This is a genomic window from Propionispora hippei DSM 15287, from assembly GCF_900141835.1.
Lineage (GTDB): Bacteria > Bacillota > Negativicutes > Propionisporales > Propionisporaceae > Propionispora > Propionispora hippei.
The window spans coordinates 1-42720 of sequence record NZ_FQZD01000032.1 but is presented as its reverse complement, the minus strand read 5'-3'; the positions used below and the strand labels follow the sequence as shown (position 1 = coordinate 42720).

42 protein-coding genes and 1 other RNA gene are annotated in these 42720 nt (G+C 49.5%); 15 read left to right on the top strand and 28 right to left on the bottom strand.

The features are described 5' to 3' along the window. Positions 1 to 994, top strand: a 994-nt coding sequence (locus F3H20_RS15110) for a BclA C-terminal domain-containing protein (protein ID WP_149735742.1), incomplete at its 5' end; no start/stop codon positions are given. 159 nt (positions 995 to 1153) lie between these two features. Here F3H20_RS15110 and F3H20_RS15105 read toward each other — a convergent pair. Both F3H20_RS15105 and F3H20_RS15100 read right to left on the bottom strand, forming a co-directional pair. Then, on the bottom strand, positions 1154 to 1513 hold the full coding sequence (locus F3H20_RS15105) for a cupin domain-containing protein (protein ID WP_149735741.1): 360 nt from the start codon (positions 1511 to 1513) through the stop codon (positions 1154 to 1156). 9 nt (positions 1514 to 1522) lie between these two features. Continuing rightward, positions 1523 to 2437, bottom strand: coding sequence for a DMT family transporter (locus tag F3H20_RS15100; RefSeq protein ID WP_149735740.1), 915 nt, complete (start codon positions 2435 to 2437; stop codon positions 1523 to 1525). A gap of 163 nt (positions 2438 to 2600) precedes the next feature. On the opposite strand from F3H20_RS15100, the gene F3H20_RS15095 reads away from it, so the two are divergent. Continuing rightward, the gene (locus tag F3H20_RS15095) at positions 2601 to 3161 is read left to right on the top strand and encodes a helix-turn-helix domain-containing protein (protein ID WP_149735739.1); all 561 of its coding nucleotides are present in this window, start codon (positions 2601 to 2603) and stop codon (positions 3159 to 3161) included. Positions 3162 to 3254: 93 nt separating this feature from the next. Here the strand turns inward: F3H20_RS15095 and F3H20_RS15090 are convergent, their stop codons facing one another. Then, entirely contained in the window at positions 3255 to 4070 is an 816-nt protein-coding gene (locus F3H20_RS15090) for a D-alanyl-D-alanine carboxypeptidase family protein (protein WP_149735738.1), read from the bottom strand. A gap of 184 nt (positions 4071 to 4254) precedes the next feature. Next, positions 4255 to 6474, bottom strand: a complete 2220-nt coding sequence (locus F3H20_RS15085; RefSeq protein ID WP_188128360.1) for a HelD family protein — start codon at positions 6472 to 6474, stop codon at positions 4255 to 4257. A gap of 613 nt (positions 6475 to 7087) precedes the next feature. Between F3H20_RS15085 and F3H20_RS15080 the strand changes: the two genes are divergently transcribed. The 6 genes from F3H20_RS15080 (at position 7088) to F3H20_RS15055 (ending at position 12425) form a co-directional block, all read left to right on the top strand. Then, positions 7088 to 7501 carry a c-type cytochrome gene (locus F3H20_RS15080; RefSeq protein WP_149735736.1) on the top strand — a complete coding sequence of 138 codons (414 nt, stop codon included), beginning with the start codon at positions 7088 to 7090 and terminating at the stop codon, positions 7499 to 7501. A 22-nt stretch (positions 7502 to 7523) separates the two neighbouring features. Continuing rightward, positions 7524 to 9020, top strand: a complete 1497-nt coding sequence (locus tag F3H20_RS15075; protein WP_149735735.1) for a cbb3-type cytochrome c oxidase subunit I — start codon at positions 7524 to 7526, stop codon at positions 9018 to 9020. A gap of 55 nt (positions 9021 to 9075) precedes the next feature. Beyond that, positions 9076 to 9618, top strand: a complete 543-nt coding sequence (locus F3H20_RS15070; RefSeq protein WP_223191787.1) for a metallophosphoesterase family protein — start codon at positions 9076 to 9078, stop codon at positions 9616 to 9618. A gap of 32 nt (positions 9619 to 9650) precedes the next feature. Then, on the top strand, positions 9651 to 10226 hold the full coding sequence (locus F3H20_RS15065) for a hypothetical protein (protein WP_149735734.1): 576 nt from the start codon (positions 9651 to 9653) through the stop codon (positions 10224 to 10226). A 147-nt stretch (positions 10227 to 10373) separates the two neighbouring features. Further along, a complete protein-coding gene (locus F3H20_RS15060; RefSeq protein ID WP_149735733.1) occupies positions 10374 to 11705 on the top strand; it encodes an amino acid permease in 1332 nt (443 codons plus the stop codon). A gap of 183 nt (positions 11706 to 11888) precedes the next feature. Next, positions 11889 to 12425 (top strand): peroxiredoxin, encoded by a 537-nt coding sequence (locus F3H20_RS15055; RefSeq protein WP_091744169.1) that lies wholly within the window; start codon positions 11889 to 11891, stop codon positions 12423 to 12425. 221 nt (positions 12426 to 12646) lie between these two features. Here the strand turns inward: F3H20_RS15055 and F3H20_RS15050 are convergent, their stop codons facing one another. The 4 genes from F3H20_RS15050 to F3H20_RS15035 form a co-directional block, all read right to left on the bottom strand. Next, the gene (locus F3H20_RS15050) at positions 12647 to 13567 is read right to left on the bottom strand and encodes a carbohydrate kinase family protein (RefSeq protein ID WP_149735732.1); all 921 of its coding nucleotides are present in this window, start codon (positions 13565 to 13567) and stop codon (positions 12647 to 12649) included. A gap of 12 nt (positions 13568 to 13579) precedes the next feature. After that, positions 13580 to 14233, bottom strand: a complete 654-nt coding sequence (locus F3H20_RS15045; protein WP_149735731.1) for a nucleoside/nucleotide kinase family protein — start codon at positions 14231 to 14233, stop codon at positions 13580 to 13582. Positions 14234 to 14554: 321 nt separating this feature from the next. Further along, entirely contained in the window at positions 14555 to 14854 is a 300-nt protein-coding gene (locus tag F3H20_RS15040; RefSeq protein WP_091744172.1) for a zinc-ribbon domain containing protein, read from the bottom strand. 229 nt (positions 14855 to 15083) lie between these two features. Then, complete coding sequence (locus F3H20_RS15035; RefSeq protein ID WP_149735730.1) at positions 15084 to 15356, bottom strand: hypothetical protein; 273 nt, start codon at positions 15354 to 15356, stop codon at positions 15084 to 15086. Positions 15357 to 15484: 128 nt separating this feature from the next. Between F3H20_RS15035 and F3H20_RS15030 the strand changes: the two genes are divergently transcribed. After that, positions 15485 to 15994 carry a hypothetical protein gene (locus F3H20_RS15030; protein ID WP_149735729.1) on the top strand — a complete coding sequence of 170 codons (510 nt, stop codon included), beginning with the start codon at positions 15485 to 15487 and terminating at the stop codon, positions 15992 to 15994. A gap of 78 nt (positions 15995 to 16072) precedes the next feature. On the opposite strand, the gene F3H20_RS15025 is transcribed toward F3H20_RS15030, so the two are convergent. The 7 genes from F3H20_RS15025 to F3H20_RS14995 all read right to left on the bottom strand — a co-directional run bounded on the left by F3H20_RS15025 (position 16073) and on the right by F3H20_RS14995 (position 25425). Continuing rightward, positions 16073 to 16720 (bottom strand): class II aldolase/adducin family protein, encoded by a 648-nt coding sequence (locus F3H20_RS15025; protein WP_149735728.1) that lies wholly within the window; start codon positions 16718 to 16720, stop codon positions 16073 to 16075. Between the two features lie 2 nt (positions 16721 to 16722). Beyond that, complete coding sequence (locus F3H20_RS15020; RefSeq protein WP_149735727.1) at positions 16723 to 17589, bottom strand: L-ribulose-5-phosphate 3-epimerase; 867 nt, start codon at positions 17587 to 17589, stop codon at positions 16723 to 16725. Positions 17590 to 17616: 27 nt separating this feature from the next. Beyond that, the gene (locus F3H20_RS15015; RefSeq protein ID WP_149735726.1) at positions 17617 to 18879 is read right to left on the bottom strand and encodes a PTS galactitol transporter subunit IIC; all 1263 of its coding nucleotides are present in this window, start codon (positions 18877 to 18879) and stop codon (positions 17617 to 17619) included. 12 nt (positions 18880 to 18891) lie between these two features. Continuing rightward, positions 18892 to 19185, bottom strand: a complete 294-nt coding sequence (locus tag F3H20_RS15010; protein ID WP_149735725.1) for a PTS sugar transporter subunit IIB — start codon at positions 19183 to 19185, stop codon at positions 18892 to 18894. A 32-nt stretch (positions 19186 to 19217) separates the two neighbouring features. Then, positions 19218 to 19685: a PTS sugar transporter subunit IIA gene (locus F3H20_RS15005; RefSeq protein ID WP_091744182.1), complete on the bottom strand. Its 468-nt coding sequence runs from the start codon at positions 19683 to 19685 to the stop codon at positions 19218 to 19220. After that, positions 19672 to 22608 (bottom strand): sigma 54-interacting transcriptional regulator, encoded by a 2937-nt coding sequence (locus F3H20_RS15000; RefSeq protein WP_149735724.1) that lies wholly within the window; start codon positions 22606 to 22608, stop codon positions 19672 to 19674. Before F3H20_RS15000 ends, F3H20_RS15005 begins: the two co-directional genes overlap by 14 nt. Positions 22609 to 23193: 585 nt before the next feature. Then, complete coding sequence (locus tag F3H20_RS14995) at positions 23194 to 25425, bottom strand: HelD family protein (RefSeq protein ID WP_149735723.1); 2232 nt, start codon at positions 25423 to 25425, stop codon at positions 23194 to 23196. A 624-nt stretch (positions 25426 to 26049) separates the two neighbouring features. Here F3H20_RS14995 and F3H20_RS14985 point away from each other — a divergent pair. Then, positions 26050 to 26286, top strand: coding sequence for a DUF2164 family protein (locus F3H20_RS14985; RefSeq protein ID WP_149735722.1), 237 nt, complete (start codon positions 26050 to 26052; stop codon positions 26284 to 26286). Positions 26287 to 26437: 151 nt separating this feature from the next. Next, positions 26438 to 26806, top strand: an RNA gene (rnpB, locus tag F3H20_RS14980) — RNase P RNA component class B. A gap of 143 nt (positions 26807 to 26949) precedes the next feature. On the opposite strand, the gene F3H20_RS14975 is transcribed toward rnpB, so the two are convergent. From F3H20_RS14975 to F3H20_RS14935, 9 genes are all read right to left on the bottom strand, one after another. Then, on the bottom strand, positions 26950 to 27357 hold the full coding sequence (locus tag F3H20_RS14975) for a DoxX family protein (RefSeq protein ID WP_149735721.1): 408 nt from the start codon (positions 27355 to 27357) through the stop codon (positions 26950 to 26952). A 38-nt stretch (positions 27358 to 27395) separates the two neighbouring features. Then, positions 27396 to 28031: an RNA polymerase sigma factor gene (locus F3H20_RS14970; RefSeq protein ID WP_149735720.1), complete on the bottom strand. Its 636-nt coding sequence runs from the start codon at positions 28029 to 28031 to the stop codon at positions 27396 to 27398. Positions 28032 to 28064: 33 nt separating this feature from the next. Continuing rightward, the gene (locus F3H20_RS14965; RefSeq protein ID WP_149735719.1) at positions 28065 to 28901 is read right to left on the bottom strand and encodes a dioxygenase family protein; all 837 of its coding nucleotides are present in this window, start codon (positions 28899 to 28901) and stop codon (positions 28065 to 28067) included. 369 nt (positions 28902 to 29270) lie between these two features. Next, positions 29271 to 30308, bottom strand: a complete 1038-nt coding sequence (locus F3H20_RS14960) for a glycerophosphodiester phosphodiesterase (RefSeq protein WP_149735718.1) — start codon at positions 30306 to 30308, stop codon at positions 29271 to 29273. 264 nt (positions 30309 to 30572) lie between these two features. Continuing rightward, positions 30573 to 30860 carry a Dabb family protein gene (locus F3H20_RS14955; protein WP_149735717.1) on the bottom strand — a complete coding sequence of 96 codons (288 nt, stop codon included), beginning with the start codon at positions 30858 to 30860 and terminating at the stop codon, positions 30573 to 30575. Positions 30861 to 30907: 47 nt separating this feature from the next. Continuing rightward, positions 30908 to 31243, bottom strand: coding sequence for a nuclear transport factor 2 family protein (locus F3H20_RS14950; protein WP_149735716.1), 336 nt, complete (start codon positions 31241 to 31243; stop codon positions 30908 to 30910). A gap of 343 nt (positions 31244 to 31586) precedes the next feature. Next, positions 31587 to 32582 (bottom strand): putative heme d1 biosynthesis radical SAM protein NirJ2, encoded by a 996-nt coding sequence (gene nirJ2 / locus F3H20_RS14945; protein WP_149735715.1) that lies wholly within the window; start codon positions 32580 to 32582, stop codon positions 31587 to 31589. Positions 32583 to 32606: 24 nt separating this feature from the next. Continuing rightward, entirely contained in the window at positions 32607 to 33806 is a 1200-nt protein-coding gene (gene nirJ1 / locus F3H20_RS14940; protein ID WP_149735714.1) for a putative heme d1 biosynthesis radical SAM protein NirJ1, read from the bottom strand. A gap of 166 nt (positions 33807 to 33972) precedes the next feature. Beyond that, the gene (locus F3H20_RS14935; protein WP_149735713.1) at positions 33973 to 34584 is read right to left on the bottom strand and encodes a TetR/AcrR family transcriptional regulator; all 612 of its coding nucleotides are present in this window, start codon (positions 34582 to 34584) and stop codon (positions 33973 to 33975) included. A gap of 219 nt (positions 34585 to 34803) precedes the next feature. On the opposite strand from F3H20_RS14935, the gene F3H20_RS14930 reads away from it, so the two are divergent. Beyond that, entirely contained in the window at positions 34804 to 35415 is a 612-nt protein-coding gene (locus F3H20_RS14930; protein ID WP_188128359.1) for an HD-GYP domain-containing protein, read from the top strand. 79 nt (positions 35416 to 35494) lie between these two features. Here the strand turns inward: F3H20_RS14930 and metA are convergent, their stop codons facing one another. Both metA and F3H20_RS14920 read right to left on the bottom strand, forming a co-directional pair. After that, positions 35495 to 36451 (bottom strand): homoserine O-acetyltransferase MetA, encoded by a 957-nt coding sequence (gene metA / locus F3H20_RS14925; protein ID WP_149735711.1) that lies wholly within the window; start codon positions 36449 to 36451, stop codon positions 35495 to 35497. A 94-nt stretch (positions 36452 to 36545) separates the two neighbouring features. Continuing rightward, a complete protein-coding gene (locus tag F3H20_RS14920) occupies positions 36546 to 37286 on the bottom strand; it encodes a FadR/GntR family transcriptional regulator (protein ID WP_149735710.1) in 741 nt (246 codons plus the stop codon). A gap of 240 nt (positions 37287 to 37526) precedes the next feature. On the opposite strand from F3H20_RS14920, the gene F3H20_RS14915 reads away from it, so the two are divergent. Beyond that, positions 37527 to 38153, top strand: a complete 627-nt coding sequence (locus F3H20_RS14915) for a LutC/YkgG family protein (protein ID WP_223191786.1) — start codon at positions 37527 to 37529, stop codon at positions 38151 to 38153. Then, positions 38143 to 40329, top strand: a complete 2187-nt coding sequence (gene ldhH / locus F3H20_RS14910) for an L-lactate dehydrogenase (quinone) large subunit LdhH (RefSeq protein ID WP_149735709.1) — start codon at positions 38143 to 38145, stop codon at positions 40327 to 40329. The genes F3H20_RS14915 and ldhH overlap by 11 nt, the downstream gene beginning before the upstream one ends. A 371-nt stretch (positions 40330 to 40700) precedes the next feature. Here ldhH and F3H20_RS14905 read toward each other — a convergent pair whose 3' ends face one another. Together F3H20_RS14905 and F3H20_RS14900 are read right to left on the bottom strand one after the other, a co-directional pair. Further along, positions 40701 to 41813 (bottom strand): MBL fold metallo-hydrolase, encoded by a 1113-nt coding sequence (locus tag F3H20_RS14905; RefSeq protein ID WP_149735708.1) that lies wholly within the window; start codon positions 41811 to 41813, stop codon positions 40701 to 40703. A gap of 53 nt (positions 41814 to 41866) precedes the next feature. Further along, entirely contained in the window at positions 41867 to 42253 is a 387-nt protein-coding gene (locus F3H20_RS14900) for a MerR family transcriptional regulator (protein WP_149735707.1), read from the bottom strand. A 233-nt stretch (positions 42254 to 42486) separates the two neighbouring features. Between F3H20_RS14900 and F3H20_RS14895 the strand changes: the two genes are divergently transcribed. After that, the coding region (locus F3H20_RS14895) for a helix-turn-helix domain-containing protein (RefSeq protein ID WP_149735706.1) at positions 42487 to 42720 on the top strand (234 nt) is incomplete at its 3' end.

Here is a 42720-nt window from a genome sequence, read left to right as displayed (position 1 = left end):
GGGCTCTACTGGAATGATCGGTAGCACAGGAGAAACCGGAATCACTGGGGCTACCGGTATCACAGGCCCTGCTGGTGAAACAGGTGTGACCGGAGAAACTGGGGTAACCGGACCAACCGGTACGACAGGCGCCACTGGTGAAACGGGCACTACCGGAATGACTGGCGATACCGGAGAAACCGGGGTCACTGGGGCGACAGGTATCACTGGTCCTACCGGTGAAACTGGTGCCACTGGACCAACTGGTATTACAGGCGATACTGGTGAAACAGGCACTACCGGGATGACTGGTAGCACCGGTGAAACTGGTGTTACCGGTGCTACTGGTATCACAGGCCCTACTGGCGAAGCGGGTGCTACCGGACTGACCGGCAGTACTGGAGAAACCGGAGCGACCGGTACCACTGGAACTACTGGCGAAACGGGCGCTACTGGAATGACCGGCAGTACTGGTGAAACCGGCCCTACCGGGTTGACCGGCACCACCGGAGAAACGGGCCTTACTGGACCAACTGGCACCACTGGCCCTACCGGTGACATCGGAGCAACCGGAGCGACTGGAGTAACCGGAGCGACCGGTACCAATATAACAGCAACGCATGGTTTTGCCGCTAATACCTCTGGCTCCATTATCGCCGTAATACTTGGCGGCACGGCCATACCTCTACCAAACAATCAGGTATTGAGCGGCGTCACCGTCAACGGCAGCAATACGGTATTCACCGTCGCATCTTCAGGTGACTATTTTATCTCCTATCAGATCAATTTATCGGCCTCCCTGCTGGTAGATAGCCGGTTGCTTATTAACGGCACGGCAAATACAGCCTCCACTATTGCACCTGCACTTTCTCTCTCCACCTTTAATAATGCACTGATTGTCAATTTACCCGCCAATTCAACTATTACCCTGCAGCTGTTTGGGCTGCTTGGGGCGGCAACCTTGCTAAGCGGCAGTGCTGGAGCCGCTTTGTCTATAATAAGATTAAGCACCTGACAGGCAGCTTAAAACTTCCTGCCAGGTACAAAAAAATCCGGGAGCCAATTGCCTCTCGGATTTTTTTGCTACGTCAAGTTAGCTGCACCCCATTGTTCAAAACTATTTTCACGTAATCATAAGGCAGCAAGTATTACAAATACACACATAACCCATACATTATATTTTTTCCAGCGTTTCCATCGTCCGGTCATTTATTATGTTACCAGTATTTAAAGTCGCTTTAGGTTCTATCAGCATCACATAGACTTCCTCATCAGCAACCGGCATATGCTCAATGCCTCGCGGAATAATGATGCACTCGCCTTCTTGCAACAGAACAGCTTTATCCCTGAATTTGATTGTCAAGCTGCCTTTCAGCACATAAAACATTTCATCTTCTTTCTGGTGAGTATGCCAGATAAAATCCCCTTTGAATTTTGCAATTTTCACGTAAGAGTCATTAACTTCCCCAATAATCCGGGGACTCCAGTACTCGTTAAACAGATTTAGTTTTTCCTTTATGTTAACTTTCTCCATCTATGCACCTCACAATTTTTTAATAACGGATTTGTTATCCAATCTTGAGTGCTTTGGGGGCTGCCTCAAAAATAAAGCCAAGCCCGTCAGGATTGTTCCTATACCAATCTGCTGTTGCAATGAGATAGTCTCATTAAGAATAAAATAAGCCAGGATGCAGTTCCCTATCACCTCCCCCAAAATAGCCATGGAAATAACCGTTGTAGATACCCACTTTAGCAACCAATTAAAAATCAATTGTCCAAGAATCGTGGCGATCAACGCCAATCCAATAAAAGCGCCCCAGGCTGGTAAAGGATAATCAACGAAAGAAACCTGTTGGGTAACAGCATAGCTTGCTAAAAATAACGCGCTGCTCACATACCCCAGCAAGGAAAAGGGAATAACGGATAAGTTTTTTCGCAGAAATTGGCCGGTAAAAAAATAAGCGGTGATCAGACCCGCAGCAAGGAACGCCAGCAAATCGCCAAATAACGCCGTACCACTGATCTGAAAATCTTCCCAGCCAATGATGATGCATCCGATTATAGCAATAAGGCACCCAGCGATTGCTCTCTGGCTCAAACGCTCCTTAAATAGAAAATAGCCCCCTGCGAGCGAGAAAAGAGGCTGTAATGTAACAATGACAGTTGAACTTGCCACGGAGGTATAGCGCAACGATTCGAACCACAATACATAATGTACAGCTAAAAATAAACCTGACAATAGCCCCCAGCCCCACTGCTTTGGGGAGAGATCTAGCAACGCCTGCCGGTTTTTCTTACTGAATAAAAAAGCTGGCAAGAGTAGCAAGGCCGCAAAAAACAGACGATAAAACGCCGTAATGCAGGAAGGGGCATTCGCTAATTTTACAAATATGGCAGAGGTGGATAGCGAGAACACTCCAAAAAATAAAGCTGAATACAAAAAGAGCCGCGACTTCATAGAAACAACCTCTCCACTTGTACTTCATAAAAGACAAGATATGATATAATGTACAAAACTATTATAATATATTTACCACAAGAAGACAGTGTTTAGCTTGTATTTCCAGTATGTCAGCACAAAAGGGCAAAAAGATATACTATTATGGAAAGGAAATCAGACTATGAATCAGCATCGTTTAGGCCAGACGGTTTTAAGCTATCGCAAGAAAAAGGGAATGACAATTCGCGAATTTGCCGATTATTCCGGTATCAGCACGTCACTGATCAGCCAAATTGAGCGCGGCCAGGCCAATCCGTCCCTAAACGTATTGGAATTAATCGCACAGGCCTTAAATGTGCCGCTCTATACCCTGTTTATTAATGCTATTGATACGAAATCACTTATTTCAAAGAAACAAGACCGCAAAAAAATCTATCGTGAAAACAATGACCATATTGTTTATGACGTATTAACACCAGACTTTATGAAAGCCCATATCGAATTATTAATGATGGACTTAAATGCCTACGCCAGAACCACGGAAAGCTATTATTCCCATGCTGCTAAAGAGGAAATTGCCGTTGTCATGAAGGGAACGGCGTATGTCGAATTGGAAGGCGTCGAATACCTTTTAGATGAAGGCGATGTTGTCCGCATTCCCCCGAAGGTAAGACATAGATTTTTAAATAAAGTTGATCAGACAAGTCACGTTTTATTCGTGCTTACGCCTGCGCTTATTTAACCAGCCATACTGCCTGACGGTCTTGAGATAGGTTATCTTTAAGCAAAAACTCCCTTCCGATTACAGGAAGGGAGTTTTTGCGGCTGATTCAGCTTACAACCCCAATTGCTGAAATCCGTAATCCAGCAACTGGGCCGCATCGGTCCAGCGTTCATCATCATTAAGTACGACGGCGATTAATTCGACATTGCCCCGTTTGGCAGCAGCCACCAAGCAGTCTCCGGCATCATTGGTCACGCCGGTTTTTACGCCGTTAGCGCCCGGATACTTACCCAGTAGCTTATTGGTATTGGTAACATGCAGAGTGGGCTTATTCAAAAAATGTACGTCATAGGCCTGAGTGGAAACTATTTTGGCAAATACCGGATTCTTCAGACCATAGGCTGCAATTAAGCCCAGATCGTAGGCTGTCGTATAGTGATTAATCGGGTCAGGCAGACCATGTGGGTTGGTATAATGCGTACGGGTTGCACCGATTTTTGCCGCCTCGTCATTCATCAGGTTCACGAATCCCGCCACCGATCCGCCTACCGTTTCGGCCACCGCCTCAGCGGCATCGTTACCGGAAACCAGCATCATCCCAAATAAGGCCTCCTGCAGAGTCAACCTGTCACCGGCACTCAGGTCCAGACTGGAGCCTTCACATTGGGCAGCTTTCTTACTGACTGTGACTATGCTATCCAGCTTGCCTCGCTCTAACGCGGTAATCAGCGTCGTCATTTTGGTTGTACTGGCCGGATACATAATGGCATGAGCTTGTTTGTCGTATAAAACCCGGTTATCATCCGCCACCATCACTACGGCAGCTTCAGCCAATATGTTCGGTGGCTGTACTGCCGTCGCAGCCAGCGCCGTAGAACCTAGCATAAAAAGGAATAATAAGGAAAATATGAAGATCTTTTTACTCATCGGGGTTCCTCCTAGAATTAGTTCCTTGCATCACCTAACTACATGAATCATCCTGCGGCCTTTTCCGTCCCGTTTTGTTGTCGTTGCTTGGCATATGTCCGATATGCGCAGTCTCTCCGCCCTGGGAACGAAAAATCACCCGCAAATCTAATTTACATCTTCAAGGTTGACGGATCACTAATTTTTAATTATTTTCTTCCCACATAACATCGTATAGCGACGTATCCAGTTCCGCCACAAAAGGCGTAAGCGCGTCAAAGTGAAACAGGCACAATTGATGCAGCGCCCTGGTGCAGACAGTATAGAAAAGATTGCGTTCCTCCGGCCGGCCATACTGCGTCTGCTCCGCCTGAACGACCAACACAGCGTCAAACTCCAACCCCTTGGCCAAATAAGAGGGGATGACAACAACGCCACGCCGGAACCGGTCATCCTCTGATAAAATTACATGCGCCGGTAGGCGCTCACTTACAGCTTGGTGCACCAGCATCGCCTGCCGTGCCGTTTTGCAGATCAGAGCGATAGACTGCCAACCCTCTCGCTGTAAGACTTGAACGGCGCGCAGCCAGGCGTTGGTGCCGTCTGCTTGCCGCTGCCGCACCACCCGCGGCTTACCGCCAAACCGCAAAACAGCCTCTGTCTTTTCGGTCGCCGGCAATAAGGCCTGGCAAAAGGCGTGGATCTCACAAGTCGACCGGTATGCCCGCTTTAACGTGTAAAAATAAGAGCCTGCTTGCTGCAAAATCCGACTGACCTCAGCAAAATCAGCCGTTGTCAAATACGGATGAACTGCCTGCGCCGGATCGCCCAGGATGGTCCACCGGCTGGCGGGAAATAGCTGCTTAATGATCTTATATTGCAGGGCGGTATAATCCTGAGCCTCGTCCACTACTACATGCCGTATTTCCCGGTTAGCCGGAAAGCCCTCCAGCATACCCAACAGATAAAGATATCCAAAAGAATCTTCATAGGTAACCCGCCCGGCCTGCAATTCTCGCAAAGTCTGCCGGCAAATCTCCTGCCATGTCTGCGGCAACAGTGCCGCCACCTCGCGGTTGTTTAGAAACTCTTCACACGTAAAGAGTGCCTTATACAAAGACAGCGCATGCAATTCCGTCAGTTTATGTATGATTTCGTACAGCGGGGCAGCCGCCTCCCCGGCGGCAAGACGGGCCATGGCTTCTACCGTCTTGGCGTTCACTTCATTGCCGCTTTCCGTTATTTCTTTTATTTTTTCCTGCCGTAGTCGCTGTATCGCTGACTGGAGCTTGTTTTTTATCAACTGCCGGATTTTTTTCAATCTCCGTCCCGCCGGCAAATGGGCCAAGTTATGGAAAAAGTGCTTTTTCCACTCTCCCTTGCTAAAAATAACTTCCCCGTTAAACCGTATGGGGGGATGTTCCCGAACCAGATTTCCCTGCAGAAAGCCCACATAGCAATCCAATAGTTTTACAAAAGCCGCCGAAGACTTGTAGCGGATATTTTCCACCTTCATCGCCCAACCGGCCTGCTTGTCGCCCAAAAGCCATTCCAATTGCACCGAACGATCTTCCAACGCCAGTTCCTGTCCCACACCGGTATCTTTCACATAATCCTGAAAGGTGGTTTGCAGTACGTTCTCTTCCCCAATTTCCGGCAATACGTCAGCAATATAATCACTGAAAATATGGTTGGGCGAAAATATAATCACATTCTTGGATGACAGATGCTCCCGTTCATGGTATAGGAGATAGGCAATGCGGTGCAGCGCAATCGACGTTTTCCCGCTGCCGGCCGGGCCCCGGACAAACAACACCGGATGTCCCACATCCCGCACAATCTGATTTTGCTCCCGCTGAATGCTTGTCACTATGGTGTGCATCCTGGCGTCGGAGCTTTTGCTGAGCACGGCCTGCAGCATTTCGTCTTCGATGGTTATATCAGCGTCAAACATATACTTCATGATACCATTGACAATTTTAAACTGCCGCTTAAGCCTGATCTCTCCCTCAATCCGGCCGGCCGGACATTCATACCAAGCTTTGCCCCGTTCAAAATCATAGAACATACCTGCTACCGGCGACCGCCAGTCATACACCAGCAGTTCTCCGCTGCCAGAGTGACTTAGACTGGAAATACCGATATAGATGCGTTCGGCTTGATCACTGCCCGACTGAGGTTCCCAAAAATCAATCCGGCCAAAATAAGGGGAATCGGCCATTCGCTGCAACCGGCTGTATTTTTGGTGAACCAGTGCCGTCAGTTTTTTCTGCCGGTCCATTTCCTCAATAAACTGCGCTTCATCACAGGCGCTGCTGCCCAGGTTTCCCCAGTAATCGGCAAGCGTACCTTTCAGTTGCTGCTGTGAATCGGTGCATTGGCTGCCGCTGGCTGCCAGTTGTCTTTTGATATGCCCTATTGTCATGCTCAGTCTCTCGAGCTCATATTCCCGCTCTTTGTTGTCCATAAACACTCACTTTCAGTCCCTATTTTTTAAAAAACTGCTCCAATACGCTTTTCATCTCCCATAAAACTATGCCACTCAGGCTCAATCCATGTTAGAAATATAATCACACAAATCGCAAGCCCTGTTTACACCTGTAACCATACAAACAGCTCCAACAAAAAAAGACGCCCTACTTAACAAAACAGTTGAGCTGGCTGCCCGACTCAAACAGGTAATTTTACAATCAAGTTTACTGGGTAAATCACTCTCTGATACACTATATTAAATTAAACAACTTTTGTTAAAATCCTGTAATCGATAAAATCCTATTCATGATTATCTTCCTACAAGTAGCGATGAAATATGTACCTTCCGCTAACATACTAACCAATCTCAATTGTGAATATAAAAAACATGTAACCTCCCAAATTATATGTTCATTTTTCTTATAATACGTGAAAATTTAAAATTGTCAACAGCAATTAATAAGGAACTGCTGTCCGGCCCATAAGGACGGCTTCGCTCCTCGAATGTATAGAAGCTGCAGCATTGTGGATACTAAGGTGACAGCTATAGGAGAGAGAAATAAATTATGGATTTTCGCCTAAAAGCATTTCTGACAACGCTTATTGTTTCTCTGGTTATATTTGCCTGGCTGATTTATGTTTCTCTAACCAATGAGCAAATGAAGCCCATACCCTTTGCGGCCCAGCAGGGCAAGCTTGTTTTTCAGCGCAAGGCCTGCATCGAATGTCACACGGTATTGGGCAATGGTGGTTATTATGGCGGCGATCTTACTAAAGTATATGAAAAGTTTGGCAGCGATACACTGAAGGAATTTCTAACCCATCCGCCACTCATTAGCGGAGCCAAACAAAAACGGCACGAACGTCTGAACGAAGCGGAAACCAATGATATGATCGCTTACTTAGAATTCCTTGCTTCCATTAATACTACAAATTGGCCGCCGCGTCCGCTCTATGAATCCAAGCCGCCAGCCAGGTAATTCAGTAAAGGAGCCAGTCGACTTGTTCCGATCTCAGCATCTAAGTTATAAATACGCCTTAATTGCATATCTGCTGTTTGGCTTGCAAGGCTTGATAGCTACCGGCGGTGCGATACAATTACTTTTTCCTGACGTGAATTCCCCTATCTCCTTTGCAGCCGGCAGGGCCTTTCATCTAAACATCAGTATCTACTGGCCGCTGCTCGGTATGATGGGAGCTATCTATTTTTTCTTTAGTCAGGAAGCAGAGCGGGAATTTTATAGTCTCAAGCTGATTACCGTTAATTTCTGGCTGCTAACAGCAACTATAGGATTAACCTTAGGCTGGCTGTTATTGGGCTTTACGGAAGGCCGGGAATATCTTGAGACCAACTGGCTCTTTAAATTATCGACTTTTGCTTCTACGTTGCTCCTGAGCTTTAATTTACTCCGTACCTATCAGGGTACTACTATGCCTAAGAGCAGGGCCACACTGATCAGTATCGTGGCCGGCAGCATTACTCTGATTATCTTTTACCTGCCTAATATTATGTCTTATTCACATCCGACTACCGATGAAATTGCTAAGTTTTTGGTCGTGCACCTTTGGGAAGAAATGTCGCTAGAGCTGCTTGGCACCGGCATTTTGGCAGCCCTGGTAATTCGTATGACCGGCGTGGAACGGCGGGCAGTGGAAACAGCTATTTACTTAGATCTTATCTTTGCCGCTTTAGCCGGAATACTGGCAACAGGTCATCATTATTACTGGATCGGTGTGCCGGCTTTTTGGCTTTGGATCGGCGGCATTTTTAGCGCGATGCAGGTTCTGCCTTCTATCATATTGTTATATACAACCCTGAAATCAACTAACCTTAAGAGTTTTGCCTGTCGCTCCGACCGTGATAAAATCGTGGCTGCCCTAATTGGCTGCAGCATGTTTTATCACATCTTCGGGGCTGCCTTTTTAGGCTTTCTTATGGCGTATCCGCCGCTCAACCGGTTTATCCACGGAACGTATATCACCTCAGCTCACTCGCACTTTGCCTTATTCGGTGTATTCGGGTTCCTGGTGTTAGCCTTGTGTTTTTATATGCTGTTTACCGAAATAAACCTTGCAAAAAAGCTATATCCCTGGTGCTGGTTTGCGCTTTTCTCACTGAATGCCGGTCTGCTGACCATGGGAACAGGGCTTTTACTGGCCGGCGGCTTACAAGTCTACTGTTGGTGGGTAATGGGTTTAAGCATTGACGAGACCAATGAATTGATCAGGCCCTATTTGTTTATCCGGGCAGCGGGCGGTGCTGTCTATTCCGCCGGCAGTCTGTTGCTGACATTTATTGTTGTCAAAAGTCTATGGCCTAAAATCAAAGTGTTGTTTCAAAGCGAGGGACATCTCGCGAACATTATCTGTGATGATCTAACCCAGCTTGACGGATTACTCGATAATTTAGTTCAAAAGGGAAAAGAAACAGAGCAGATACTGCAAAAAATTCAAACTCTTAGTCCAACCATTTTAGCCCACTCTAAGGAGAATAAGTAAATTGACTGCTCCTTGGTAATACAAGTTATTATAACAGACAGGAGGCTGGGCTAACATGAGCGGACAGCATAAGTTGTCTATGAAAATAGCCGTCTTTTCCGACACCCACGGCACAGGTCCCTCCTTTACCCTGGATTGGGCGCTGCCCTACTTAACGACAGCCGATGCCGTCCTACATGCCGGCGATTTTACCACACCGGCCACACTCGCATTTTTCCGGAAGTTTCCCGGCTTTCACGGCGTTACGGGCAATGGCGACCAGCCGGAAGTGGCCTCTGTTCTTCCCGGACAGCAAATCCTGGAGTTAGCCGCTTACCGTATCGGCCTGCTTCACGGACACGGTCCGGGTAAAACCACGCCGGAAAGGGCGTATGCCGCTTTTACCGATCGGCCGGTAGATATCATTGTCTTTGGCCACAGCCACCAGCCCGCCATATTTACTAAAAATAAAATCCTCCTGCTCAACCCCGGCTCCCCCACCAACAAACGTAAAGAAAGATGGTTTTCCTTCATCTTGCTGGAACTTTCCCCGTCCCGGGTCGCAGCCACCTTAGTGTTTAACACAGGAAAAACCGATGGCTCTGTCGAAGAATATTAGATTGAAAAATCTGCAGGAAGGAGCCAGGTAATATGCCTACTCTGCCCGATGCCCCCACTAAGCCGGTACCTCCTACTGTTACCGCTCCGGCTCCGCTAAATTCCCAAACATCTTCACCTCCGGCAGCACAGCCATCGGCTGGTACAACAACCACTGCCGGCAAAGAACAAAGCCGCTCTGCCGCGGGCAGTGAAAAACCGGCAGGTCCGGTTAAAACAAACCAGAAAACGGCTGTTCCCGATAATAACAGCACCACCCCAGCCGCTCCGGCTACAGCCGAAACCGGTGCCGCCGCTTCACTGGCTCCCGTTAGCGGCAGCGAAACAACGGCCGCCACGACCGCAGTACCTGCCAAAGCCAAGGCGGCCGACGGCCTGTTCCCCTCAACCGTCTCTTCCTGGCTGCTGGCAACCGTCCTGCTCATCGGTCTGGCGGGTTGGGGACTATCCTTCCTTAAGAAGAAAAAACCGTCTCAGCCGGTCCGTACCGTAATCGACTACTCAGGGCGCAGCAAAATTATCGCCAATGATTCGGGGGTGGATGTAACCATCGCTCCCCCGTCCTCAGATAAACCTCAGGTGAAAAGCCATTTTGAAGTCCGTATCTAATACCATACAAAGAGCAGGCGACCGTCCAGCCAACGGCCCTGCTTTTTCTTATACCTGTCAGCTGGTCGCGCCGTCACGAATAAGTACCACAAGATCGGTGAATGCTAAGAAACGATAAAAATGACTCCCTGCTATGAGGTGTATGCTTTGCAGACGTTTAATAAGACTGAATTTATTATTATGGCCCTGGGCAATATTATCGGCTCAGGTATTTTCCTGGCCAGCAGTCTGGTTATCACCGTAGCCGGCGCCTGGGCACCGCTGGCCTATTTGCTGGGCGGCCTGATCATGATGATGGAGGTAGCTTTTCTGATCGAAATGTCGATTATCGACCCGGCACCAGGCGCCTTTAAGGTGCACGCCCAGGAAATATTCGGCAACTGGTGGGGCTTCGTCGTGGGCTGGATGTTTTGGACCAGCGGCATTTTAGGCATGGCCAGCGAAGTGACGGCCTGCGCCATATTCGCCCGCCTCTGGTCGCCGTCTACGCCGCTGTGGATGTTCAGCCTGCTGTTTTCCATCCTGATCACTTTAATCAACTTAAACGACCTGAAAGGACTGAGCAAATTCGAGCTGTCCCTGGCGTCCATCAAAATTATCGCCCTTAGCCTGTTCGTACTGGTCGGCTTTGCCGCGCTTAGCTGCCTGGCGATCGGCAAAATTTCACCGGATTTCACCTTATATACAGAAGCGCTAGCCGCTCCCCGTGAGGGAATTCTCGGTCTGCTGGCATCTATGCTGCTCATTCTCTTTGCCTACACCGGCACAGGTATTATCGGCATAGCGGCCACCGAAACCGAACAGGCCGAGAAGGTGGTACCATCAGCCACCAAGATTGTCACCGTGTTTATTGTGGCTTTATACACTCTGGTCGCTTTTTTAATCACCGTTCTTCTGCCGCGTAGCAGCCTTCAGCCGGACACCAGTCCGTTTGTTTCTTTATTTGAGCTGGCCAGCATCCCCTATTCCGGCGATGTGGTCAATATCATTCTGCTTACGGCCACGCTTTCCGCATTGAACTCCCAGGTATATTCCTCATCCCGCATGCTGTTCTCCCTGGCCAAAAACAACCAGGCTCCCGCCTTTGCCGCCTACCAAAACCGTCGCGGCGTACCGGTCGCCGCTGTGGCTTTAAGCGGCTTCTTTCTTCTGGGAGCCACCTTGCTTTCCTATCTGTTACCGGAAAGGGTTTTTATTTATACGGTAAGTGCCAGTGGATTTTTAGCCCTCATCAACTGGATGAGCGTTTCTGCCACCCAATATTTTTACCGCAAAAAAATTCTGGCCACCGCACCGGAAAAAATAAAATACCAGGCTCCTTTCTTCCCTTACCTGCCCTGGTTATGCTTTGTTACCATTTTCATCGCTATCTGCTCAGCCGTACTATATCCTGATCAGATGCCCGGCCTCTACAGTGGCGGAATCATCCTGCTCATCATCGGCGCTGTGTATTTCTTCCTGCCCAAGTCCAGCCCGTAAAAAAAAGACCTGTCGAATAGCAACACAGTGCTGCATAAACCCAGATCATCGACAACAGGACTAACCACTAACGCTCAGCACAACCGCTTTAACTAGAAATAGGTTACAAAACAATTGACAAATTTTATAATAAACACTATGATCTAATTAATAATAATTATTATTTAACAAAGAGGTGATTGTATGGCTGCAAAAGTTGGCGAAAAGGCTCCCGCTTTTTCTATGGCAACTACTAAGAATCTTGAGGCACTGGATCATGTTGCCACACTGGAGGATTATCAGGGAAAATGGCTTGTATTGTTTTTTTACCCTCTTGATTTTACCTTTGTCTGCCCGACTGAAATCAGAGGATTCAATTCTAAAATCAACGAAATCCGTGAGCTGGGCGCCGATGTACTGGGTGTGAGCATTGACAGTGTCCACTCACACAGGGCCTGGATTAAAACGTCCCGCGAGCAAGGCGGACTTGGCGGCCTGAACTATCCGCTGGCTTCCGATATCACCAAACAAGTGTCAAGAGACTACGGCATTCTGATCGAAGAAGAAGGAATTGCCTTACGCGGCTTGTTTATTATTGATCCTGACGGAATTTTGCGTTATCAGGTTGTTTGTGATCTGAACGTCGGACGTAGTGTGGATGAAACCATCCGGGTGCTGCATGCACTACAGTCAGGTGGTCTCTGCCCGATTGACTGGCATCCGGGTGATAATACGCTATAGCCCGGTACATAAGAAGCGTAAAACAAACAGGCCCGAGTCTTATTGGACTCGGGCCTGTTTGTTTTACGCGACTATCATTTCTTCCTCCAGCTAGAAAAAGCCATCCGACCGGCACACCGGCGCAATGGCTGGCAAGCCGTTGCCTACGGCATAACCTGCCGGCAGGGACGGTCATTCTTCATGGCTGCGCAAGACTCTTCACACATTCCCCGTTTAAAACATTAACGATACTCCGCCAAAAAAATTCGCACCTGCTCCAGCGAAGGCAGCCCTGCCCTGCCGCCCAGTGTACGGGCATTAATCGCCGCCACGGCACTGGCAAACTCGGCCGCCTCCTTTAAAGGCATTTCGTTCAACAGCCCGAACAAAAAGGCACCGTGATAGCTGTCACCACAACCGGTCGTATCGGTCACCTCGACCATAAACGCCGGCTGATGAAATAGCTGACCGCCCCGGCGGGCAATCCAACTGCCATGAGCACCATCGGTAACCCCCACAATATCAGGGCCTTCATTGAGCAGTTTAACCACAGCGTCCACCGGTTCCGCCTCCCCGGTATAATGAAAGGCGAAATCCCTGGCGACAATACAGATATCACTCTGTTGTACCAATTCACGCATGCCGGGATGATAGCGGTTTGCGCCACCGTCAAACGAAACAAGCACACCGGAGGCTTTGGCCGACGTAATGGCTGTCCGGCAGGCCGCCAAATAACGGCCATTGATATGAAGGATTTTGGCCTCCTTAATTAGCGCCGTATAGTCTTCTTCGGCACCAACCTCCGGTGCCGAGCCGGGATGAAACAAAATAGCCCGGTTACCGGTAGCCTGGTGAACCAGGATATTGGCAACCGTCGAAGACTGCTCGGGAAACCGGGTGATGAAATCGCTATTGACCCGGTTCTTAATAAAGTCGTCAAGAATAAGCGAACCAGCCCAATCGTTTCCTACGTGATCGATCATCGCCGTTGACGCCCCCAGTTTGGCTAACGTTACCAGGGCCGTCGCCACCGGACCGCCGCCGTCCAACAGCATGTCGCCTGCTTTCTGCACTTCCCGGGTCTCGGGAAAACGTTCCACCACAGTAAACATATCCAGTGTTGACGCACCTAATCCTACAACATCTATCTTTTGTATTTCCATATCTTTAGTCACCTATTCCCTCAGCATGATCACCTTGTTGGCACGGCTGCGGCTCTTTTTTATCAGTTCCGCATTCGGTCTGTCGGTGGATTCTATCTTCCGCACCGCTTCAGCCACTGTCCGTCCCGATCGGGAATGACGCCTGATCAAGCGGCCGCGGGTAACGTTCGGCGGCGTGTCAATGAACCATACTTCATGAAGCAAGGGCGCCAGTTCGCACCAAGGCTTACTATCAAGCAGCAAATAATTTCCCTCAATAACAATGATTTTATGCCCTGGCACCACGCGAATCCCGTCAGGTACGGGATCATGCAGCCGGCGATCGTAAGAAGGGCAGCCGATGATCGCCTCCGGTTCCCCGGCCAGCCGTTTTACCAACGCCACAAACCCTTCCCCGTCAAAGGTTTCCGGTATTCCTTTCAATGGCAACAGATTCTTTCTTCGCAATATATCATTATGATAGTGAAAGCCGTCCATCGGAACAACAACCGCCATATCCCGAACTACCTGCCGGTTGATTGCTTTTGTCAGGTTAGCGGCCAGCGTGCTTTTGCCGGCGGCAGGTATGCCGGTAATCCCCAGCAAAAAGCGCTCACTTCCTCGCTTCCGGTAGGCTTCAATCACCTGAGCGGCCAATTCCGCCACAGCAGCCTTATGTACTTCCATCGTTATCCCTTCCCTTTACCCGGCGGTTACATCAACCATTACTGTATATTTCATTCCCGCTGTTCCCGCCAAACTCCTTCTTTCCCAAGGGCGTGTCTTCAAGCTATCCGAAACACTCTCTGACGGCGCTTTCTGTGTCATACTTCATTAAAATATTTTGAGACACACCCTAGCCGGCTGCCACCGGCTCCAAACAAAAACGGCTAAGATCCTGTCCGCCACTGCTGGCAGTACAGACAGGATCTTAGCCGTTTCAATCAAGGACTACTTTTGAAATGAATAATAAAAAACTCCCCTGCAAGTTGCAAGGGAGTCGTTCTCTTAGTAGCGAGAATTGTTTTGGCTGAAGCAGTCTCTGCAATAAACCGGACGGTCATTGCTCGGACGGAAAGGAACCTGAGTTTCTACACCGCAAGATGCGCAAACTGCGTCATGCATTTCGCGTTGTTGACGGCCGCCAAAGCCACCACGGTTGTTTTGTTGCTTACGGGCTGCACGGCAGCTTGGGCAACGACCCGGTTCGTTGGTGAATCCTTTTTCCGCATAGAAATCTTGTTCCGAAGCGGTGAATACGAAGTCAGAGCCACAGTCGCGGCAGGATAAAGTTTTGTCTTGAGCCATTATGTAATAGCCTCCTCAATATATTGTACCCTAATAGTTTTATGATTACTCATTGGGCATTCTCTAAGGAGAAGGACTAATGGCAGTTTCACTGAACCTATTATATGGGCTGTATTTAGTATACTTTACCTTACCAAAAAAGTAAAGCAAATTTTATACACTTTTTTATTCATGCTTAGAAATAATCTCCAGCAAGCCGGCTGTGTAGAATCGCCCCAAAAATCATATACTACAAAAGATAGGCATCAACCACTCTCGCCACATAATCATCCATTCCCGATTCAGTCAGTACCGCCAGTCCTAGTCCGTTGTGATTGCGGGGAAAACGGGCTATATAGCCTTGTGTGGCATCCCGGTCCAAACCGCGTTCCCTGAAAACGGCAATTTCCGTTTCTGCAACACCTTCATATTCGGCCAACATGGTACGCACTCTGTCTGCCACCTCGCCAGCCGGACATTCCATACGCTTGAGCCTGCCGAGTATATCGTCAATCGGCTCCACGCTCCCACCTCCCAATAAGTTATTTCTTTATTATATCCGACAGTGAAGCTTTCATACCGAATGGCTTACGTTACCTGCATTTTATCCCGGCACTCTGCCTGATTGGTCTGCCAGAAAGAAGGTGTCCTATGAACAAACAACTACCTGCCGCGTACAGCATTCAGGCTCGCGCCTTTGCCATCGCCCGTACGCCGTTCACCCACAATTTCTGGGTATTGACCGGACCGAATGGTCATATTCTTGACCAGATTCATGGTCTGGCCCATGATCCTGTAACTCAGCGGACCAAAGCGGTCGGCAATTCCTCCTGTCTGCTGCAGGTGCTGCATGATCCCGCCATAACCTGGTCCCAGCAACCGGGGCAGGCCAAAGTTCCCTGTCACACCGGTGATCAGGTCAAGGTTACCCGGCTCTGGCAAGCGGCGCTGCATGCCATTCCGGCCATTAACGACCTAAAGCTGCGTTACCCGGACTGGTGGCAGCACTTTTACAAGCCAAACTGCAATTCCGTCTTTAACACGCTCGGTCAAATCATGAACATTCCTTCGCCCCCCAGTCTTCTGCCCACCTGGGCGCCAGGCATTCATTTGGTCATTTCTCAGGAAATTATTGATCAGTTCCGGTATCAACTACTGTAATTCCCAAAAAAACATCCCGCACCGGCAGTAATAAACAGCCGGCGCGGGACGTACTTTCCGTATTAATAAGCCTCTTGCCTATTTCTGCCCGTACAAATAGGTGAAGACATCACGGGCCTTTTGTATTTCTGCCGCTTCCAGCAGCACCGGATTGCCAATATGTTTGGCAAAGAGGTAAGACTTCGCATTATCCTCCAGCATCACTGCAGCGGTTAAAGCGTGCCGTACCGAGGTCCCTACCGTAATAACACCATGGTTTGCCAGCAGACAGCCGCTTTTGTCGCCGAGAGCTTCCACCACATGCGGGCCGATCAGGCCGGAGGCCACCGGCGCGTACCGGGCCACCGGCACGGCGCCGCCCACCTCATTGGCCAAAGTAGTCGTCGCGCAGGGAATTTCCTGCTGCAGCATGGCAAACGAACAGGCATAGGTGGAATGGGTATGGATGATGCTGAAAACATCCTGCCGTTTTCCGTAAATATATAGATGATCCGGGGTATCAACCGACGGCTTCCACTTTCCTTCAATAACCTTGCCACTTCCGTCAATAATAACGATATCCTCCGGCGACAAGGTTTCGTAAGACATACCGCTTGGCGTAATGGCGATATAACCGGTCTCCTCGTCCCGCCCGCTTACATTACCCCCGGTTAAAGTAACCAGCCCGTATTTTAATAAATCCAGTGAAGCAGCCAACACCTCTTTGCGCAACTGTTCCAATAACATGCTTAGTTCCTCCTCTCAGCAACTGTATAGCCGGCCTGTTTCAGCCTGGCCTGAACCCATTCTCTGGCCCGGATAATTTTTCCCTTACTGTCCGCTGCATGATCAGACCACATTTCGATCACGAAAGGTCCCTGATAATTCATATCATGCAAAGCTTTAAAAGCTTGTGAAAAATCCACCGTCCCTTGGCCAAAGTCGATACGGCGAAAAACCTGTTCTACCGTATCTTTAACATGAATACCTACGATATGGCTGGCCCCTTGCTTTAGCTCTTCCCTGACATTAAATTTCCAGGCGGTAAGATTGCCGATATCGGGATATACCTGCAGCATCGGTGACTGATAGCGCTCCACATACTGCATGATTTTCGTCACCGAATTCAAAAAAGGATGGTCCATATTTTCGATGGCTAGCGTGACATTGGCTTTCCCGGCCCAGGTCAGCGCCTGATTCATGCTGTCCTCATATAACTGTCTGGTTTTTTCATTACCCGCTTCATAGTACACATCATAGCCGGCTAATTGAATGACCCGGATACCGGTATCCACGGAAAGCTGAATCGCTCTTGCCAGCAGGTCCAGTCCTTTTTGCCGTACGGCTGCCGAATCACTGCCCAGCGGATACTTGCGGTGCGCGCTTAGGCACATACTTAAAACCGGTGTTTCTGTTGCAATACTGGCATCCGAAAATGCCTTTTTTTGTTGCCGGCCCCAATACAGACGTTCTATACGTTCTTCACTTTCATCCACCGATAATTCCAGAAAGTCATAGCCGCACTCAGCTATCAGCCCAAACGTCGCATACCAATCAGGCAGCCCGGGCAATGCCTTTTCATAGATTCCCAAAGGAGTGCTTTTCACTATATTCATCGATTACCTCCTGCCAACAGGGTGTGTTTAGCCGAACAGACTGAATAGCTTCCAAATAACCAGTGTAATCGGATTGGTGGAACCGACAAAGCTGGATAAGGTGGACGTCCCCGCCGGCATCTGGAAGCCTGACGAAATGGCCATCACCGTATGGGTTTCGGCGTTAAGCGTCCCGCTGTATAAAGCAAATACCGTCAAGACCGAACCAATCAATACATTTCTGAATACATTGCCGCGGGTAAAGATATTGACCATGCAAATCATAAAGGGAATAGTCGCCAAGTCACCAAAGGGCAGCACCTTGTTGCCCGGCAGGATAATAGCAAGACCAATCGCGATGGGCACCAACAGCAGCGAAGAGGCGATAACAGCCGGATCACCGACGGCAATGGCCGAATCCATCCCGATGGTAAATTCCCGGTCCGAATATTTCCGGGAGAAAAATTCCTTGGCCGCATCGGAAACGGGCAACAGTCCTTCCATCAGGATGCCCACCATCCGGGGCAGCACCATCATGACGGCTGACATAACGATAGCCAAATGGGCGATTTTGGCAAAATCGTAGCCTGCCAATACGCCGATACCCGCCCCGAGAAAAATCCCGATGACGATCGGTTCACCTAAGACACCGAATTTCGTGGAAATAGTTCCGGGATCGGCTTTAATATCTTTAACTCCGGGAATCATGTCAATAAGCTTATTAATCGGCCAGCCGATAATCGCAAACCCGTTAGACAGGATATGGGGAATAGACACGCCTTCGTATCCGTAATACTTCTGGAAATAACGGGCGGTAAAATCGCCGCTTTTCAAGCCGACGATTAATGCCGCTCCCGCTGCGGCATAACCTAAGATCAGGTTATTGGTGCTGCCATACACCATAGCCCCGACAAAGGTAAAGTGCCAATAGTTAAAAATATCCACATCGACGACGTTGGTCATTTTGGTGACAAGCATGATGGCGTTAATCGTTATACCCAAAGGGATAATAAAGGCCCCGATCTTAGAGGCAAAGGCAATACTGGCGGTTGCCGGCCAACCGGCGTCGAGGACGGTCAGGTTCACCCCAAACCGTTTGACCATGGCTTCGGCTGCCGGCCCCAGATTATCCATAAAAATGCCAAGGATCGCGTTGATCGCAATAAAACCAATTCCGATGGTGATGCCGCTGCGAATGGCCCGCCCCGGTTTCTGCCCCAGAACAATCGCAAAAATACTGATTAATATAGGTAAGAAGACCGCCGCGCCCAGACTGAGAAAAAACTCAAAAACAGTTGCAATCGCGTCCATTTTCATCTCTCCTTATGCTTTTATCGCCTGATAAATCTCCTCTAACCGTTTATCTACACCGATTCCCGTTAAAAAGGGCTTACCGTCAAATACCGGTATACCGTTGCCCAGCTCGGGAACCGCCGTAATCGAGACAATGACATCGGGCTTCATCATATCCGCCAGCGAAGGGATTTCAGCCGCTTTGCAAATCCGCCACTCCACCTTAATCTCTCTGTCATGGCAATAATCCTCTACTTTCTTAGCCACAATCGTCGATGAAGCCACGCCACAACCGCAGGCCACCAAAGCTTTTCTTTTCAACATGTTCCTTCCTCCTTCCAAATGTCAACGGACTACTAATGGTTAATATAATAATTTAGCTTTTGATACAGCTCACCGGTTTTTGTCTCCAGCAGGTCCAGCATAATATTTTTATTCTGAAACAAAATGGACAGCTTGTTCAGCATTTCAATATGCTTATTGGGATCGTCAATGGCAAGCATGAAGATAAAACTGACCGGCACCTCTTCGCCGCCACCTGACCCCATGACCTGAAATATCACGGGCTGGGCCAGAATGCAAACCGCAATCACCGGCTTATGTACATGGATGGTATCCGAGTGAGGGATTGCCACACCAAAGGCTTCGGTCTGTAAGCCGGTGGGAAATGTTTTTTCCCGGTCGATGACCGCCTGGATATAGGTTTCTTTCACATACTGTAATTCGTACATTCTTGTGGCAATATACCGCAAGATTTCATTCTTATCGTTTATTCCATCCTCCCGGAAAACAAGTTCCCGGTCAAATGTGTTACGTACAGGCATGTACGATAGCCTCCTTTATCGCCTTGGCGGTGTCCAGCCGGGCAATTTTTTTAAAATCCTCTTTTATGACACACCCCAGAATGGAGCTTAGTGCAGTAAAGCAATGTTTATCCACGGCAAGCATAACGACTATGTTTACCTGCTTGTTTACCCACTGGATCGGTTCTGCCAGTGTCGCAATGGAAATAGCTGACCGGAGGACATGAGTCTCATCAGCGTGAGGAATCGCCACACCACCATCCAGTTCGGTGGGAAATACCGTTTCCCGCTGAAAGACATCGGTCAAATACTCCGCTTCCACCGCTTTACTTTTGATCAGATGCTTGGCTAAAAAGGTAATAACCTCTTGTTTATTGGTGTACGGCAGTTTGATGTGTATATTCTCTTCGGCCAGCAGCTCGCCCACCGCCGAGCCCGCGGTCAGTTCCCCCGGCCCTCGGTACTTGTGAGAGCTAATAAATTCTTTGAAGGTTTTTAGGCCGGCTGCCGCTACGATTTCCCGGGCATTAAAAAAGGGGATTCCCTTACTATGCGGATTGATCGTACCAACAATGGCAATGATCTTTCTTCTTTGCTTAATCCGGTCGATTTCCAGATCAATCCTGGGAAATTCAACAATGCCTCTCGTTTCAATGGTAAAATCCGTCCCGCTTTCCGGCAGCGCCTCTGTTAACCGGTCTTTTATCAGTCTGGCTGTGCCGCTGCCGGTAACACAAATCGCCAAAATCACCGGCTTGCTGTCGCTCAATTCTCCGGCAAGGACTTCCGGTTCCAGATTGCAAGGCAGTTCATTGCGAATAGAAGACAAAACATCATCCAGCCCCAAGTCCGGCAGATTCGTTCGCCGTGCTACCTCAATGGCCAGTACGGTATCCAATCTTGTCAGCGTTCTTGTCTCAATCCCGGTCTCTTTGGTGATGAACTCGCCAAAATAGGCCAGTGATCCCATATCAGCAAGCAGAATAACACCCTTTCCTTCATCCATTTCTTTTACCAGCCGAATGGCTTCATTCAAAGTTTCCTGCGGAGTTTTCTCCAGGGACATATCCAAAGCTCGAACATGTTTCATAACTCCCAGCAGCTTACTCACAACTTCCGCCACCGCACTGGCTACCCGGCCATGAGCCAGCAGCAAAACACCGACTTTCGGCAGCGCATACAGTTCGTTGCGATATCCCGAATTCAGATAAATAGCCATAAAGCCCAGTTCTTCCTCCGGCAGGATGATACCATAGGTTTGCTCCAGATACCGAGCAATGTCCCGGGCTACCGCCAATTCCCGGGAATAGTTCCGGGCAATTTCAGCCAAATTATTATTCTGGATTTTCTTGCCTTCTTTCAGCCTGCTAATAGTTGCTTTCAGGTGGATAGCCAGACTGAACAGCAAATTTCCGTCCAGAACGCCCATTTTTTCCGAGGCAATCGCGATGATTTCTTCCGTCAAAGAAACAATTTGCTTGCCTACAACCGAGGTCAGCTCTCTAACGTCCAAATCACCACTGTCCGTTTTCATATTCTTGATATATTGCTGAATCTTCTTTTCCACTTCGCCGCCAACAATCCGGTTTATGGTTTCCACAGCCAGCCCTTCCGCCAGCAGAGCCAAATAACGTTCCTCCATATACCGGTAAATGCCCTCGGGAAAATGATACAAACTGTCATTGGGCCGCAACTGGTTAATATTTGAATCAGGCGAAATTTCAACGTCACCCTTGACATAGGTGTCGACTTTGCTGCGATAGTTGCGAATATCAATGAGACCTTGCATGACATATTCGGGAACCTCGGAAATACCGATCCAGACCGATTCCCGGCTCATCTTCAGCCGGTTTAGAAGCCCTCTGGCACAGGCTACCTGTATATCGCTGCGCAGTTGTCCCAGATTGCCATGACATTTATACAACATCAGCGCCTTATAGACATCGGCATTAACCAGAATAGGAGCGCCAATCCGTCGTGCCTCACTGACGAAAAAATTATTAATAATGTGATACCGCTCGCCCAGCGGGCGCGAGCTAAGATCGGGTATTCCAATCACCATGGGGATTCTTCGCTTAAACGTAGTCAACAAATAGGAGTCCAGTGGCTCCGAGGTGGCACTGATCAGCATCACCCGGATGGGCAGCGATAATTTGGTTTCCCCCAGACGCCGTACCTTGCCTTTATCGATAAGCTGAAACAAAATTTCCTGCCCTTCGTGTGGCAGCCGGTGAATTTCATCAATGAAGAGTACGCCGCCATTGGCCTTTTCCACCAAACCGGCTTTATCCGTGTCGGCACCGGTAAAAGCACCTTTGACGTGGCCGAACAACTGGGACAGTAACAACTGCTGGTTTTCCGCATAATCGGCCGCGTTAAAAACAATAAAGGGAGAGTCTTTCATAAAGGTTCCTGATGCCACAGCAAACTCGTACATGCATTCCGCAAGCTCGCTTTTCCCCACGCCGGTTGGCCCGGTGATGATGGTATGCAGACCATGGGGCGGATATAAAACAGCGGCCTTAGCCAGTTGAACCAGTGATTTTAGACTGCGGTTATACCCCACCAGCTTGGCGAAAGCATCTTCTTCCGGCGCTTCCGTCTGTACTGACGGGATATTTGCAGGGCTGTTCATGACCGGCTGGTCCTGCAGCCTTACCTCCTCGGCATATTTGCTTACAGTGCAGCGTGCCACAGCATACCCTGCCTGATTTACCAGTCTCGTTAAATCCACCATGCCGATGTCCGGCTCTTGTTTTAAAAACGTTTCAATCTGTTTTAATAACCCGGCCTTCCTCCTTTCCCGGGAATCTAAAATTCCCAGCTGATTTCTGATAATGGTAACTTCTTCCCGGCGAATGCCCAATTGGGCGGCAAGCTCCGTATCAGTCAGCGGATTCTTGCTATCCTCGCTTTGTACTAGCCTTCGTAGCTTTTCTTTCATTCCGTCTCCCCTCACTTTTATATAAAGCAATTTTCATACCAACATCTGATCTTTTTGTTAAACCGCCCTCTAGGGAACCACTGATTAATTCACACTGCACATCCTGGCGGATCTTTTTCCGTCTGGCTGCGTCAGCAAAACCTTGAAATAGGGACCGCTATTCCTGCGGTTTTACTTCCTTACCAGCCGAAAAAATCTCTCGCCAGGCCGGCAGGCTCATTTAATCAACGGTTCCCTAAATCCAAGAATATTCGGAAATATTTCTTTCCTCTAAAAACAAAAAAATCATTTTCAAACAGGTCTCCTCATAATGTGGTTATAAAAAAGCAACAAAAAAATCACAAAAGCCTTCCATTAAGCAACATAACATAAACTATTTCACATTCCTATTCAATCTCCTATAGCTAATCAACCAATAAAAAAAGAACTGAATTTTAAAAACCAGTTCTTTTCGTGACTTATTTAGCTCTCTGCAGCCCATATCCCATTATGCGGCTGTATCTTCCGTTTTTTTGCAGTTCCTTGAAACACATAACTGTAATATTACACCAGCCACAGCGCTATATGCTCCGTATCGCTCTCTGCTCACGCATCCCCTTGCGGCCGCCAGTCTTTGAGGAGCGGCGTCAGGTTTCCCTGATACAGAATATGCAGGTTATGCATCGCCCGGGACAAGGCCACATAGAGCAGGCGCCGCGTCAACGGTTCCGGTGGATATTCGGTGGCCGAGGCGTTCCAGACCACTACGGCGTCAAATTCCAGCCCTTTGGCCAACGCCACGGGAACTATCGAAATGCCACCCCGGTACAGGGTTTCCTCTCCAGCCAGCAGATAGACCGGCAGCGCAAGGTCGGCTTCGGTCGCGGCGGCTGACAACGGCTCAAAAAGCGCGATGGCTTCAGCCTCCCGTTTGGTAATAACGGCCACTGAAGCAGCACCGCCGGCAATAAATTCTTTGATGCTGTCAAAACAGTGCTGCAAGCCATCGCTGACAGACATCATTTTTTTCAATACTGGCCTGCGGCCGGTCTCATAGACCGGAATGGCCGGGGAATGACCGGCAGGCACCACACAGTTAAACACATCAATAATTTCCTTAGCCGAACGGTAACTGTGCAGAATCTCCCGGTACACCGTCCGGTCACCGGCAAAGACCCCCTTGGTCAACACATTCCAACTGCTGATGCTCCGGTACGAATGAATCCCCTGGGACACATCCCCCATAATAGTAAACGAGCCGTTGCTGGACAATCGTTTTAACATGTCAAATTCCACGGCATTCAAATCCTGCGCCTCATCGACAACAATATGATCGTAGCGGATCGCCCGGGGCCACCCGTCCAGCAAAAAGGCCAGATAGGCCAGCAACGCCAAATCCTCCCGCTCTACCAGACCGGCGGACAGTACATCCTGCGAATGACTGCGAATAGCGTCCAGATCATACCGCATATCTTTCAGCGGCTTGAACATCATTTTGCTGGCATACAGTTCACGATAGGCTTCCAGCAATTCCAGCGGCTGCCAACGTTTAAAATAGCTGCCCAAAAATTTATCTCTTTCCCGGACACATCGCTTAACCGTTTCGTCAGCTACCGTCCCCTGCTTCTGCCTGGCCTCCAACACCTCCACATAATTGTTCACCCGGAAGGTAATATGCCGGATCAGCGAACGCAGGCGCTCATTATACGGCGTTTTGCCGTCCTCCATGAAGGTATCCAACTGCTCCTGAGCGGTAACGGTCAAACCGCCGTCAAACAAATGAATATCTGCCAGCTTAACACAAAATCGCTGCAGTTTATGCTCCACATAAGCCTGCAACACTTTTAAAAAATCCAGGGAGCCCTTGAGTTGTGCAGTATCGGCCAGCAGTCGGCTGTTTTTTTTGTCCCGGCCGGCCAGTATATGTTCCAGCCGGTCGTTAGCGGTAACGGTAAAGACCCGGCCGGTAAGGGCGGTAACCAGATCATCCCAGACCAGTTGTTTTACATCGGCCGCATCAATGTCCGGCAGCAAATCCGATATATAGTCCAAAAAAATCCGGTTAGGTGCAATGACAATCAGCCGTTCAGGCTTCAGCCTTTCATTGTATAGCAAGTAGGATAAGCGGTGCAGCCCGATGGTGCTTTTGCCCGAGCCGGCCACCCCCTGAATGATGGTAACCTGCTGCAGCGGCTGCCGGATAATCTGATTCTGTTCGGCCTGAATAGAGGTGATAATGTCTTTCAATTTATCCGCCGCACCGGCTTTCAGCCGCTCCGTTAACAGAGGATCGCCAAGCATTGCCTGCTGCTGGCGCGTCAAGATCTGTTCCATGACATAATTATCCACCATGCTTTTCAGTTCGCCGTCCTCAATTTTGTACTGCCGTTTCACCCGGACATCACCTTCATAATGATAGCGACCCAGCACTTCATAACTGGCCCGGCCGCCATAGCATTCATAAAAAATGGTGGAAACCGGATCGCGCCAGTCAAAAACCAGTATATCCTCGTCCTGTTCAATATGCAGGCGGGCCACTTTGGTACGCCCAATATAGTAGCTGCGAAAATCCGGTGTTCCGTCCTCCCGGAAATCCACCCGGCCAAAGTAAGGACTGGGCAACGCGGCTTCCAGGTCATGAATCCGGTACGAGTGATCACTGCGCAGCATCGTGTGCACATAGGCGCTGATCTCATCCTTCAGCGACAATGACTTCTGAGCCCGCTGCAGCCGTTCATCAATGTCCGTATTCAGTTCCTCAACAATCTGCTTCATATCGGCTATCGTTTTCGCCAAATGCTGGCGTTCCAGATCAAATTCGGAATGTTGTTGCGTCATACTGTCCCCCCACCTGTCATCCTACTAATAACTATATATTATACCAGAATAAACCGGCAAATAGAAAAGGAGTGCCTTTGGCACTCCCGGCATGTTTATGAAAGTAAAGAGCCCGTAATGATCTTCGCGCCGGCCTGCACTGATCATTTCACACCTATACGCAATCTTTCGACTACCCACAGGCATTACACAACCAATACAGACCTTTGCCCGACCACTGCAGATAGCTACCGAACCTACTGCAATCTCCCGACTGCAATAGACCCCTTGGTATTCACAACCCACAATGATCTTGACTCGACCGCCGCCACTCCCTGGGGACCACATGACAACAGTTGGGCTGCCATACAGCCTTTAAGGAATACCAACGATCTGCCCGCCGGCTGCTGCCGAACCTTCCGACCCGACAACAACCTTTGGCCGGCGAATACCGAACACTCTCATATCCGGCACCCACCTTGGCTCGACCATTACGAACCCTTTACACTGCTATTATCTGCAATACACCGCTATACATACCAGGAAGTTTATTCCAGCAAATAAAAAATTCTCGTTTAAAATTACGTCTGCTTCTAAAGCTGTTTCCAAGACTGATACGCTACCCTATATAAGGGAGGGTACAGGATGGAACTATGCAAGCTTGACGTATTAAAACAGGAGGAACTTATCAAAAAAATACAGGCTTTCTTTAAAGAAGAACGGCAGGAAACCCTGGATGAAGCGCAGGCATTCCGCTTTCTCAGCTTCATGCTTCAGGAAACCGGCCATTACCTATATGATCAGGCACTGGAAGAAAGCCGCTTCTTCTTGGCGCAAAAACTGGAGAATATATTGGGCGTAAAAAGAGATCCCGTCCATTAACGCGACTTGCCGTAATGGTTTCCTAAACATACCATTGCATTCCGGTTGATTATCGATTATAATAACAACTCCAACACCCGTTTAAAAGTGTACGCGGAAACGCTGCAACAATGCAGCCTGTAAAGCGCGAACCAGGCGGCCAGAATGTGCTGGCGCCGGCTCATCGCGCAAAGGCAGGAGGCTTTGCAGAGGAAAGTCCGGACAGGCACGGGCTGCGATGCCCGTAGTGATTGCGCGTGACCTAATAAGTCACGGAAGGAGACATACCCTCCTTACGGCGGTGAAATCCACTCGGCTGTTTACAGCTGGGAGTGGAAACTAACCTGAAAGTGCCACAGAAACGATTCGTTCCGGCGACGGAACGGTGCAAGGGTAAACCCCGCAAGCCTGCAACTCAAATTATGGTAGAGGAACCCTAAGACGGGAATGCGAACTGAATTAGGGCGCAGCCGAAGGCTGCGAGATAAATGTTGTCCGAGGGAGCCGCAAGGTTTTCCTGAACAAAATCCGGCTTACAGTAGCTTTTAAATGCAAACAGGTATACAACCAAACGATGCCCGGTGTACATCGTAATTACTTAACATCATAAGAAAACGCACTAAAAAAACCGCTACCGGTCTTACGACAGGGCAGCGGTTTTAGCATTCTTAGTACAGTTAGTTTTTAAAACTGTTTCTGTTCCGGTTGTTTTTTAGTTTGGAGAGCCGCCCCCAGCGAGAAGATGCGGCTGCCGGAAAGTCCAACAGCCACGGCCGCGCTTAGCAGCATCAGTTCATACTCATAGCCGTTAAGCAAGCCCTTATCCAGCTTGGTAGTAAAAATGGCGCCCAGCATCACCAGGCTGATAGCAATGGCAGCGATGCGCGGGAAGAAGCTGGTCAGCAGCATAGCGCCGCCGATGGTTTCCGTGGCCGCCACCGCATAAGCGGCAAAGGGCGGCATACCGAGTGATACAAAGAACTGGATAACTCCGTCCAGCTGGCTGATTTTTTGCAAGCCATGGGCTAAAAAGATGACGCCCAGCGTTACGCGGAGCACCAGCAAACTATATTCGTACTGACGATTAGTCATGATACATCTCTCCTTTATATTCATACTTTCATTGTTTATTACATGAGTTTTCCGGTATGACCTACCGTAAACACCCCGATACCTTCCATTCCTTTGACGACAAAACCCTTGCTGATGATCCGCCGCAGCGCCGCCCGGCCGCGCTGCAGCCGCGCTTTGATCGCATTGGGGTTGCTATCCAGCACGGCAGCGATCTCCGCCAGCGACAGCCCCTCCAAATCATGCAGCACGACAGGCACGCGCTGACTGTCAGGCAATTTCAAAACCGCCTGCTGAATCAAAAACTGACTGTATTTTGTCTCGCACATGGTGTCAGGGTCCTCATTGGGGCGCGCCACAGGCAATACCGCTTGCTGCAGGCTTTCCGTCCATTCCAGTTGCCCGCCGGGCTTAGGCATTTTTCTGCGGAAATTCAGGCAGACATTAGAGCTTAGTCGGTATACCCAGGTATATAACCCGGACTGCCCATTAAAGTTTTTCAGCGAACGGTGAAGCTGCAAAAGTATTTCCTGCAACGCATCCATCGCGTCATCGTGATTGCCCAGCAGACGGTAAGCCAATGAATATAGCCGCGCCTGATACTGCTTGATGAACAGTTTAAAGGCCTGTTCCTCCTGTCCCGACTGATATAATTCTAAAATATCCCGGTCAACCGCATTATCCTGTTCGGCCATATACATAGCCCCCCTTTTTTTCTGTGGTTTCTTTTAATGAATGCCGCTGCTAGCGGGAGACGCAGCCAGCCACTCCTCTTCGGTTTCAGCATAAGCGGCTTCGGCAAACTCAATCACGCCCAGGCCGACACCGGGCAGGTTCTCATAGGCCGCTACCCGGCCCCGGCTCTGCGACCCCATGGCTCCCAGCAGCATATACAAATCCCGGAAGGCACCTTCCGGCTTGGCCGCCGCAACCAACCTACTGTCCATATTTAACAAATCCATACCATTTCCTGCTGCCAGCAATTTCATGACCTGACGGTCAAACGCTTTATATTCGTCGCGGCGACGGCCGGTCATAAAGGCCATCAGATCATGCGACAGCGAGCCGGATACTAACAGCAAGGTCTTGCCACCCCACTGCCGCAGGGTATGGCCAAGAATCCGGCCCCATCGAAAAGCCGACAAGGCCGAGCCGGCCACCGAAACGGGAATGACGGGGATATTTTTTTCCGGAAACATAAAATGCAGCGGAATGGTAATGGCATGATCAACACCGTGCTGCGCGGCAGCCGGATAGACTAGATTTTTTTCACCGGCCGCTAACAACTGTCGCGCCAGTTCCGGCTTACCGGCCACATCATATTCGATTTCCCGGCGGAAGCCATAGTAATCAGTTACCGTCCGGTGAAAGTCCGCATCGTCCACCAGAAAACTTTCGGTCTGCCAATGGGTGCTGACGGCCACTACCGCTTCAATTCCCCAGTCCAGCAGTTCTTTGCCGATTTCCTGCAGCTTTATATTTACGGCCGATGCTTTCCGGTCCATTTCATCCTCCAGCATGGTCGGTGCATGCGGTGCAATAAGCCCGCGAATGGTATCTTTCATATTGATCACCCTTTCTTTATACAGTTAGTCACCAAAACCGGCAAAAGGATACGGCTGTCACAAAATAATTTTGTTTATTTAAACAGCCCGTATGTAGACAAATAGCTTATCGTCCCTTTGTCATTGCCACAAAGGGACCCAAAAGGCTAGGCCTATCCTCCAAAATACTTGAAAAATTGCCGGCTTACTAAAATCCATAAACTCGCTTCGCTCAAACAAATACCCAAAGGGCACAGGTGGATTTCCTAACGTGAGCCGGCAATTTTTCATCCTGCGGAACGTATTTCTCCGGAAAAGGCCGAACAGAGAACAAAACAAGGCTGTTACACTTTTAGTGCAACAGCCTCCTTGAGAAACCGGCAACCGGTATTATTCAACAGAGTCACCGCCGGCAATGCCTGTACCGGTATGGTAAGGGTTGGCGGTATTGACGGTTGGCCTGGCGACGGGAATACCCCGTTTAATCAGCAATTCCCGCAAAATCCAGGGTTTATCGGTAATCAGTCCGTCAACTCCCATGTCAATCAGCATGTTCATTTTGGCCGGACTGTTCACTGTCCAGGGAACAACTTTCATACTTAAGTCATGAGCCTCGGTCACCAATTCATTAGAAAGCTCTTCCCAATAGGGCGATACCACGTCGGCGCCAATGGCTTTGGCCGCCTGGATGTAATCTCCTTTGAAATCGTCAATGGCCAAACCGGCCATCCAGGGCGAAGCGTCCTTTTCATAAGGCCGGCGGCACTGGCTGTCGCGGCCCCAGGCAGGCTGTTCACAGGTCAGGGCGACCCGCGTAATCTGCGGGTCCAGTTTTTTCATTTCTTGCAGCGTCCGCCAGTCAAAGGACTGCAGCATAACCCGGCTCTCCATATGATATTTTTTTACCACTTCATAAAACTTTTCCACAAAAACGGCCGGGTCAGGATTGTTTTTCGCCGCCGGCAAAGCAGGATCAGGGTAGGATTTTGTTTCGATATTGAACAGGATATGAGTATTTCCGTAAGCGCAGACCAGTTCAAATACTTCTGCCAGCTTCGGTATGGTTGTACCGGAAACGGAAATTTGCGTTTTTCCGTAATTTTCATAGTAAGCACCGGCCCGAGGATTCATTGTTCCCACATCGAACTGCTTGATTTCATCGATTGTCATGCTACGCAAGTCATACCGGCCGGAAGGGACATACCGGCCGTCCGGACCTTGGGCCAGATTGCCGTTCATAAACGGATCGTGGCTGATGACGATATGACCGTCCCCGGTCAACTGCATGTCCAGTTCCAGAGTTGTCACACCCAGTTCCAGGGCATAAGCAAACGCAATCAGCGTATTTTCCGGCCGGGCAGCCCGGCCGCCCCGGTGTGCCTCCAAATCGAATAGGGACGGTAAAGCCTTAGCTTCCATCGCATCCATACCAAATAGACTCCCTCCCTGCCAGATTCCTACCGTTTATTATATGATGATCAAATTGAGCAAAAACTACGAGCTTTACATTAACTCTCCAGAGTCTCCTAAAGCCATCTCCAGAAAGCCGCTAATGAAAATGAGCCTGTCGGCTGGCAAGAGATTCTTTTTCTGTCAAGAATGTAAGCCTGAGGAATAGTTGGAGTTATTTTCAAGGGTTCGCTGGCACAACAAGGCAGCAAAAGCTCCTTCAGGACGCGCATTGCAAATTAATCAGGCCCTATAGCATACGCTTGCACTGCTTTCTACCACACCGGCTATATATTTGCCTACTTCAACATGCACCGGATGAATCAAATATGCTTCAAAATCTTCCATGGTGTTATATTTTGCGATCAATAAAATATCGTATGCGGCCGGCCCTGAACGAATATTGGTTTCTACAGTTAACTCAACAAGAACCTCCATTTTCCCCTTCATACCTAGCAGCACTTCCCGTGCCCTCGCTATATTCTGAGGACTTCTGTCTTTTAGCTTTAACAAGAGATTATTGATAATCATGGCCTCGTCCTCCTCTATCTACATTTAGTGTCCGCGTAGCGGCGATTTCACTTGTTTGTCGGTTCAATGCGCAAGCGGCTGATTTTACCTTTTCGTATTACAAAATGGAAGTTGAGAAAAACCGGACTCCCTTCAAAAATTCCGGTGACCAGCGCTGTAAGAATGGTCTCATTGTCAGCTTCAACTATCCTTTCGGCGGCAATAGTATCCTGATACTTGGCATTGCTCGCTTCAATCCATCGCTTAATCGCAGCCGGACCGAGCAGTTCTTGCCCCTCATCATGAACAACGGCATCATCGGCAAAGCAGGCAACAAAGGCTGCACTATCAAAATTATTTTTTTCCTTGAGAAAGCTTTCGATAATTTCAGTTACATGACTCATTATTTTTTCTCCTTTAGCATTCCATGATTTTCTTTATTGTACACAAGCTAACAAGACAACTATATGTCATATTTAATTTTAAATATACGTTATACCTGAATCAGTAAAACTACCATCACCGTTCGAGGTGAAGCGGTAAGCTACCACACATTATCCAAGCATAATAGTTATCTTAAATAAACGGTCCAGCTTCATCTGCTATCGCCTAAAATAAGTATAGCATGGGAATATGATATGATCATATTCCCATGCTATACTTTCACCCAAAAGCAGCAACTGCTGCAGCTTAACAAGCTGCAGCAGTGTACGGTCTTAATACAAGAATTTCAAACCGCCAAGGGCTCTATTCGCCCTTCCGGCCATGGTACAGGCACCAAGGCTCTTCGGCCATATAGTCGCCTTCGTGATAATAGGCCGCTCTGGCCCGGCAGCCGCCGCAAGCCCGCTTATATTCACAGGAACCGCAGCCGCCCTGGTAATCCAGAGTCCGGAGCTTTTGAAACACTTCATTATTGCGCCAAATTTCATCAAACGGCGTTTTTCTTACATCGCCCAGCGGCATATCCAGGTAAGCGCAAGGCTGCACCTGCCCCCTGGGACTGATAATACAGTAAGAGGTGCCGGCCAGACAGCCGCGGCCAAAGCGCAGCTTCAGGTCCATTTGTTTGGCAATCCGCATAAATTGCGGTGCACAGGTAGGTTTAAGTTCAATCGGCACTTCCTTCTGCTTTTGTAAAATCCGGGTCAGCGTCTCTTCATAGGCTTCGGCCCGCAACGATTCAGCTTCTATCGAAGCTGCCCGGCCGGTGGGCACTAGAAAGAAGAAGTGATGGGCCACGGCGCCCTCGGCCACGGCAAAATCGGTAATAGCCTCCAGTTCGTGGGAGTTCCAGTCCATTACCGTCGTATGAATCTGAAAAGCCAGCCCCGCTTCACGACAGTTGCGCATACCCCGCACCGCACCCTCCCAGGCTTCCGGGAAACGGCGAAATTCGTTGTGTTTGGCGGCATCCATCGAATCGAGGGATATGCCCATCCCCATTGCCCCGGCGGCTTTTAGCTGCTTTGCCAGATCCGGCGTAATCAAGGTGCCGTTGGTGCCGAATACAGGCCGCAATCCCAGTGAAGTGGCATAGGCCACCAGCTCTACAATATCAGGACGGGTCAAAGGCTCACCGCCGCTGAAAATCATAATTTTAAACCCCGCCCGGGCAATTTGCTCCAGCAAGGTTTTGGCTTCCGCCGTATTTAATTCTTCCTCCGCTTTGCAGCCGGCGTCACGATAACAGTGATCACAGTACATATTGCATGCGTTGGTGGTATTCCAGGAAATAATCATAGTTTGTTGCTCCTTCTGCTGCCCTTATACGGCATCCTGCTGTTGTCCGCAAATGCCGATTTCTTCGTCCGTAAGATAGCAGGCCGGATCGGATTCCCAAAAGTCACCGGTAATCGCTTCGGCTCTGGTACGGAAATTGCCGTTACAGTTGGCCAGATACTGACAGGCGGCACAACGGCCTTTTAAGAGTGGTTTACGGTCTTTTAAGCCGGCCAAAACGGGATGGCTCAAATCGGTCCAGATATCGCCGAACTTTCTTTCCCGTACATTACCGAAGGTGTAGTGCTGCGTAAACTGATCGGGATGAACATAGCCGTTGGGATCGACTTCGGCGAAGGCAATGCCGGAACGGTTGCCGCCGTTCATTGAAATGAGTTCCTTAATCCTGGCGGCCAAAGCAGGGTTGTTTTCCGCCAGCGCCTTTATGTACATGTATACGCCGTCGCAGTGATTGTCAACCGTCAGAATCTCCTTGGCCAGACCGCGCCGTTCAAAGTCCCGTGTCCGGCGAATAATGATATCCATTGCCTGCCGTGATTCGGCCGGTGTCACATCCTCATCCAGCATCTGATTGCCCCGGCCGGAGTACACCAGATGGTAAAAACAGACTCTGTCGATATTTTCCTCTTCAATAAAGTCGAAAATATGCTCCAACTCCTGCAAATTGTGCTTGTTGATCGTAAAGCGCAATCCAACTCGCTGACCGACAGCCACACAGTTCTGAATGCCCTGCATAGCCGCCGCAAAGGCTCCCTCCCTGCCCCGGAAAGCATCGTTCACTTCCCGCAGTCCGTCAAGGGAAATGCCCACATAGCCCACACCGATCTGCTTGATCCGGGCCGCTACCTCGGCTGTGATAAGCGTACCGTTGGTCGACAGCGTCGGACGGATACCCTTTTCGGCCGCATATGCCGCAAGTTCAAAAAAGTCGGGCCGAATGAGCGGCTCGCCGCCGGAAAATAGCAACACAGGCACTTTAAACTCCGCCAAATCATCAATAAACCGCCTAGCTTCCGCCGTCGTCAACTCTCCCTGGTACTTTTGCGCATCCGATTCCATATAACAGTGACGGCAGCGCAGATTGCAGGTCTTAGTGGAATTCCAGACCACTACCGGGCCAGCTCCTTTTGTAACACCGTGCCGCGCGCCCCGTGACGCATGATTATACCGTAATCCATCGCCGAAATAATCGGTCGAAAATAACAATTTCGTGACGCTTATCATTTGTTTTATCCACCTGCACCTATCTCGATTTATTGTAATTTGTCCATCAAAACAGAATATAATTCATAACTGAATCACATTCACTATTAAGTGTAGTTTACCATGCCGTCACAGCCCGGTCAATGTCCGCGCATTAATTTTCCAAAGCCGGCCTACGCCAGGCGGGTCAAGCCGGCTGCCGGCCACCCGCTGCCAGACCGGTCAGAATAATGTTCAGCTTGTACTCAATATTCTCCATAAACCCGATGTCCAGACTGCTGAATGAAGCGGCCTGAAACACGGCATGAAACATTTCCGTAATCACTTCAGCCGGGATATCCGACCGGAATTCACCTTTTGCCTGTCCGTCCTGAATAATACTGAGGAAAATGCTTTTAAAAGTCAGCCGGCCCGGCGACGGAGCATGGGGCTTGCCACCCGCTCCTCTGGCGGCGGCGCTCAAAAACAAAGGCAGCACAAAACGGTTTTGATCCAGGATACGGCCGGTCAATAAAAACATCTCGGACAGCACCTCGGCGGCCGGCCGGGGCTCCTGCAGCAATTTGGTGTAGGACTGGTTAATGTTCAGCGTTATTTCAGCCAGAAAATGCTTTAATATTTCTTCCTTGGACTGAAAATAATTATAAAAAGTTCCCAGCCCCAAGTCGGCTTCACTCATAATTTCGGCAATGGATGTATCATTATAGCCCTTTTGAGCAAACAGCGTAACAGCCGCTTCAATAATGGCATTTTTAGAATCTCTTTTCTTTCTTTCCCGTCGATTGCTTATCTTAGTCACGGAACCTCCCCCTATAATCCGGTAAATAACTGATTCGCTTTTTATTATACCGGATATTGCAAAGATTACAATGCCCTGCGGTTAGTCGTTCCGTCAATGGCACAGACGGAAAAAAGATTGACTGCCCGGAAGGAAAGCCTGTCGCTTATGTAGAATTACCCAGAATATTCCTTAAATAGAATGTCCATTAAAAATTATTGCAAAACAAGCGAGGGTACAGTGAACGAGCCAGTGCAAAGTAACGTACCAATCATCGACAAAGTAAACATGGATGCTATTGAGGCCTTTTGCCGGGAAGTGTATTATTGCGATCCCTATACCTCTATGCATGAGGAGCATGTGGCAGAGCTCATGGCCGGCCTGGCCAGCCAGTTAGGTATGAACTCCAACGAAATCAGTCTCGCCTTTATTGTCGGCCTCGTTCATGATGTCGGCAAAATTAAAATTCCCGAATACATTCTCACTAAGCCCGGCAAATTGACCGCTGAAGAATTCAGCATTATGAAAGAACACGCTGAACAGGGCGCCGCTATGCTGGCCGCCGTGGAAGGGGCCGACTTCATTGTCCCGATCATGCGTCACCACCACGAACGGTACGACGGCAATGGCTATCCGTCGGGGCTCAGCGGCACTTCCATTCCACTGCTAAGCCGGATGCTGGCAGTCTGCGATTCCTTTGACGCCATGACCACCCACCGGTGCTACCGGGAGCCTGTGACGCTGGAGGCCTCGGTGGAAGAAATCCGGCATTGTTCCGGCACTCAGTTCGATCCGGCAATTGCCGAGGTCTTCATCCAATTTCTAAAAGAACGCTTTGGGTTTTCTATCTAAAACCAACATAAATACGGCTGCGCCATCAGGCATAATAATAACTCCCGCCTATCATAGGCGGGAGTTATTATTATTTAGATTAGATTCCATCCCCAAAAAGGCCGTTTAATTCGCCTTCATCATTGAGTTTATTCAAATCGAACGGCGTTCCCTGATATACATAATAGTTCAGCCAGTTAGTAAACAGCAAATTGGCGGCGCTGCGCCACCGTACCACAGGCGTTTGCGCCGGGTCATCATTAGGATAGTAATTAACCGGCACCGGAATAGACAGTCCCTGGCTGGCATCACGGTCATATTCGGCCTTCAGCGTCAGCGGATCATACTCCGAATGACCGGTAATAAAGAATTGACGGCGTTTTTTATCCATCACCGCATAAACACCGGCTTCTGCCGACTCGGATAACAGGGTCAAATCGGGCACCTTTTCAATGTCCTCCCGTTTTACCTCGGTATGGCGGGAATGAGGCACATAAAACACATCGTCAAAGCCACGGAATAACATCTTTTCCTTGATATTCACCGTATGGGCAAAGACGCCAAACATTTTTTGTTTAAGCGGATATTTAGGAATTCCATAGTGATGATAGAGCGCTGCCTGGGCACCCCAGCAAATATGCAGCGTCGAATACACGTTTTTCCGGCTCCAGTCCATAATGGCGCACAGTTCCTCCCAGTAGGCCACATCTTCAAAGGGAATTTGCTCTACCGGTGCCCCGGTAATAATCATGCCGTCATATTTGCGGTTTTTGACTGCGTCGAAGGTCTCGTAAAATTTAACCAGATGCTCCTGCGGCGTATTTTTGGGTTCATACGTTGCCGTATACATAAAATCAAACTCCACCTGCAGCGGTGAGTTGCCCAGGAGCCGGAGCAACTGCGTCTCGGTAACAATTTTGGTCGGCATCAGATTTAGCAGCAAAATGCGCAGCGGACGAATGTCCTGCGCGTAGGCACGGTCTTCATCCATCGCAAAAATATTCTCTTGTTCCAGCGTATGTACCGCAGGCAAATTATTCGGAATTTTAATCGGCATAATGTCATCTCCCCCAGCTTACTGAACCGGCCGGCGCATTTTCCCGTGAATGTTCACGCTGCCCCGACCGGCAAATATGCATGCACCCGCCAGCCTACGGCCCGTCGGCGGCCGGTATTTCGCCAACCCCGCCACGCTTCTGCCGGACCATGATAGTCTCCACCATGGTCAAATGCTCATGCATACAGGTCCGCGCTTGCTGCGGCTGCTTTTCCTGAATAGCCTTAAAAATCAGGCAATGGGAATCGTACAAGGTTTTCGGCATCCCTTCCACTAAAAAAATTTTCTGCCGGGAAAATCGGAAGGTGTTGGCCATTAAGTCGGAAATGGTGTTGATCAGCCTGAGCAGGATCGGATTATGGGCCGCCTTAACTACGGCATAGTGAAACTCGGCGTCAGCCTCATCGCCGCTTTCCTGCGCATACGCCGCATCCGCCATCCGGTGCAAGGCTTGCCGGATATCCTCCAAATCCTGATCCGTCGCCCGACTGGCGGCCAACGCGGCAATTTCAACCTCCAGAATCTTCCGGACTTCCAGCAGTTGCATCACGTCCTCCAAATTTACCTGCAGCAAAAAAGACAGCGAGCCCAACATACCTTCATAAGATACCTGTTGAACAAAACTGCCGCCTCCCGGCCGTATCACAATCACCCCCATCATTTCCAGAGCGCTCAACGCTTCGCGGATGGACGCGCGGCTTACATTCAGCTGTTCCGACAAATCACGCTCCGACGGCAGCTTGTCGCCCGGCTGCAGCTTGCCGGCCGCAATCAGCTGCTTGATTTGCCCGATGATTTCTTCATATACCTTTTTCGTTCTAACAGGCTTATACATGAGCTCCTCCGTCAATTTGATCACCCTTCATCAGAACGTTGCATCGCTTATTCTTTATATCATACAACACCCGCTCCCATTCGTCCACCCGTCGGCTCACATCCCGGTTTGCGGAATGACAAAAAACAACTGGTCAGACCACCATACCACCTGTTATAATAGAGCTAAGCACTGATAAATTCGCTTCAATAGGAAGTGTGTGGTCAGACCACCATACCAAAATAAGAAAGTAGGCTGTGAATGATGAAAAAAGTATATGCAAACTGGGCGGAGTATTTCCCCGAGGAAAACATAGGCGCCGTGTACTGGGAAGAATTCGCACGGCGGGCCGAAATGGCCGGTGCCACTGTACTACGAGTCGACACTCTGGCACAAGCCCGCCAAAAAATCCGGGACGAAATAAAATCAGTTTCGGCCAAAAAAATAGTTATCGCCAACCAAGCTTTGACTCCATTAATCAAACATACCGCCAAGTCTCGCGGCATTGCCTTGATAACCGATCCCGCCGGCATTCGCCAACAGGCTGACACCGCGGATATTGGTATAGCCGCCGTGGAATTCGGCATCGCCGAAACAGGCAGCGTCTGCGAAGACGCGCTGGCTATTGAAGAACGCCTGGTAACCACCTTGCCGCCGCTTTGCATCCTATTGCTGAACAGCAATCACATTGTATCCGACGTAGCCACTGCCTTTGATATTCTCGCCCAGGTATTCCGGCAGGGCTACATTAGCTTCCTCACCGGCCCCAGCCGGACATCGGACATTGAGCGCGTACTGACTATCGGTGTCCACGGTCCCAGTCGCTTACTAATCATCGGAATCAATCATACGGAGTGCCCAGAGGAGGAAGAAAGCTATGGACGGTAATACCCGCAATCTGAAACAGGAAATCCATGAAAAATTAAACGACGAAATATTACGCGGCTCGCTATCTCGTTTTGCCACCGCTTATCCGTCTGCCCGGGCAAAAGCCTACGAGAATGTCGAGGATATCGACGCCTTGCGTGAAACGGTCCGACAAATGAAAATGCACACGGCAGAGCATATTGAGGAAGTGGCCGACCGCTTTGAACAAGCGGCCGCTAAACGGGGAGCCACGGTATTTCGCGCCAAAGACGCCGCCGCACTGAAGGAATATCTGCTGGATTTGTGCCGGGCCAAGAAGGTTAAGCGTATCGTAAAATCCAAGTCAATGGCCACGGAAGAAATCCATTTGAATCAATTTCTCATTGACCAAGGCTTTCACGTAAAGGAAACCGATTTAGGCGAATGGATTCTTTCAATCGCCGGTCAGAAACCTTCCCATATGGTTATGCCCGCCATCCATTTAAATCGAAACCAGATCGCCGCCTATTTTTCGCAAGAGCTGGCTAAACAGGTGGAGCCGGACATTGCTCACATGGTACAGGAAGCACGTACCGTGCTGCGTGAGGAATTTTTACAAGCCGACCTGGGAATAACCGGCGCCAATTTCGGAATTGCCGAAAACGGCGCCATCGGCCTGGTGACCAACGAAGGAAACGCCCGTCTGGTGTCCAGCCTGCCGCCTGTCCAGGTGGTCATTATCGGCTACGAAAAATTAATTCCCGCCGTCAAGGATGCGATACCCATTCTGCGCAGTTTACCGCGTAGTGCCACCGGCCAGTTAATGACCAGCTATATGAGTATGATTTCCGGTCCGGTGCCGGCGCTGGTAAATAAGGACGGGCAATGGGTGGAACAACAAAAGGAGCTTCATATCATCCTGCTTGACAACGGTCGCCTGCAAGCGGCCAAAGACGATAAGTTCAGGCAAATTTATCAATGCGTACGCTGTTCCTCCTGCCTGAATGTTTGCCCGATCTACACATTAGTCGGCGGTCATGTTTACGGACATATTTACTGTGGCGGCATCGGTGCCATTCTCACGGCACTGCTGAGCAGCATGGAGGATTTCAACAAAATCAATGAAATGTGTATTGGTTGCCGCCGCTGCACCGAGATATGTCCGGGAAAAATTGATATACCCGGGTTAATTGAAGAACTTCGTTGCCGCTTTGTAAAAGAACAAGGCTTGCCAGTCGGTTTAAAAACTGTTTTTCAGCATATTTTGGCCAACCGGATGGTCTTCCATTCCTTGCTTCGTTTGGCTTCCCTCGGCCAAAAGCCCTTTCAGTCCGGACCAGTCATCCGCCATCTCCCCTTATTTCTCGCCGGTTTGACCAAAGACCGCAGCCTGCCCACCATAGCCGCCACGCCTTTTCGCGACCGCGCTGCCCAACTGAACAGGGCGATCGCCCGCCCGGTCGGACGGGTAGCCTTCTTCAGCGGCTGCAACATCGACTTCATCTTTCCCGAAATTGGTGAAGCGGTTTACAAGGTATTGCAGGAGCTTAATCTGACGATAGTATTTCCCCGACAACAAAACTGCTGCGGCAAGCCGGTCATCGGCATGGGCGATGTGGAAACTGCAAAAAAAATGGCTCGTCAAAATATTTTGGCCTTTGAGGAAGCACAGGTTGACCATATCATCGTCGCCTGTCCCACCTGCGCCGAGACTTGGCATACAACGTATGTCGAACTGTTTAACCAGGAGCCTGACTGGCAGCGCCGCGCCAAAGAGCTGGCGGCCAAAATCCGCGAGTTTACCAGCTTTACTGCTGCAGAATACCAAAAAACCGGACGCCTGCAAAAGACTTCCGGCCAACAAGCGATAGCTTACCACGACTCCTGTCATCTAAAACGGGGACTTGGCATCTACCGGGAACCGCGCCAGTTGTTAGAAGCAGCGCCCGGCTACCGCCTAATTGAAATGAGCCATTGCGACACCTGCTGCGGCATGGCCGGGGCTTTTGGCCTAAAGCAAGCGGAACTTTCTAAATCTCTGCTTAAGAAAAAAATTGACAGTCTTAAAGCCAGCGGGGCCGAGGTCCTGGCAGTCGCCTGTCCGTCCTGCATGCTGCAATGGCAAGGTGGCCTCGACCAGCAAGCACCGCAGATCAAAGTCAAGCATGTGGCGCAGATTGTCGCCGAACAACTCCCGTCCGATCACCAGGAAGACTAAAGCTCGGTTGATATATCTATCCCACAGGATACAATCACCGGCCAGGAAAAATAAACAAGGTAAGCGTCACTGTGCTAAGGACAGTAGACGATGACCACCTGCGAGGCAAATTCGGGACAATTTTTACGTTCTCCCGCAATCAGCGCCGTATTTACCGCCGTAGCATGACATTGGCAATCAGCACAACCTGCGCTTTTTCCTGTATTCTGGCCACACAACTCCCCGGCATAAACAACAACAGCCAAGCCAGCCGGTTTACGGCAGCCTTGGCTGTTGTGTTATTTAGCCTTCACCTGGGACAGGCTTATTACAGGGTTTTCCCCAAAATCTTGTGGCTTACCGCCAGAGTTACGCTCCTTCCTGTTTATAAACTATTGAATTGTTTCCCACCAATGGCTAAACGGCTGCTCTTTATCATCAAGCAGCACCGGCTGGCCAATGACCGGAGTCAGCAACCGGTACGGCTTATACTCACTGGCCGCTGTAATCCGCCGGAACGGCTCATCCCAGGGGTGGTTGGCCAGGGCAAATTTCGCCGTGTGCCCAGGAAGTACGTCCCGGGCCCGGACATCGACAGCCGCCTGAGCGACCTCTTCCGGAAACATGTGAATATAACGCCAACGTTGATCATACTGACCGTTTTCCATGATCGCCAGGTCAAAACCACCGAACCTGTCGCCAATATCTTTCAGATGTGGTCCATAACCGCCATCCCCGCTGTAGTACACCTGCCGCTGTGCGGTCAGCAAGGCAAAACCGGCCCATAAGGTTCTGTTCCTGGTCAACAGACGGCCGGAAAAATGCCGGGCCGGCAACAGTTCTACCGTCAAGCCCGCAGCTACTTCCACCCGGTCAAACCAGTCGCCCTCGTGGATGCACTCCGGCGCGAAGCCCCACTGCAAGAAGTAGCCACCCACGCCAAGGGGGCAGACAATCTGCCTGATCTTGCTTTGCAGGGCCATTACTGTTGGATAGTCAAGATGATCCCAGTGATCGTGTGAAATCAAAAGACAGTCGATCCCGGGCATATCGTCCGGAGCATAGGGATTAGCTCCGGCAAACGCCCTATTCACCAGGGGGACCGGTGATGCATAGGAACTGAACACCGGATCAATGAGAATTCGCCTGCCGCCAAGCTGCAAAAAATACGAAGAATGTCCCAGCCAAATGACCACATCCTGCCTGCCATCCAGTGTCAGTAAATCAATCTTAACCGAAGGAACAGGCTCGTTCGGAACCGGCCGTTTCCTTTGGGCCAGCACAAATTTTACCAGTGAGGTGACCAGGCTGGTATCCTCCACCAGCATCGGCGTGGGCAGCAGATTTTGAAACTGCCCGTTGGCATAATGGGGGGACATTACCAGCTTTTTCAGATAGCTTCCGGCCGGCAAACGGCCAAACTGCGGTTGTCTCAAATACAGCCAGATAAGCGCCGCTATCCCGCCGCTCACCAGCAAAAACAATATAATCAGTTCTTTACCCATCGCTCTGTAACGGTCTCCCATCCTTGTTTAATCTATACAAAACAATAGCAGCTTCAATCTCCCGCCTTTTTTAATTCCTGCTCTTTAACAATAACTGATTGTTCGTAGCGGTCAATCTTCACAGTAAGCCGTTCCAGCGTGCGCTGCATATCTTCCATCCGCGCCAATAACTGCCTGCGCTGTTCAAGCAGCAGCTCTTTCCTGGCGGCTACCGTATCCTCGCCCTGCTGAAAAAGCGTCACATATTCGATCAGCACTTCAATCGGCAATCCGGCATTGCGCATGCATTTAATGAACTCCACCCACCGGCAGTCTTCCTCCGAGTAGTCCCGGATGCCGCTTTTATTACGGGCCACACTGGGAATCAAGCCAATACGTTCATAATAGCGGAGTGTGTCCTGGGAAAGATCGAATTTCCTACTGACTTCGGCGATATTCAAGCCACTCACCTCTCTATCTACTGGAATGTTCGCTCTCTGATAGCCACACTGTATAGCTTTACTGTATCATCTAGAGTTTACTCCAAGTCAAGGAAAAAATTCAACTCTGGCGGTAAAATGAAAAGGTAAGTTCTTGATTGCAGTAGTTAATTCGTGTTTGATGCTGTTAGTCTTGCACTACTTTTTGGTACAATGAATAGGCAGTGGATTCCTCCGCAACACAGGAGGTCATTATGGCTAACACGAAGTATGATGGCAAACACTTGTCAACGACCCAACGCATTAAGATTGAGAAAGGCTTATTGGACGGTGAATCTCTGGCTTCTATTGCCAGAAAAATCACTAAGCATCCCAGTACAGTGGCTAAGGAAATCAAGAAATATCGCTACTTTCCCGAGCGGGAAAGTCTTGCCAGGAAGCTTCCCTGCCTTCTTAAAAAGAACTGTCAGCTCCGCTTCCTTTGTGAC

What these genes read in the sequence shown, in the direction of transcription:
- F3H20_RS15105 (WP_149735741.1), bottom strand. Translation starts at nt 1,513, where the DNA reads ATGGAGAAAGTTAACATAAAGGAAAAACTAAATCTGTTTAACGAGTAC.
- F3H20_RS15100 (WP_149735740.1), bottom strand. Translation starts at nt 2,437, where the DNA reads ATGAAGTCGCGGCTCTTTTTGTATTCAGCTTTATTTTTTGGAGTGTTC.
- F3H20_RS15095 (WP_149735739.1), top strand. Translation starts at nt 2,601, where the DNA reads ATGAATCAGCATCGTTTAGGCCAGACGGTTTTAAGCTATCGCAAGAAA.
- F3H20_RS15090 (WP_149735738.1), bottom strand. Translation starts at nt 4,070, where the DNA reads ATGAGTAAAAAGATCTTCATATTTTCCTTATTATTCCTTTTTATGCTA.
- F3H20_RS15085 (WP_188128360.1), bottom strand. Translation starts at nt 6,474, where the DNA reads ATGACAATAGGGCATATCAAAAGACAACTGGCAGCCAGCGGCAGCCAA.
- F3H20_RS15080 (WP_149735736.1), top strand. Translation starts at nt 7,088, where the DNA reads ATGGATTTTCGCCTAAAAGCATTTCTGACAACGCTTATTGTTTCTCTG.
- F3H20_RS15070 (WP_223191787.1), top strand. Translation starts at nt 9,076, where the DNA reads ATGAGCGGACAGCATAAGTTGTCTATGAAAATAGCCGTCTTTTCCGAC.
- F3H20_RS15065 (WP_149735734.1), top strand. Translation starts at nt 9,651, where the DNA reads ATGCCTACTCTGCCCGATGCCCCCACTAAGCCGGTACCTCCTACTGTT.
- F3H20_RS15055 (WP_091744169.1), top strand. Translation starts at nt 11,889, where the DNA reads ATGGCTGCAAAAGTTGGCGAAAAGGCTCCCGCTTTTTCTATGGCAACT.
- F3H20_RS15050 (WP_149735732.1), bottom strand. Translation starts at nt 13,567, where the DNA reads ATGGAAATACAAAAGATAGATGTTGTAGGATTAGGTGCGTCAACACTG.
- F3H20_RS15045 (WP_149735731.1), bottom strand. Translation starts at nt 14,233, where the DNA reads ATGGAAGTACATAAGGCTGCTGTGGCGGAATTGGCCGCTCAGGTGATT.
- F3H20_RS15040 (WP_091744172.1), bottom strand. Translation starts at nt 14,854, where the DNA reads ATGGCTCAAGACAAAACTTTATCCTGCCGCGACTGTGGCTCTGACTTC.
- F3H20_RS15030 (WP_149735729.1), top strand. Translation starts at nt 15,485, where the DNA reads ATGAACAAACAACTACCTGCCGCGTACAGCATTCAGGCTCGCGCCTTT.
- F3H20_RS15025 (WP_149735728.1), bottom strand. Translation starts at nt 16,720, where the DNA reads ATGTTATTGGAACAGTTGCGCAAAGAGGTGTTGGCTGCTTCACTGGAT.
- F3H20_RS15020 (WP_149735727.1), bottom strand. Translation starts at nt 17,589, where the DNA reads ATGAATATAGTGAAAAGCACTCCTTTGGGAATCTATGAAAAGGCATTG.
- F3H20_RS15015 (WP_149735726.1), bottom strand. Translation starts at nt 18,879, where the DNA reads ATGGACGCGATTGCAACTGTTTTTGAGTTTTTTCTCAGTCTGGGCGCG.
- F3H20_RS15010 (WP_149735725.1), bottom strand. Translation starts at nt 19,185, where the DNA reads ATGTTGAAAAGAAAAGCTTTGGTGGCCTGCGGTTGTGGCGTGGCTTCA.
- F3H20_RS15005 (WP_091744182.1), bottom strand. Translation starts at nt 19,685, where the DNA reads ATGCCTGTACGTAACACATTTGACCGGGAACTTGTTTTCCGGGAGGAT.
- F3H20_RS15000 (WP_149735724.1), bottom strand. Translation starts at nt 22,608, where the DNA reads ATGAAAGAAAAGCTACGAAGGCTAGTACAAAGCGAGGATAGCAAGAAT.
- F3H20_RS14995 (WP_149735723.1), bottom strand. Translation starts at nt 25,425, where the DNA reads ATGACGCAACAACATTCCGAATTTGATCTGGAACGCCAGCATTTGGCG.
- F3H20_RS14985 (WP_149735722.1), top strand. Translation starts at nt 26,050, where the DNA reads ATGGAACTATGCAAGCTTGACGTATTAAAACAGGAGGAACTTATCAAA.
- F3H20_RS14975 (WP_149735721.1), bottom strand. Translation starts at nt 27,357, where the DNA reads ATGACTAATCGTCAGTACGAATATAGTTTGCTGGTGCTCCGCGTAACG.
- F3H20_RS14970 (WP_149735720.1), bottom strand. Translation starts at nt 28,031, where the DNA reads ATGGCCGAACAGGATAATGCGGTTGACCGGGATATTTTAGAATTATAT.
- F3H20_RS14965 (WP_149735719.1), bottom strand. Translation starts at nt 28,901, where the DNA reads ATGAAAGATACCATTCGCGGGCTTATTGCACCGCATGCACCGACCATG.
- F3H20_RS14960 (WP_149735718.1), bottom strand. Translation starts at nt 30,308, where the DNA reads ATGGATGCGATGGAAGCTAAGGCTTTACCGTCCCTATTCGATTTGGAG.
- F3H20_RS14955 (WP_149735717.1), bottom strand. Translation starts at nt 30,860, where the DNA reads ATGATTATCAATAATCTCTTGTTAAAGCTAAAAGACAGAAGTCCTCAG.
- F3H20_RS14950 (WP_149735716.1), bottom strand. Translation starts at nt 31,243, where the DNA reads ATGAGTCATGTAACTGAAATTATCGAAAGCTTTCTCAAGGAAAAAAAT.
- nirJ2 (WP_149735715.1), bottom strand. Translation starts at nt 32,582, where the DNA reads ATGATTATTTCCTGGAATACCACCAACGCATGCAATATGTACTGTGAT.
- nirJ1 (WP_149735714.1), bottom strand. Translation starts at nt 33,806, where the DNA reads ATGATAAGCGTCACGAAATTGTTATTTTCGACCGATTATTTCGGCGAT.
- metA (WP_149735711.1), bottom strand. Translation starts at nt 36,451, where the DNA reads ATGCCGATTAAAATTCCGAATAATTTGCCTGCGGTACATACGCTGGAA.
- F3H20_RS14920 (WP_149735710.1), bottom strand. Translation starts at nt 37,286, where the DNA reads ATGTATAAGCCTGTTAGAACGAAAAAGGTATATGAAGAAATCATCGGG.
- F3H20_RS14915 (WP_223191786.1), top strand. Translation starts at nt 37,527, where the DNA reads ATGATGAAAAAAGTATATGCAAACTGGGCGGAGTATTTCCCCGAGGAA.
- ldhH (WP_149735709.1), top strand. Translation starts at nt 38,143, where the DNA reads ATGGACGGTAATACCCGCAATCTGAAACAGGAAATCCATGAAAAATTA.
- F3H20_RS14905 (WP_149735708.1), bottom strand. Translation starts at nt 41,813, where the DNA reads ATGGGTAAAGAACTGATTATATTGTTTTTGCTGGTGAGCGGCGGGATA.